This window comes from Microcoleus sp. w1-18aA5, from assembly GCF_036701705.1.
Lineage (GTDB): Bacteria > Cyanobacteriota > Cyanobacteriia > Cyanobacteriales > Microcoleaceae > Microcoleus.
Map to the genome: position 1 here is coordinate 57,672 of NZ_JAUPTE010000004.1, position 57,671 is coordinate 115,342.

General features: G+C 45.7%; 39 protein-coding genes, 1 tRNA gene and 1 pseudogene (2 of these 41 cut by a window edge). 19 read left to right on the forward strand and 22 right to left on the reverse strand.

The window, feature by feature from the left end; all coding sequences use genetic code 11:
* Window positions 1-2,051: the 5' end (the start) of an EAL domain-containing protein gene (locus Q5691_RS02585; RefSeq protein ID WP_333343855.1), read on the reverse strand. 2,080 nt of this gene lie to the left of the window's left edge; the window shows 2,051 of its 4,131 coding nt (coding positions 1-2,051); its start codon is at window positions 2,049-2,051; its stop codon lies beyond the left edge, outside the window.
* 462 nt (window positions 2,052-2,513) lie between these two features.
* Between Q5691_RS02585 and acnB the strand changes: the two genes are divergently transcribed.
* The 4 genes from acnB (at window position 2,514) to Q5691_RS02605 (ending at window position 6,530) form a co-directional block, all read left to right on the forward strand.
* Window positions 2,514-5,129: a bifunctional aconitate hydratase 2/2-methylisocitrate dehydratase gene (acnB, locus tag Q5691_RS02590; protein WP_333216252.1), complete on the forward strand. Its 2,616-nt coding sequence runs from the start codon at window positions 2,514-2,516 to the stop codon at window positions 5,127-5,129.
* Between the two features lie 69 nt (window positions 5,130-5,198).
* A complete protein-coding gene (locus Q5691_RS02595; RefSeq protein WP_333311663.1) occupies window positions 5,199-5,612 on the forward strand; it encodes a hypothetical protein in 414 nt (137 codons plus the stop codon).
* Window positions 5,609-6,064 (forward strand): nucleic acid-binding protein, encoded by a 456-nt coding sequence (locus Q5691_RS02600; RefSeq protein ID WP_333343856.1) that lies wholly within the window; start codon window positions 5,609-5,611, stop codon window positions 6,062-6,064. The genes Q5691_RS02595 and Q5691_RS02600 overlap by 4 nt, the downstream gene beginning before the upstream one ends.
* 85 nt (window positions 6,065-6,149) lie before the next feature.
* Window positions 6,150-6,530, forward strand: a complete 381-nt coding sequence (locus Q5691_RS02605) for a cupin domain-containing protein (RefSeq protein WP_445304801.1) — start codon at window positions 6,150-6,152, stop codon at window positions 6,528-6,530.
* A 196-nt stretch (window positions 6,531-6,726) separates the two neighbouring features.
* Here the strand turns inward: Q5691_RS02605 and Q5691_RS02610 are convergent, their stop codons facing one another.
* The 8 genes and pseudogenes from Q5691_RS02610 to Q5691_RS02645 all read right to left on the reverse strand — a co-directional run bounded on the left by Q5691_RS02610 (window position 6,727) and on the right by Q5691_RS02645 (window position 19,540).
* Window positions 6,727-7,383, reverse strand: a complete 657-nt coding sequence (locus Q5691_RS02610) for a pentapeptide repeat-containing protein (protein ID WP_333210199.1) — start codon at window positions 7,381-7,383, stop codon at window positions 6,727-6,729.
* 161 nt (window positions 7,384-7,544) lie between these two features.
* On the reverse strand, window positions 7,545-9,194 hold the full coding sequence (locus tag Q5691_RS02615) for an ABC transporter substrate-binding protein (RefSeq protein WP_333343878.1): 1,650 nt from the start codon (window positions 9,192-9,194) through the stop codon (window positions 7,545-7,547).
* Window positions 9,195-9,358: 164 nt separating this feature from the next.
* Window positions 9,359-14,191: a PAS domain S-box protein gene (locus Q5691_RS02620; RefSeq protein WP_333343857.1), complete on the reverse strand. Its 4,833-nt coding sequence runs from the start codon at window positions 14,189-14,191 to the stop codon at window positions 9,359-9,361.
* A 130-nt stretch (window positions 14,192-14,321) separates the two neighbouring features.
* Window positions 14,322-14,420: pseudogene (locus Q5691_RS02625) on the reverse strand (helix-turn-helix domain-containing protein); the annotation flags it as partial.
* A 553-nt stretch (window positions 14,421-14,973) separates the two neighbouring features.
* The gene (locus Q5691_RS02630; protein ID WP_333343858.1) at window positions 14,974-16,449 is read right to left on the reverse strand and encodes an adenylate/guanylate cyclase domain-containing protein; all 1,476 of its coding nucleotides are present in this window, start codon (window positions 16,447-16,449) and stop codon (window positions 14,974-14,976) included.
* A gap of 70 nt (window positions 16,450-16,519) precedes the next feature.
* Complete coding sequence (locus Q5691_RS02635; protein WP_333210203.1) at window positions 16,520-16,864, reverse strand: slr1659 superfamily regulator; 345 nt, start codon at window positions 16,862-16,864, stop codon at window positions 16,520-16,522.
* 46 nt (window positions 16,865-16,910) lie between these two features.
* Window positions 16,911-17,489: a DUF6272 family protein gene (locus Q5691_RS02640; RefSeq protein WP_333210195.1), complete on the reverse strand. Its 579-nt coding sequence runs from the start codon at window positions 17,487-17,489 to the stop codon at window positions 16,911-16,913.
* A gap of 77 nt (window positions 17,490-17,566) precedes the next feature.
* The gene (locus Q5691_RS02645; RefSeq protein ID WP_333343859.1) at window positions 17,567-19,540 is read right to left on the reverse strand and encodes a SpoIIE family protein phosphatase; all 1,974 of its coding nucleotides are present in this window, start codon (window positions 19,538-19,540) and stop codon (window positions 17,567-17,569) included.
* Between the two features lie 535 nt (window positions 19,541-20,075).
* Here Q5691_RS02645 and Q5691_RS02650 point away from each other — a divergent pair.
* Window positions 20,076-20,660 carry a hypothetical protein gene (locus tag Q5691_RS02650; RefSeq protein ID WP_333210191.1) on the forward strand — a complete coding sequence of 195 codons (585 nt, stop codon included), beginning with the start codon at window positions 20,076-20,078 and terminating at the stop codon, window positions 20,658-20,660.
* A 186-nt stretch (window positions 20,661-20,846) separates the two neighbouring features.
* Here Q5691_RS02650 and mnmA read toward each other — a convergent pair whose 3' ends face one another.
* Entirely contained in the window at window positions 20,847-21,938 is a 1,092-nt protein-coding gene (gene mnmA / locus Q5691_RS02655; RefSeq protein WP_333311666.1) for a tRNA 2-thiouridine(34) synthase MnmA, read from the reverse strand.
* 115 nt (window positions 21,939-22,053) lie between these two features.
* Here mnmA and Q5691_RS02660 point away from each other — a divergent pair, with 115 nt between their 5' ends.
* Window positions 22,054-23,706: an NAD(P)H-hydrate dehydratase gene (locus tag Q5691_RS02660; RefSeq protein ID WP_333311667.1), complete on the forward strand. Its 1,653-nt coding sequence runs from the start codon at window positions 22,054-22,056 to the stop codon at window positions 23,704-23,706.
* Between the two features lie 268 nt (window positions 23,707-23,974).
* Complete coding sequence (locus Q5691_RS02665) at window positions 23,975-24,505, forward strand: peptidoglycan-binding protein (RefSeq protein WP_333210187.1); 531 nt, start codon at window positions 23,975-23,977, stop codon at window positions 24,503-24,505.
* Between the two features lie 486 nt (window positions 24,506-24,991).
* Here Q5691_RS02665 and Q5691_RS02670 read toward each other — a convergent pair whose 3' ends face one another.
* From Q5691_RS02670 to Q5691_RS02685, 4 genes are all read right to left on the reverse strand, one after another.
* Window positions 24,992-25,465: a TerB family tellurite resistance protein gene (locus tag Q5691_RS02670; protein ID WP_333210201.1), complete on the reverse strand. Its 474-nt coding sequence runs from the start codon at window positions 25,463-25,465 to the stop codon at window positions 24,992-24,994.
* 107 nt (window positions 25,466-25,572) lie between these two features.
* The gene (locus tag Q5691_RS02675) at window positions 25,573-27,498 is read right to left on the reverse strand and encodes a M61 family metallopeptidase (protein WP_333210186.1); all 1,926 of its coding nucleotides are present in this window, start codon (window positions 27,496-27,498) and stop codon (window positions 25,573-25,575) included.
* On the reverse strand, window positions 27,495-28,175 hold the full coding sequence (locus tag Q5691_RS02680) for a Crp/Fnr family transcriptional regulator (protein ID WP_333233197.1): 681 nt from the start codon (window positions 28,173-28,175) through the stop codon (window positions 27,495-27,497). The genes Q5691_RS02675 and Q5691_RS02680 overlap by 4 nt, the downstream gene beginning before the upstream one ends.
* Window positions 28,176-28,335: 160 nt before the next feature.
* Window positions 28,336-29,196 (reverse strand): inositol monophosphatase family protein, encoded by an 861-nt coding sequence (locus Q5691_RS02685; protein ID WP_333210185.1) that lies wholly within the window; start codon window positions 29,194-29,196, stop codon window positions 28,336-28,338.
* A gap of 204 nt (window positions 29,197-29,400) precedes the next feature.
* On the opposite strand from Q5691_RS02685, the gene Q5691_RS02690 reads away from it, so the two are divergent.
* Window positions 29,401-29,688, forward strand: a complete 288-nt coding sequence (locus Q5691_RS02690) for a glycosyltransferase (protein ID WP_333210183.1) — start codon at window positions 29,401-29,403, stop codon at window positions 29,686-29,688.
* Between the two features lie 381 nt (window positions 29,689-30,069).
* Here Q5691_RS02690 and Q5691_RS02695 read toward each other — a convergent pair whose 3' ends face one another.
* The 5 genes from Q5691_RS02695 to Q5691_RS02715 form a co-directional block, all read right to left on the reverse strand.
* Window positions 30,070-31,998 (reverse strand): alpha-amylase family glycosyl hydrolase, encoded by a 1,929-nt coding sequence (locus tag Q5691_RS02695; RefSeq protein WP_333343860.1) that lies wholly within the window; start codon window positions 31,996-31,998, stop codon window positions 30,070-30,072.
* A 371-nt stretch (window positions 31,999-32,369) separates the two neighbouring features.
* Window positions 32,370-32,684 carry a PD-(D/E)XK nuclease family transposase gene (locus Q5691_RS02700; protein ID WP_333343861.1) on the reverse strand — a complete coding sequence of 105 codons (315 nt, stop codon included), beginning with the start codon at window positions 32,682-32,684 and terminating at the stop codon, window positions 32,370-32,372.
* Between the two features lie 27 nt (window positions 32,685-32,711).
* Window positions 32,712-33,575, reverse strand: a complete 864-nt coding sequence (locus Q5691_RS02705; protein WP_333343862.1) for an Npun_R2479 family HD domain-containing metalloprotein — start codon at window positions 33,573-33,575, stop codon at window positions 32,712-32,714.
* Window positions 33,576-33,815: 240 nt separating this feature from the next.
* On the reverse strand, window positions 33,816-33,914 hold the full coding sequence (locus Q5691_RS02710; protein WP_445305821.1) for a Mo-dependent nitrogenase C-terminal domain-containing protein: 99 nt from the start codon (window positions 33,912-33,914) through the stop codon (window positions 33,816-33,818).
* Window positions 33,881-34,123: a hypothetical protein gene (locus Q5691_RS02715; protein ID WP_333083077.1), complete on the reverse strand. Its 243-nt coding sequence runs from the start codon at window positions 34,121-34,123 to the stop codon at window positions 33,881-33,883. The genes Q5691_RS02710 and Q5691_RS02715 overlap by 34 nt, the downstream gene beginning before the upstream one ends.
* A 324-nt stretch (window positions 34,124-34,447) precedes the next feature.
* On the opposite strand from Q5691_RS02715, the gene Q5691_RS02720 reads away from it, so the two are divergent.
* On the forward strand, window positions 34,448-35,263 hold the full coding sequence (locus tag Q5691_RS02720) for a cobyrinic acid a,c-diamide synthase (RefSeq protein ID WP_333343863.1): 816 nt from the start codon (window positions 34,448-34,450) through the stop codon (window positions 35,261-35,263).
* Window positions 35,264-35,417: 154 nt separating this feature from the next.
* On the opposite strand, the gene Q5691_RS02725 is transcribed toward Q5691_RS02720, so the two are convergent.
* Window positions 35,418-36,461 carry an AI-2E family transporter gene (locus Q5691_RS02725; protein ID WP_333343864.1) on the reverse strand — a complete coding sequence of 348 codons (1,044 nt, stop codon included), beginning with the start codon at window positions 36,459-36,461 and terminating at the stop codon, window positions 35,418-35,420.
* 125 nt (window positions 36,462-36,586) lie between these two features.
* On the opposite strand from Q5691_RS02725, the gene Q5691_RS02730 reads away from it, so the two are divergent.
* The 8 genes from Q5691_RS02730 (at window position 36,587) to Q5691_RS02765 (ending at window position 47,906) form a co-directional block, all read left to right on the forward strand.
* Complete coding sequence (locus tag Q5691_RS02730; RefSeq protein WP_333210169.1) at window positions 36,587-36,868, forward strand: hypothetical protein; 282 nt, start codon at window positions 36,587-36,589, stop codon at window positions 36,866-36,868.
* Between the two features lie 9 nt (window positions 36,869-36,877).
* Window positions 36,878-38,029 carry a glutamate--cysteine ligase gene (gene gshA, locus Q5691_RS02735; protein ID WP_333210167.1) on the forward strand — a complete coding sequence of 384 codons (1,152 nt, stop codon included), beginning with the start codon at window positions 36,878-36,880 and terminating at the stop codon, window positions 38,027-38,029.
* 372 nt (window positions 38,030-38,401) lie between these two features.
* The gene (locus Q5691_RS02740) at window positions 38,402-38,863 is read left to right on the forward strand and encodes a tRNA (cytidine(34)-2'-O)-methyltransferase (RefSeq protein WP_333210165.1); all 462 of its coding nucleotides are present in this window, start codon (window positions 38,402-38,404) and stop codon (window positions 38,861-38,863) included.
* A 582-nt stretch (window positions 38,864-39,445) separates the two neighbouring features.
* Complete coding sequence (locus Q5691_RS02745; RefSeq protein ID WP_333210163.1) at window positions 39,446-41,908, forward strand: peptidoglycan DD-metalloendopeptidase family protein; 2,463 nt, start codon at window positions 39,446-39,448, stop codon at window positions 41,906-41,908.
* 138 nt (window positions 41,909-42,046) lie between these two features.
* Window positions 42,047-42,119 (forward strand) — tRNA-Met (locus tag Q5691_RS02750).
* Between the two features lie 126 nt (window positions 42,120-42,245).
* Window positions 42,246-42,845 (forward strand): peroxiredoxin, encoded by a 600-nt coding sequence (locus Q5691_RS02755; RefSeq protein WP_015178160.1) that lies wholly within the window; start codon window positions 42,246-42,248, stop codon window positions 42,843-42,845.
* A gap of 112 nt (window positions 42,846-42,957) precedes the next feature.
* Window positions 42,958-43,497 (forward strand): redoxin domain-containing protein, encoded by a 540-nt coding sequence (locus tag Q5691_RS02760; protein ID WP_333210162.1) that lies wholly within the window; start codon window positions 42,958-42,960, stop codon window positions 43,495-43,497.
* 359 nt (window positions 43,498-43,856) lie between these two features.
* Window positions 43,857-47,906, forward strand: coding sequence for a hypothetical protein (locus Q5691_RS02765; protein WP_333343865.1), 4,050 nt, complete (start codon window positions 43,857-43,859; stop codon window positions 47,904-47,906).
* A 108-nt stretch (window positions 47,907-48,014) separates the two neighbouring features.
* Here the strand turns inward: Q5691_RS02765 and Q5691_RS02770 are convergent, their stop codons facing one another.
* Window positions 48,015-50,483, reverse strand: a complete 2,469-nt coding sequence (locus tag Q5691_RS02770; RefSeq protein ID WP_333343866.1) for an ATP-dependent Clp protease ATP-binding subunit — start codon at window positions 50,481-50,483, stop codon at window positions 48,015-48,017.
* A gap of 446 nt (window positions 50,484-50,929) precedes the next feature.
* On the opposite strand from Q5691_RS02770, the gene Q5691_RS02775 reads away from it, so the two are divergent.
* Window positions 50,930-56,269 carry an AAA family ATPase gene (locus tag Q5691_RS02775; protein ID WP_333343867.1) on the forward strand — a complete coding sequence of 1,780 codons (5,340 nt, stop codon included), beginning with the start codon at window positions 50,930-50,932 and terminating at the stop codon, window positions 56,267-56,269.
* A gap of 4 nt (window positions 56,270-56,273) precedes the next feature.
* Here the strand turns inward: Q5691_RS02775 and Q5691_RS02780 are convergent, their stop codons facing one another.
* Window positions 56,274-56,840, reverse strand: a complete 567-nt coding sequence (locus Q5691_RS02780; protein WP_333210154.1) for a hypothetical protein — start codon at window positions 56,838-56,840, stop codon at window positions 56,274-56,276.
* A 122-nt stretch (window positions 56,841-56,962) separates the two neighbouring features.
* Between Q5691_RS02780 and Q5691_RS02785 the strand changes: the two genes are divergently transcribed.
* Window positions 56,963-57,671, forward strand: partial view of a hypothetical protein gene (locus tag Q5691_RS02785; protein ID WP_333210153.1) — the 5' portion only. 305 nt of this gene lie beyond the right edge of the window; the window shows 709 of its 1,014 coding nt (coding positions 1-709); it begins with the start codon at window positions 56,963-56,965; the stop codon falls past the right edge of the window.

The following is a 57,671-nucleotide window of genomic DNA, read 5'->3' on the forward strand; positions in this document are numbered from 1 at the left end:
TTGATGTAGGCGATTTTCCCTTGACTGTGAACGGCGATCGCTTCGGGAGATAGTTCTACTAAACGGCGATAGCGTTCTTCACTTTCTTTGAGAGATACTATCAACTCGCATCGCTCTTTTTCAGCTTGCTGGCGTTCGACTTCCATTTGGTGAACTGCCAGAATTTTGCCAATACTTTGAGCCATCAATTCTATAATTTCTATTTCCTCATACTTGAACTTTCTTTTTTTTATTTCTGGCGAACTAAAACTTAAAGTTCCGTAGGTTTTATTGTTAACAAATATCGGCGTTCCGATGTAAGATTCTGATTTGCAGCTTTGATAAGCTGGATGTTCGCGCATCTCTACGTCTGCTCCTATATGAGAATACGCAACTGTCTTGTTGAGCTTAATGACTGCGGCGCAGTAAGTATCGCTGAGGTTCAATTCTAAGCCTCGTACGAAGTATCCTAAATCTGTTTTCGCTGCCTGGACAATAAAAGTTTCGCTCTCAACTTCAGCCATGATCCCTATAGAAAGTCCGAACATCAAACAGCCTGCTGTTAGATAATCGTCAACCCGGTCTTCAAAGTTTTGATAATGATAAGTTGTAATCCGGTGCAAGTGTTTGAGATTAGCGCTAAAAGCTGCTAAAGCTTGAGAATTTAAAAATAATTCTTCTTCCGAGCGCTGGCGGTCGGTAATGTCTGTTTGCACTCCAATAAAGTGGGTTAAGTGTCGCCGCGAGTTGTAAACTGGAGCGATCGACAGTTCGTGCCAAAAAGGGGTACCGTCTTTCCGAAAGTTGCGTAATATAACTTGAGCTTCTCTGCCTTCTTCAATCGCAATTCGCAATTCTTTGGCAGCGGGGGTGTCAGTGTCTGTGCCCTGCAAAAATCGGCAATTTTTTCCCATTAACTCGTCTCTGCGATAACCCGTAATCCGCTCAAAACTGGGATTGACATAAATAATCGGATTATCTGCAACGGTTGCGTCGGTGATTGCAATGCCGTTGCTGCAACTTTCGATCGCCCGTTCCATCATTTGTAAGCGCTCTTGCGATATAATGCGCTCGATCGCCGCAGCTAACACATTGGCGATCGCTTCTACAAAATAAACGTCATCTTGACTGAAAACCCGCCCTTGGCTGGTATGAACCCCCAAAATGCCCCAAGCCTGCGAGGATGAACTGTCCGCTGGTTCTACTTGTCCCCAGTTCCTCCCCAGTCCCCGATTGCCGGGAATGATCACAGTAACGCCGCTGACAGCCCGGTGGTTATGCAGTAGCGGCAACTCGCTAAAGCGCGTTTCCACCCGCAAATCTTCGACGATTGTCGGTTCGCCCACTAGCAATGTGTAACCTGCTTGCGATCGGGCAGAAGCCGCAACAGTAGCGCTGCCGACGAGGCCCGGCTGCCAGCCAACCCCCGCTCGCAGCATAAAAGCATGACCAGAGGGCAACAGTTCTAACACCTGGCAATAATCAACGTCCAGGGTTTGAGCAATTAAAACCGCAGCTTTGTCCATCAGTGCGGACAAATCTGTTTCGGCCAGGGCCTGCTGCCCCAAGTAAGCGACGGCCGCTTGCTGGCGGGCTCGCGAGTGGATTGACGTGAGCAATTCCTGCTCCTTGGCGGCCACTCGCTTCCGATCCGTAATGTCGGTGAACGCTGACAGAACAGCTTTCCCCGACACCAATGTCAGATACCGCATCGATACACTCGCCCAAAACAGCGTGCCGTCAGCTTTTTTAAGCCGGACTTCTGTCTCGCGGACGTGTCCGTTGCGGGCGAGCCGCAACAGCAATTCCTGGCGCTCTGCAGGTTTGTGGTAGAGCATTTCAGCTTTGTGGCGGTCGATCGACTTAAATCCTGTGAACCCGAAAGCCTGACGACATAAATCGTTACTATAAAGAATTGTGCCATCCGCCAGACTGCTGACAATCAGGGGTATGGGCATCGAGTTGGCGATCGTCAGCAGTAATTCTTTGGTTCCTTGCAGCTCTTTGTACAAGTCTGGCTTGGAGGCCCAGCCGTGACAGTTTTCAGAGTTTTCAGGGATAAAACTTTCCATTTTTTAATCGATCCATTAGCAGGACAACTTTTTTAAACTTGTGGTCAATCAATACTGCGGACGATTTTTAATGGGCATTCGTAGAATAAAAGTTTCAAGTCGATTCGCCAATGGAGCTACCAACGGAAAATCAATGGTTTCAGACTACGAACTAAAAACAGTCCAGATTATTGGTAAATGACGATTTCAGATGCGGAGGAGGATCTACAGTAGCCCACAACACATTAATCTTAACCAGAACTATGCAACTGAAGGCCCCTAAACTGCTCGGCTGAAGTTTGATACGCTGCTCTCCCGTTAAAGACCACATCTGTCTTTGGTATGAAAATCTACTGTTTTTAAAGTTGCGTTAAGTTTTTATAAGAGCGAGGTACTTTACCCAATGTGCAGCGGAAGCTCCTAATCTAAAAAGTAAAGTCACCTACAAACAACCACCGAATACTATCCGAGGAGAGAGGAGAAATGCTTGAATCTTACCGCCGTACCGCTGCCGAACGGGCTCATGAGGGAATTCCACCGCTGCCGCTAGACGCCCAGCAAACGTCGGAACTGTGTGAACTGCTGAAAAATCCGCCGGCTGGAGAAGAAGAAACCTTAATAGAATTATTGCGCGATCGCGTCCCCCCAGGCGTAGACAGCGCCGCCTACGTCAAAGCTGGTTTTTTAACTGGCATTGCTAAAGGCGAAATCCACAGCCCCCTAATTGCTCCCAAATGGGCAGTTTACCTGCTGGGGACAATGATGGGCGGTTACAACGTCCAATCTTTAATCGATTTGCTCAACCCCACTGCCGAAGTCGCTATTCCCGCCACCGCCGCCCGGGCACTGAGCAAAACGTTGTTAGTATTCGACGCTTTCCACGACGTTATAGCTTTGTCTGATACCAATCCCTACGCCAAGCAGGTAGTCGATTCTTGGGCGGATGCCGAGTGGTTTACAGGCCGTCCTGTATTGCCAGAAGCGATTACCGTTACAGTCTTTAAAGTTCCTGGAGAAACCAATACTGACGACTTGTCGCCTGCACCTCATGCTACCACGCGACCGGACATTCCTCTACACGCTTTGGCGATGCTCGAAAGTAAGATGCCTGGGGCTTTGCAAACCATTGCAGACTTGAAGCAAAAAGGTCATCCCGTAGCCTATGTTGGTGATGTTGTCGGTACCGGTTCGTCACGGAAATCGGCGATTAATTCCGTGCTCTGGCACATTGGCAATGATATTCCGTTTGTGCCGAACAAGCGCAGTGGCGGTTATATTTTAGGAGGTGCGATCGCGCCGATCTTCTTCAATACCGCTGAAGATTCCGGCGCATTGCCGATCGAATGCGATGTTTCCCAAATGGAAACAGGAATGGTAATTACCATCCATCCTTACAAAGGCGAAATCACCAACGAAACCGGAGAAATCATCTCCACCTTCACCCTGAAACCCGACACAATCTTAGACGAAGTTCGCGCAGGTGGCCGAATTCCGCTATTAATTGGAAGAACTTTAACCGACAAAACCCGCGCCGCTTTAGGACTAGAACCTAGCACTATTTTCACCCGTCCCACAATCCCAGTAGATACGGGCAAAGGCTTCACTTTAGCCCAAAAAATGGTAGGCAAAGCTTGTGGTTTGTCCGGCGTTCGTCCCGGTACATCTTGCGAACCAGTAATGACAACAGTCGGCTCGCAAGATACCACCGGGCCGATGACTCGAGACGAATTGAAAGAACTTGCTTGTTTGGGATTTAGCGCCGATTTGGTAATTCAAAGTTTCTGCCACACCGCCGCTTATCCCAAACCAGTTGATGTCAAAACTCACCATGAATTACCCGATTTCATGGCAGAGCGCGCCGGCATAGCTTTGCGCCCCGGAGACGGCATAATTCACTCCTGGCTGAATCGAATGTTATTGCCAGATACAGTGGGAACTGGCGGCGATTCTCACACTCGTTTTCCTTTGGGAATTTCCTTTCCTGCTGGTTCGGGATTGGTGGCATTTGCTGCAGCCTTGGGCGTTATGCCTTTGGATATGCCGGAATCAGTTTTAGTGCGCTTTAAAGGTGAATTGCAGCCCGGAGTAACGCTGCGGGATGTTGTTAATGCAATTCCCTATGTGGCAATTCAAAAAGGTTTGCTAACCGTCGCGAAACAGAACAAGAAAAACATCTTTTCTGGGCGGATTATGGAGATTGAGGGCTTGCCAGATTTGAAGGTCGAGCAGGCTTTTGAATTGACCGATGCGACTGCAGAGCGTTCTTGCGCTGGATGCACGATTAAATTGAGCGTGGAGACTGTTTCCGAGTACATTCGCTCCAATGTCGCGCTGCTGAAAAACATGGTGGCGCGGGGCTATCAAGATGCGCGGACGATGATGCGCCGGGTGGCGAAGATGGAGGCATGGCTGGCAAATCCGGTGCTGCTGGAGGCTGATGCTGATGCGGAATACGTTGAAATCATCGAAATCGATCTGAACGAGATTAAAGAGCCAATTGTGGCTGCTCCCAATGACCCGGATAATGTTAAGTTGTTGAGTGAGGTTGCGGGCGATCGCGTTGACGAAGTATTTGTCGGTTCTTGCATGACAAATATCGGTCACTACCGCGCCACTGCGAAGGTGTTGGAAGGTGCAGGGGAAGTGAAAACTCGCCTGTGGATTTGTCCGCCAACTCGGATGGATGAACAGCAACTCAAAGAAGAAGGTTATTACAGCATTTTTGGAGCCGCTGGAGCTCGCACAGAAATGCCCGGATGCAGTCTTTGTATGGGCAATCAAGCACGGGTTAAAGATGCGACAACGGTTTTTTCAACTTCTACTCGTAACTTTAACAATCGCATGGGCAAAGATGCTCAAGTTTATCTCGGTTCGGCGGAATTGGCGGCCGTTTGTTCGCTGTTAGGTCGCCTTCCTACAGTCAAAGAATACAATGACATTGTGTCGAAGAGAATCGATCCTTTTGCTGGTGATTTGTATCGGTATTTGAATTTTGATCAAATTGCTGGTTTTGAGGATGAAGGACGAGTTATTGCTTTGGAAGATATGCCTCGAATTGAGGATATTTTGGGGATTCCCGATGGTGTATTGAGCAAGTAAAAAGCGGGCGGGCGCTCGCCCGCCCTGTGTTTATAATATAAGTAAATGAGAGAAAGGAAAAAAGTAATTATGTCGGAACAAGTTTTAAGCAGCGAAAGCCCAGGTACTGTAAACTCCGCGCCCGAAACTCCTACGGTTGAAGACAAAGAGAGCGATCGCCCCTTAAGCCAGCCCATCGCGGAATTTCTCCGCGTAATTCAGCAAACTCCCAGAGAATATTGGCCGAATTTACTTCAGATAATGCGCTTATTTATGGAAACGGTGACAGTAAAGCCCGTATTGTCCGAGCCTCCCCAGACATCTGAGAAAATAGACATTACTAAACTGTCGCTGGAGGAACGGATACAAAGAAATCAAGGTGCAATTGAATTAATCAATTCATGGATTGAGGAGGGAGATGAACAAGAACAAACAGAAACCGCTGAATATCTCCGTAAAGCTTTAGATGAAGACCGCCTTTCTAATCGGCCATTATTCCCATGAGTAGAGTAATAATTCTCGACTCTGGCCCATTAGGAATGGTAACAAACCCTAAAGCATCCTCTGCTGAAATTCAAGAGTGCAAAGTTTGGCTAAACTCTTTAATGCGGAGGGGCGAAATAATAATTCTGCCTGAAATTGCTGACTACGAAGTGCGACGGGAGTTGATCCGCGCAGGTAAATTAGCAGGTATTCAACGGCTTGATGAATTGAAATTACAATTTACCTACCGTCCTTTGACTACAGAAGTAATGCTTTTGGCCGCTCAGTTGTGGGCTGATTCGAGAAGGAGAGGAAGACCAACCGCAGAACCTAATGCACTTGACGGGGATGTGATTTTGGCGGCTCAAGCAATATTGGAGGCAAGTGAAGGCAATGATGTGGTAATTGCTACAACAAATGTGGGGCATTTGTCGCAATTTGTTGATGCTCGCGAGTGGCGGCTAATTGAGTAATGTTTAAATCGATCGCACTTAGCCAATCCCTGCTATACTTTGAACTACAGATATTTTTGCAGACACCGTTGGCGAGATAAACAGGATGGTGGAAACAGTGGAGACAAGCGAAAAAATTGACGATCGCACACAAACCCGCTACTGGGGCCAAGTTACAGTCATAGACGCGGGCGATCGTTATAAGATCAATCGCATTGAAGTCAAGCCGGGGCATCACATCAGCACCCAAATGCACTATCACCGCAGCGAGCACTGGGTTGTCGTCTCCGGTACCGCTAAAGTTATCTGCGACGACAAAGAGACGATTCTCATGCAGAAACAGTCAACCTACGTTCCCATGAATACTGCTCATCGCGTAGAAAATCCCGGCGTTATTCCCTTGGTGATGATTGAAATCCAAAATGGTGAATACCTCGGCGATGATGACATTATCCGCTTCGCCCAGGATGCTCACGAGTCAGATTGATCCTAGATCCAAATTTGAAGCAATCGCAGACGCCTCGGAAAAGCTTCGCACACCGAACAATGACCTACGCTACGCAGCTACCGGAAACAAGATAAATACTATAATTGAAAATTTAGGGGCAATTTCAGAATAGCCCCTACATTATTATATTAACTTTGCTAAGCACCAGAATTTGATATAGCAATTGGCGATCGTCCTACGGCAAAGAAGCGTTTTTCAAATCTACATTTGCCATATTGGCATTCTTTAAATTAGCACCTGTCAAGTCCGAACCGTTCAAATTTGCACCGTTCAAATTTGCATTGGTCAAATTTGCATCTCGCAAGTTGACTCCCTGTACGTCTATTCCAGCCAAACTGCCACCTCTGAGGCTGACATTAGCTAAATTCGCTACAGACTGGCGAGCATTTTTCAGGTTAGCACCCGCCAAATTGGCGCTTTCTAAATTAGCGCCGATTAAATTAGCGCTGGTGAGGTTGGTATTTTTCAAAGTGGCAATCACTAAACCCGCCAGACTCAGATTAGCGCGAGTCAAATCAGCACCCTCCAAATTAGCCCCGTGCATTTTAGCCCCAATTAAACTCGCACCTTGCAATTTAGCTTGTTTTAGATTTGCTTCGTTCAGTTTGGCTTCGTCCAAATTTGCACCATTCAAATTTGCACCTCTGAGATTCGCACCGCTCAAATCTGCCCCGCTCAGATCAATACCAGCAAGCTGCGCTCCTGTCAAGTCACATTGGCTACATTTTTTAGTTTCTAATAATTGTTTGACTTGTGATACGTTTTCGGCCTTTACTCCCGATGCACAACCCATCACAATTAGCAGCCCTGTTGTTAAAATTCTCAGTTTCATATACCCACCCTCAGCAATATCTCTCTTTTAATAATATCCCACATCATTAAAGAGGTTAGGGTGATCAGTCTCTTTGATAAACTGTGACAATCATCACCCTATTGTGCACAAACTATGCAATAATTATTGACGTTTCAACTCCTCGAAATTCTTGTAAAGAATTATTGCTTTTTCAGGAACCAAAAAGGAAAAGATTGCGTCGGTTCGAGACGGACGCCGGTAATGCTGTTCTGAGCAAAAGTATAGTCCTTATCTTGCCAAAGAGGGATGAAAGGTACATCTTGACCCAGTATGTCTTGAATTTCGCCAAATAGGGCTTTGCGGGTTTCAGGGTTTGTTTCTTTGCGCTCCTTGTCGATCAGTTGATTTACCCGATCGCTATAATAAAACGAACCCTGACTTTGACTTTGACCCTTGGAGCAGCCCCCCGCCTCGGAACCTGTCGCACAATCTAAAAACGGGTGGATGTAATTGTCAGCGTCAAAAAAGTCGGCGGACCAATCCACTAAAACCGCAGGATAAATTCCCTTCTCTATGTTTTGAAACAAAGTCGGAGATTCCACGCTGTTAATTTCTACCTTCATTATCCCGTCCATTTTGAGTTTAGCTTGCGCCTCCATCATGCTCACCACTAAAGCTCGTTTTGTAGAAGCCGAAGCATACCAAATTGGCAGAACGAAAGGATTGGTGGCAGAGTATCCCGCTTTCGTTAAAAGTTCCTTAGCCTTTGTCGTGTTGGCATCACCGTAAAGTTCTTTAAAAACTGGTTTTTGAACGTCGAAGTTTGTGGGAATCAGACTGTAAAGCGGTTGTGCTTGTCCCCGCAGTACGCGCTCGTTAATCACCGGGCGATCCATCACTGCTGCGATAGCCTGTCTGACTTCTAACTTGTCCAGCGGTTTAGACTTGGTATTCAGCGTTATGTAATTAACCGTACTGCTTTCCCCCGCGATTTCCTGCCATTTCCCTTTTTTTGCTCCCTCGTCCAAGCTTTGAACTTGGTCTGCATCCAGAGACAAATAAGCCACATCAACGGCACCAGTCTGAAAAGTATTGAACAAATTTGACGAACTAGAAAGCAGCAAAATGTCAATTCCTTGATTAACCGGCTTTTCCCCCCAATACTTTTCAAACACGTCAAACTTGAGAGAATCGCTGCCGTACTTGGCCAGCTTGTAACGTCCAGTTCCCACAAACGTATCGGGTTTAAATTTACCCTGTCCAATCTCGTATGCTTTCGGAGAAACAGCACACATACCGGAAAATGTCAACAGGGAAGGAAAAGCAGAAAAAGGCTTTTTGAGTTGAAAAGTTAATTCGTATTCGCCCGTGGCTTTTACCGATTCTACTGCATCGCTCAACAACATAGCCGGACTGCCACCATTTTTGATAAACCGCTGCAAGGAAAATTCCATCGCTGCGGCGTTAAACGGTGTGTCGTCGTGAAAAATAACTCCTTGACGCAAGGGGATTGTATATGTCAATCCGTCTTGGCTAACTTTTGGCATTGCCGTCGCTAAGTGGGGGATTAACTCAGTAGTTCCCGACTTGTAAGTGTAGAGAGTGTCGCCCAAATTTCGCAGCAATTGTCCTGATAAGGTTTCGTAACCGTCCGCAGGGTCGATCGTCCGCAATTTCAAGGTTGTGCCAATAGTAACGCGGTTATTAGCATTTTCGCCACTTGCAGTCACCGATCGGCGTGATCCCTGTCCACAACTTGCAGTTAACAAGCAGCACAGAAAGAACAGAGCTATCGCTTTAATCACTGAAGGTTTTATATGTATTCTAGGCTGGTGCTTGTTAATTCCCATCGTTTTTTTTGACACTCCAAATTATTGATTATATTATCAGGACTTACGCGCTTTTAAACTAGAAACCGGATTTATTGATAGATTCTCCTGTAATACAAATATCGCTGCCTAACCAGAGCAAGTTAAAAGCTTAGTGATGTTTGATCGGTTTGATATCCTTCGGATCAATCTTTATCGCTTGCTGGGTCATGAGTGTTCTGGCTAAGAAGTGCGGCGATCGTCTTAATTAATTTATCCGGTTCGATCGGCTTTGCCAGATGTCGGTGAAATCCAGCTTGCAAAGCTTGCTGTTGATTAAACTCACCCGCATAGGCAGTCAGGGCGATCGCGGGAATCTGCCCACCCCGTTCTGGCGGCAGGGCTCGCACTTGCCGCAACAGCATATAGCCATCCATCCCCGGCATTCCAATGTCGCTCAACAGGACATCTGGCTGGAAATTAGTCAACGCTGTGACGGCTTCTTGAGGAACAGCAACAGTCACTACCTCTGCACCTGCATCTTCTAGCAAAAAAGAAATCAACTCTCGCATATCCGGCTCATCATCTACCACAAGTATCCGCATCCCGGATAACGGTTCATCCGCAGTCGATCGTTCCGAAAGTCTTGCAAGAGAGTTTTCTTGTCTTACCTTCCCTGATAGAGGCAGTCTTACGGTAAAGGTTGCCCCTAACCCTTCACCGGGGCTCTGGGCGCCAACGGTACCGCCGTGAAGTTCCACTAGATGCCGCACGATCGCCAGCCCCAATCCCAAGCCACCAAAGTTGCGGGTTGTAGCGCCATCTTTTTGCCGGAAGTAGTCAAACACGTAGGGTAAAAACTCCGGTGCGATACCAATCCCTGTATCCGCCACCGTAATTTGAGCCTGATTGCCAACACGAGTCAAATTCACCTCAACGCGCCCCCCGGCTGAAGTAAATTTGACCGCATTGGAAACAAGATTCCAGACAATCTGCTGCAAACGGCCCGAATCCCCCAAAATTTGTCCAATCTGAGGATCTAACACAGTCCGAATATCAATGGATTTGGCAACAGCAGCCAAATTGACAGTTTCGATCGCCGATTCCACAGTTAAAGCTAAATCGACTGGACGAATATTAAGACTGAGCTTGCCTTGGAGAATTTTCGAGACATCAAGCAAATCTTCAATCAATTCAGTTTGCAGCTTGGCATTGCGTTCGATTGTGGCTAACGCCTGTGCAGTTTTGGCCGCATCCAGCTTGCCAGTTTGCAGCAGCTTTGTCCACCCCAGGATCGGATTGAGGGGCGATCGCAATTCATGGGATAGAACCGCTAAAAACTCATCCTTGATCCGATTTGCCTGTTTTAGCTGTTCCGCTTGCTGCTGCAGTGAATCGTTCAGGTTTGCCCGTTCCAGGGCGATCGCGATTTGGTCACAGATAGAGCCCAGCAGCTCGATTTCAGCAGGCGTGAAGTGCGTCCGAGTCAAACTGGCAAATGAGAGCGTCCCTAATAACCGCCCTTGAGCAATTAACGGTTGACCCACGTAAGCCGTCATGCCCAGTTCAGAGACGGCTTTAGCATTCGGATGAGTAGAGAGTTCGGCTTGATTCAAGACAAGTTGCTGCTGCGTTTGGGCAACCAGTCCACAGAGATATTCCCCTAAATCGATCCATGCGATCGCCTGCGCCCTTTCTTCAGAGATGCCCTCATAGTTTCTCAAATGCAACATCCGGCGGTTGTCTTTTTCTTCCACCATAAAGTTGTAGTAAGAGTGCAGATCGAGTTGCACTGCAAGTTTGCGGAATAGCGTGTCCATCAAAGCCAGAGGCTGTTCTGTCTTCATGAGATCGCGGGTAGTTTCATACAGCAATTGCAGTCGCTCACTTGCTTGCCGTTGTGCGGTTTTGTCCTGCATGATTTTGACAAATCCCTGCAGACAATCCGCTTCATTAAGCAGAGGCATCATCAATCCACTGGCCCAAAAGCGACTCCCCTCTTTGCGGACGTGCCAGCGTTCGTCTTCGGCCCGTCCTTGCACTAGAGCCGTTTGCCTCTCGTACTCGGCTTGTCCTTGTTCGTTATCTTCGGGTGTGAAGATCATCCGCATCGGGCAACCAATTGCTTCTGTCTCGGTATAGCCCAACAGCCGTTGTGCCCCTGAGTTCCAACTGGCAATGATGCCGTTAAGGTCGATGGTGAAGATGGCATAATCTTTGGCGCTTTCAAAGATCAGACGGAGGCGGGATTCACTCTCGCGTAGGTCTTCCTCAGCTTGTTTGTGGTCTTCAATATCAACACAGGAGCCGATGTAGCCCAAGAACTCACCGTCCAATCCGTAGCGAGGAACAGCTTCATCCATAACCCAACGGTATATGCCATCACAGCGTTTCAAGCGATAGTCCATCTTGAACGGTTGACGGGCATCAAAGGCAGTCACATACGTGTCTAAACAGCGCTCAAAGTCGTCGGGGTGGACTCCTTCTGCCCAACCATTGCCCCTTTCTTGCTCGATCGTCCGTCCCGTAAAGTTTAGCCACGGGAGGTTGAAGTAATAACAGAGTTTATCTGTGCCCGACATCCAAATCAGCACGGGGGCGGCATCTGCCATCAGCCGGAACCGTTCCTCACTCTCCCGTAGTGTGGCTTCGGCTTGTTTGCGATCGGTGATATCGTTGACCAGTGCTACAAACCCTTCAACTTTTCCCTGGCTATTGAAGCGGGGAACATAGGTCGCATTGACATAACGGGTTCCACCATCTTTGTAGGGAATTTGGGTTTCAAAGGTCACTTCCTGTCCTGCCAAGACTTGCTCAACATAAGGACGAATCCCTTCATAGCCAGTTTCGCCTAAAACCTCTTGGAGGTGCTTGCCATAGATTTCCGCTGCCGGATGTCCAAACCATTCTTCATATGCTCGATTGTTGAAGCGATAGCGCTGGTCTGAGTCTACAAAGGAAATCAAGGCAGGCACTGCATTGGTGACTAAACGAAGTTCTGCTTCTCGTTGTTGCAATACCTCCTCGGCCTGTTTGCGATCGGTGACATTTCGGAAATAAATGGTAATCCCGTTCGCGGCAGGGTAGGTGCGAACGTCATACCACCGATCGTGATCGGGATAAAAAGCCGTGACTGAAAAAGCCACGCGCTCGTTTGCCACGCGCCGATGAACCCGCTCAAACTCGCTGCCATTGAGTCCTGGGAATTCTTCCCAAAAATTCTTCCCAATCAGAGCGCCCGGAGCGCGGTCTAGCAGAATTTCCGCTGACCGATTCACGTAAGTGAAACGCCAATTCTCATCAAGGGAAAAGAATCCATCATCAATACTCTCTAGAATGTTGCGACTCTGCTCTTCGCTTTGACGCAACGCTTCTTCGGTTTGTTTACGATCGCTGATGTCGATTAATACGCCGCGCATCGAAATTCTGACGCCATCAGCGTTGTAGGCGCAATCGCCCTTTGCCAAAATCCAACGAACGGTGCCATCTGCCCACAGCGTCCGATACTCAATTTCAGTATGCGGTTGATTCGCTTTTAGCTCAGTGATCACGGTGTGAACGAATGGGCGATCGTCCTGATGCACGGCTTCTAAAAACACCTGTATCGACATTGCTGTATTGACGGGTAAACCAAACATCGCTTTGGCTATGTCCGTCAAACTCAGCGTGTCTGTTTCCATATCCCAATACCACAAACCCAAATTGCCGCCTTCGGAAGCCAATCGGAGTTGTTCTTCGCTCTCACGCAACGCCTGGAATGATCGATCGCGCTCAAAGACGATGCTGGCAACTTGGGTGCCGAACTCCGCGAGTTTATGTTCCCAATTAGTCGGCATCCGCGCCTCGCTAAAGCACAGCATCAGCGACCCCATAGGTAGATTGTCGTGCCTGAACACGGGCTGAGAATGGCAGGCTAGAATGCCATGAGCCACGCATAAATTTCGCCATGCTTGCGACCAGCGATCGTCCTTGGCAATGTCGGCGCAGGTCACGGGCTGACCGCTATACACTGCTTCGCCACAGGTTCCAATGCACAAATCGTTAATCGGAGCATCTTGGAGTCCTTCACCAAAAGACGCTGGAAAGTCTGGAGTAATTGATCTCTTAAACGTCAGCCGCTGAGCATCCGCTAGCAGGAAGCCCGCGCGGGTACCCGGATTCAGCCTGGATACTGAGTCACACACGGCTGCCAGACAGTCGTCTAGTGGCTGCCCGAAGGCGATCGACTCCAGCAGTCGTGTCTGCTCGATTAGGAGGAGTTCTGTCTGTTTGCGATCGGTAATGTCAGCAAGCAAAACGGTCAGTCCCCGGGGCGAAGGGTAAATGCGATGGTCATGCCAACCCTTCCAAGGTGAGTACAGATAATCAAACTGGAGTGGCGTTTGTTCGCGCATTGCCCGATGAAACTGCACATAAGCATCGGTGTCAACGGCTGCCGGAAATAACTCCCAAACGTTCTGACCCAGAATCGCTGACCGGGGCATTCCAACCATTTCACAGTAGCGATCGTTGGCATAGGTGTAGCGCCAATCGCGATCGAGGATGTAAAACCCATCGTTGATGGTAGAAAGTACCGTTTCTAGTTGTTCTTTTGCCTCAGTCGCCGCAGCTTGTGCTGCTTCGCCGCGCACCTGTTGTTCTACTTCCATTGCCTGCTGTAAATTTTGCAGGGCTGCTTTCGCGTTTTTTATAGCAGTGCGCCACGATTGATTGAGTGAAGCGCTCAATCCTGCAGCGAGCAAAAACATACCAATCCGAAGAATTGTCTCTACATTAACTATCTGTAAGGAATAGAACGGCTCAATAAAAAAATAGTTAATTGCCAGCGTGGATAAAATTGTTGCCAGCAACCCAGGCCCAAAACTGCCATACCAGGAACTCACCATCACCGCGATGAAAAACAGGGGTGTCGTGGTTGGGTAGATCCACGGTAAAAGCGATCGGGTTAGCGCCAGTGCCAGAGCCACGGAGAGGGTGGCCACACCATAGGGAAGTAGTCGAATATCTCTGAAAATGCTGTTGATTCCCTCTACACTCACCCTTTTTACTCCTTATCCGAAAAATATCTTGCTCGCTGTGCCTTACTGCATTCGCCGTTGCATCTAGCGAATCACCTAACTCATCCAGCAATATGTAAATTTGCTTGAGTGGCAAGCGAGAAGTCGTAGCGTGTCCCTTTTTCCAACGATGAATCGTGGAAAAGGTCATCCCTAATTCATCCGCCAACTTTTTCTGAGACAGGTTCAGCGCTGGCCGCCGTTCTCGCACCAAATTACTGATCGCTGGCTGTTCCGCCCTCAGCCGTTCTATTTTGAGAAGCCTCAGAAGTAACAGCTATAAAGCTGTTTATATTTTACACCTTTGACAGATTCCAGAGGTCAGTCATCACTCTCAAGATATATATCAATCTTTACAGGAGTCGTAAATTTTTCACCCACCCCAACTCTCCCCGAACCTGCAGGGAGAAAGTAAGAAATTCACAAGTGATGCGAGGATTGCTATATGAAGTCAATCGATTTTAGATTTTAGATTTTAGATTTTAGAGGCGACCCCACGGATAAATGCGGGGGCTTGAGGATTTTAGATTTTCGATTTTGGATTGATTCCACGGATAAATCACGTGGCGGGTACCACCTTTGAAATTCCTGGTCAATCTTAGGATCGCGAATTAAATAATTTACACTCTTGAAAGTGGGGAGTAGGGGATGGGCACTCTTAGCCCGCCCTTTCTGGACGGGCGGGACGCCCATCCCACAAGAACCATCACGCATTGTAAGTTATTTAATTCTCATTCCTTAAATCTCAAATAGACTAGCTTGCTTTAAATTCCTTTGAGGAGCGATCGCCAATCCCGACAGCGTTTCAGGTAAATGCGAGCTACATGATCGCTTGGATTTGTTCGCAAACACTCTTCAAATAATTTTCCCGCTTCTCGGAAGTCCTTGCGATCGCACAGTAACATAGCTTCATTATACACAGACAAATTTGCTAGCTTTGCCGACAAACTTTCCGGCGGATCTGCATCAAATACCTCATAAACTACCACATATTGAGATTTTCCTTTTACCTGCACTTTATCCACAATTCTAATAGCATAATCGGTGGGATTTCGCAACCGTTCCAAAGTCTGCTGAGAAATTAACAGAGGTACGCCGTAATCTTTGGTCAATCCTTCAATGCGAGATGCTAAATTAACAGCATCGCTAATCACAGTGCTGTCCATTCGGCTTGTACCCCCGACTGTCCCCAGCATCAAAGAACCCGAATTAATGCCAATTCCAATTTGAATCGGGATGTAGCCGACGCCTTGACGGTATTCGTTATAATTTTTCAGGATATTTAGCATTGCAATACCCGCTTTCACTGCATCATCTGCAAAGTCACTAAACAAAGCCATAATTGCATCGCCGATGTATTTGTCAATAAACCCGTTATTGCTAGTAATCGCAGGCTCCATCCGCGAAAGGTAAGCATTGATAAAATTAAAATTTTCTTGGGGATTCATAGTTTCTGAAAGCGTCGTGAAATCGCGAATATCCGAAAATAGCACCGACATTTCCTGCTGCACTTGGTCGCCTAAATTGACATCTATAATACTTTCATATCCCAACAGATTTAGAAATTGGTGAGGCACAAATCGCCCATAGGCATCAGTTAAGTCTGATTCTGCATCCAGGGATTTTTCCAAGTTTTGATTAAGATCAAATAGTTTCTTAATAAATAAATGGCGATCCGCTTCAGCTTCTTTGCGTTCCGTGACATCTTGAAAAACTGCGATCGCAAAAGCAACTTTGCCACCCTCGTCAAAAATTGGCGTTCCCCAAATCTCAAGGGGAATTTTCTTGTGGGGTTGATGAATTTCCAGATTTTCCGCCGTCGCGTTTTCGCCCCTCAAAGCTCGGACGATCGGCAAATTCTCGAAAGGGTAAATAGTCTCAGTTCCCGCAATATAAATTTGATAAGTTTCGGACAAATCCTCAACAGAATTCAATGGCAAAACTCCTTGACCGAGTAACTGATCTCCGGCGTGATTTACGTAGTAAGGTTTGCCTTGAGAATCCAGCACGAGCACACCTATGGGAATCGCTTCGAGAAATTGAGCCAGCTTGATTTCGCCTTCGCGCACCGCCTCGAATGCGCGAGATCGCAACTCTGTTTCAACTGTATCGGAATGTTGAGCAGTAGTTTCCAGCAAGATTTCCAGATCCGCTTTTTCCTCCTTCAAGTCTTCCACTTGCTGGCGCAATCTTTCTATCTCTAAAAGTAGCTGTTCTCTAGATGGTTGTTCTTCCAGCATAACTCGAGAATTTGCGCCTTGACTAACAAAAAATTGCTCAACATCTCGCACCCTAAAAGTAATCGTATTTCTAGAGAAATTCCAACTGTAAACCAGGCATCAGGCGCTGGAAATTTCTCAAAGATTTACCGTGCCAACCTATGCTTTGAGAGCCTTGTACCGCCATTTGCACCTTGGCTGTTTTGCGTACATGGATAATAAACTTCGATAGCATATTGATGCCCGAACTGTTCAAAAATTCTAACTGCTCCAAATTCAGGATAATTTTTGTCGGTTCCACGTCGGCAACCTGAGTCAGCAACTGCGCTATCGGCGCGTACTCAGCAGGCCCGCTTAGCCTTAGAGAGCCAATAAAACTCACGGTTGCCGTTGCTGGATCGTAACAGATCTGGTAATCTTCTGTATAAATTTCCATAGCCACAAAAAAAAGTTCCTTCGATATTATCGATCGCTAGCGTTGCTTATACTGTTAATTGCACCATAGTTGTCACCGCAATTACTTCCGGGTCTTTGTGCACGGTCTGGAATTTCCAGCCAAGTTTGGCGGTATAATCGGTGAGCATGGTCAACAAACCCAATCCAGAATTGGTACAGTTGTCGTCAGCAGCATTTTTTTCTAACCGCTGAATGTAAAGTTCGCTTGGCTCGGAGGTCAGCAACTGGTGAATATAAGCCTGAAACTTGTCCACCGCTTGGGGAGAGATGCTGTTAGCAACTGAGAAAATCACTCCGTCGCTCTCTAATTGCAGTTTAATAGCGATCGGGTACTCCGAGGTTTCATCATTAAACTTCATGGCATTTTCCAATAACTCGTTGGCAATGTAGCTAACAGCGCTTTTTATTTCAGCTTGTCTTTCTATTGTCGAGGGTTCATCTTGGTTGCCCGGAAAAAAAGTCGTCAGGTAGTCAGCCAGAAAATCCGCCGACAAACCGTTGTTTCGCCACCGCTGCTTGAGAGGAACCGAACTGGGAGAAAATCCCATTATTAAGTATTCTTGGCTAGCGGGCTGCTCGATGAAATCGCCGAAAATCTGAGTCATATCGCTGTAAGAGCTAAAGTTTGAAATGACGGGGATCACTGAATATATTTTAAACTTTAGGAGGGATATGCAAGTAGTTATTTTTGTTTGAGTACCAGCAATGTGATGTCGTCAAAAACTTTTTGTTCGCCGATGTGCGATCGCACGTCCTTAATTACAGCGTGCCTGATTTCGGCAGCCGAACGCTGCCAATTAATCTCTACTACCTCAATTAACCTCTTTAAACCATAAAGCACTTTATCCATATTTTTAGCTTCCGTAATCCCGTCCGTGTATAGTACAACCACATCTCCTGAACGCAAATGCACAATTTTCTCAGCAACAAATTTATCAATATCTACATCCAGCCCGATCGGGAAACCCAAATCGATTGTATCAAACCGCTCGACAGAACCGTTACACCGCACAACAATCATTTCTTCATGCTGGCCACTCAACTTCAGCATCCCCTCCTCATAGTCTAGCAAAGCAAGGGTGGCATTTTTATCGGATTTCATGCGCTGCACATTATCGTAAATTACACTGTTAATAGCACTTAGAAATCTTACTGGGTCTGGTTCATTGTATGCGAGCAAAGTTCGCACTGCCGTTTGAACCATAATCATTAAAACGCCGCTCTCCAATCCGTGTCCCGTCACATCCCCAATGCCAATTTTCACTCTACCTTTGTGTTGGAGTACGTCGTAATAGTCGCCCCCTACTTCCTCAGCAGCTTCCATAAATCCCGCAATATCTAACCCCACAACTTCATTGAGTTCTAAGTCTTTTGGCAGCAGCATCTGCTGAATCTTGCGAGTAACATCTAGTTCAGCGCTCATTCGCATATTTTCAGCTTTTAGGCGATCGTTGAGAATAGTAATTTCTTGATTTGCACCAACTAAGGCATCGGCAATCTTGTTAAACGCACCCACAACTTGCCCCAGTTCATCTCTGTTATCCAAAATAATTTTGTGGTCTAGATTGCCGCTTGCCATCTTTTTTGCAGCTTCGTCAAGGACAAATACAGTTTGCATAACGCTTCTGTAAAAACTTACAAATAAATAAGTAACTAGGGCTAAGGTTATTAACACAAGAATAGAAATTATGCGTTTTTTGGCAACAAAACTATCAATGCGTTTTTGCAGAAGAAAGTTTAATTCATTGAGGGTTTTGTCCCACAGTTCAAAACTCGAATTCAGAACTAGATCGCTCCCATCGAGATAGGCATAATATTCCACTAAGGCTGTGGGATAAATCAGTTTATCTATTTTCACAGTTAGCTGCTCTACTACGGAGTTAAATTTGGTCAAATCGTCGCTTAATTTCTGTCGCAGATTCCCGTGAGGATTATTACTAAATCCTACCTCCATATTGATGGCTAAATCCTGATTGATTTCTCTCAGTTTGCCTGCCCAAGTAATTAGTTTTGCTCTTTCTTCAGGTGTGGCATCGGAACTCAAGCTGTTTTTGTGAGAAATAAGCCTAATCTCTGACAAGATTTTTTGGATTTCTGGAATCTTCAGCAAAGTAGCATCCATCAAATAATAGGTATCTAGATCGGGGTCTAAAATTAGATTAGAAGTATTGCCGACGTGAGCGCTCAGTCTATTAATCTCTGCAGCTAAGCGTTGATATACCAAATCGTAAGTTTCTAAACTCCACTGGCTGCGGCGAAGTTTTAAATTTTGCCAATCTTGATAAATATTATTAAATTTATCACGGGACATTAATATGTTTCCAAGCTGGCTATCTGTATTTGCTAGGGCTTGAAAGTTCTTGTCTATCTTGGCTTCTAAATAGTTTCTGCATTCTGAATTACTTAAATTAGGATTTAAGCTCTGATAATTTAACAGTTGAAGTTTCGGTATGTATTCCCTCAACTGGCGTAGCGGGCGCAGGTATTGATTACCGTAGATTTCTTTTTGAGAAAAATCAACCCTGCTGTTAATTTCGGAAATCAGCAGGTACATGACCAAGGTTAAGGGTATTGCAAATAGAAAACCGATCAGGAGAAATTTTTTAGGATAACTCAGCCGATTCATTAAATGGATTCCCAGGGATTTTCTGTTCATAATCGAGAGATTTCAAAAATATTGTACAAAAAAAGTAGCGTTTGCTACTAAAGTATTTTCGGGGACGATTGCTCTAGAAAACCACACTGCTAATACAATTAATCAGCGATAGCTGATTTAATTTCTAATGCCTTTTCGTCCTGTTGCAGCAAATTTTGCGGCATCCCTGTGATATCCTTGGCTCAGCTCGCCTCCCACAGTCTAAAACACGTTTAGCAGTTTTGGAACGCAGAATAGTAATTTGTACTGAGAGTTGGGGGCAGGATTAGAGGCTTTTAAGAATATTTACTTAAGCATAAATTTTTCTTAATACCCTGAGACAAAAAGTAAAAATTAAGTAATAACTGGGTAGTGCAAGTTTCCTGAAACACAACTGCAGGCGGCGAGTAGAAAATACTTGCGCCGCACCAGCAACCAGCAGTCAAGTGGGTTCTGCACAAAGGAACCAATAGCACCAGCAATAGTGTCTAAATAAGTATCTGCAGTTGAGTGTTCAGGAGCGATCGCGCATTGTGTAAAGTGAGGCAGAGGGCGTATGATGAAAAGAATCTCCAAAAATAAACTTCAAAAAAATAAACACCGAGACCAAAAGCAGCCCAATCCTGTAATCTTGGCTTTGGTGCTGACAGGAATTCTGGTATGGGAAATGTATCCGGCGCTAAGACACACCGCTGCGGCTAACGCGGGCGCCCTCAAAGATTCCCTTGCCCAGTTGGAAAGGCAACAGCAGCAAACCGCGCAGCAATTTTCCTCAGCCGCGGTGCCCCAAACAATCAGCTATTCGGTATTGGCACTTAATACACTCACTTCCGAACCGGGGAATTTCGCCGAGGGTACGCGCAAAAATCCCCCGAAGCAATTGCCCGCAACCGTAGCAGAAGCAGTTCGCCGAGAGTTGTCGGGCTCCACTGGCATTGCTGCTGACAAGTTGAAAATAACGGAATCAAGCGGACAAAGTTGGCCGAATACTTGTTTAGGACTCTCGAAAGCGGATGAAATTTGCGGTCAAATGATTGTCGAAGGTTGGCGGGTTGTGGTTTCTGATGGTAGGCAAACTTGGGTTTACCGCACTAATGCTAGGGGAAATATCTTGCGTTTGGAAAAAAAGTTAGTTAAGTAAATGTACCCCTGGGAAATGAAATATAAGTTTCCTTTTGGAACAGGCATCTTGCCTGTTCCACAAAGAGTGAATTTTCTTGTGGGAAGTTTCTTGTGGGCTTATGGGAATAGGCAGGATGCCTGTTCCCATAAGAGTGAATTTTCTTGCGGGAAGTTTCTTGTGAGGTGGGTACGTCTACCCCTGATATCAATTTGGGAGTTGGTTTCTTTCTATGATGCCGCCGCCCAACAGCACATCGCCGTCATACCAAACAGCCGCTTGTCCGGGGGTAATGCTCAACTGCGGTTCGTCAAAAATCAACTTAACTCTTATACCGCCGGCTTTTTCCTCTTCTTGAGAGGATTCCACTGGAATAATTGTAGTCGGGACGGGTTGCGATCGATATCGAATCTGTACCTGAGCCCGAATCGGAGCCGTCGGTGCAGCCACAGAAACCCAATTCACTTTCTGGACTGTACATTCAGATTCTACCGCCAACTGTCGATCGCCCACAATTACCCGATTGCCAGCAGCATCAAGTTCAATCACGTATAGCGGTTCCGGTGCAGCAATCCCTAGTCCCTTCCGCTGACCGATTGTGTAGTGATGCACGCCGTCATGCTGCCCGAGTACCCGTCCTGACTTGTCCACAATGTCACCCTTTTGCGGCGCAATGTACTTATCCAGAAAAGCCCGCATCGAACCGTTACTTTCCACCAAGCACAAATCCTGACTTTCCGGCTTATCAGCAGTTGTCAAGCCAAATTCCGCCGCAATTCTGCGAGTTTCTGTCTTGGTAATTCCCCCCAAAGGAAATTCCGTACCCGCCAACAAATCCTGTGTTAGATCGTACAAGAAATAAGACTGATCTTTTGCAGGGTCGATCGCCCGCAGCAACTGATAGCGACCTGTAGCAGCATCGTAAGTAATCCGAGCGTAGTGGCCTGTAGCGATTTTTTCAATTCCGAGTTCTTCGCGAGCAAACTTAAGCATTGGCCCGAACTTCACAGTTTTATTGCACTGCGAACAAGGCAGAGGTGTAACTCCTGCACTGTAACCCTCCACCAAATAATCGACAATACTTGCCTGAAAAACATCGCGGCTGTCAACAATGTGGTGGGGAACGCCCAAATCTTCGCAAATTTTAGCTGCATCGACCATTCCCTCAGAGCAGCACTGACCTTTGCCCTTCATCAACCACAGCGTTAAACCCACCACTTCATATCCCTGATGGTGTAAAATTGCGGCTGCTGCGGAACTATCGACCCCGCCGGAGAGGCCTACAACAATCTTGTTCATGATTCTGAGAGAAATTGCTATTTTACTGTGAGTTAGTTCGATCGAGCTAATTTATTATACCACAAGTATACTACAACTTGCCACTGCTGCTGTTAGCTGAAATTTTAGCACTAATATGACTATTCAAAAATTTGTTGTCACCGCCGACCAAATGCGGCAAATAGAAACCAGAATCTTTGCTGCTGGAATGCCAGTCGCAGCTTTAATGGAAAAAGTCGCGGGACTGATTGCCCTACGAATTCAGGAGCTTTTGAAAGTCGAAGGAAGTTCGGCAACTAGCAGTGTACGGGATTTAACGGATAGAAGAAAAAGGGAAGAAGGGAAAAATCTTGTTAATTCTCAATTGCCAGTTATCGGCGTATTGGTTGGGCCCGGACACAACGGCGGCGATGCTTTGGTTGTGGCCCGTGAATTGCATTTTCAAGGTTTCCAAGTAGTTATTTACTGCCCGTTTTCTAAACTAAAAGAACTAACAAAAAATCACGCTGATTATGCCCGTTCTTTAAATATTTCATTTCTTGACAAAATTGAAAATCTAAAAAACTGCACTTTGCTCGTAGATGGTTTATTTGGCTTTGGATTAGAACGAGAAATTAATAACGCTACCGCAGCAGCTATTGACGAAATAAATAATTTAAACATACCCATTTTAAGTATAGACATTCCATCGGGAATTCATACAGATACCGGAGAAGTTTTGGGGACGGCAATCCGGGCAAAACATACATTATGTTTGGGTTTGTGGAAAATGGCATTTCTGCAAGATAGAGCGTTAGAATATATAGGGAGTTCCGAATTAATTGATTTTGATATTTCCGCAGCAGATATTGCAGCAATATTGGGTGAAACGCCAGCGATACAACGCATTACACAAGCCTCGGCAACTCAGCATTTGCCGTTACCCCGATCGCCAATTTCGCACAAATACACCAACGGTCACTTACTAATTATTGCAGGTTCCCGCCGCTACAGCGGAGCCGCAATTTTGGCAGCATTAGGAGCAAGAGCAAGCGGCATCGGAATGCTGTCAATTGCTGTTCCTGAGTCGATTAAACCGATGTTGAGCAGCCAGTTGCCAGAGGCATTAGTTATAGGATGTCCCGAAACCCAAAGCGGTGCAATTAGCGAGTTGCCAGTAGCAATTGATTTGGGAACTTATGATGCGATCGCTGCAGGGCCAGGTCTGACATTGGAAGCGGCAATCGCTGTAGAATCTGTAATGGAGAGCGATCGACCTCTGGTTTTAGATGCTGACGGTTTAAATATCCTCGCTCAACTCGGCACAGTCCCGATTTTGTCGGAACGTTCAGCACTGACAATTATCACGCCTCACCCTGGCGAATTCAAGCGTTTATTTCCCGACTTAGCCGACGAAAGCGGCGATGATCGAATTGCTGCAACTCAAGCAGCAGCTCAGCTTTGCGGCGCAACGATATTGCTCAAGGGAGCGAGAGTTTGCATAAGTTGGAAGGATGAGGACGATTCCCTACCGGATAGCTACGCTTCACGTAGCATCACCTACCTCAATCCCGAAAGCACCCCAGCCCTCGCCAGAGGCGGCAGTGGCGACGTTCTCACAGGCTTGTTAGGGGGACTATTAGCAACTGCGATCGCCCGCAAATCCCCCCCCCAATCAGTTGCAGCAACAGCAGCTTGGTGGCACGCTCAAGCCGGAATCCTGGCTGCCAAAGAACGGACGGAATTAGGAGTAGATGCCTTTACTTTGACACAGTATTTAATTCCAGCTTTGCGAGAGTTTGCGGAGTAAACAATCAACAGTAATGGGTAGGGTGCGTACCCCGCATCTTTGTATTTGGTAGGGTGTACACCGTGCACCTTACCCCTTGGTTTGTAGTGACGACAGAAGTCCTCATAAAAATATTGCAACTTGCATTCCTGACGACCTACCCACGGGTAACTCAAACGAGTGACACTCACATGAGTGACACTCCAAAAAGTGACTGTGCATTCACAAATCCCACCAGTTATACCTGAAATATCAAAACCAAAACTTAAATGTTGAGAGGAACCACGTTATGTACACCGAAGAAAGAAGCTTGAACAATGAAACTATGGCTCTTGTCGCCGATACTACTGCTCAATCAAGTCTGGCATTTGCTGAAACCACTGGAGTAAACAAACCCACTTTACAAATGGGTTCAACAGGTCAAGCTGTCAAGGAATTACAACAGCTTCTATATCATTGGGCATATTATTTCGGGCCGATTGACGGTATTTTCGGCGTCCAAGTTCAAAACGCCGTCAAAGGTTATCAACACCGCGTCTTTTTAATTGAAGATGGGATTGTCGGTTCCCTGACTTGGCAAGCACTATACTCTGGTGCACCTGTGAATATGCCGACCCTCATGAAGGGCAGTTCTGGCAATGCTGTTAAAATTGTTCAGAATGTCTTGAAAATCAATGGATACTATTTCGGCTTCATTGACGGATTATTCGGGCCGATGACAGATGTAGCAGTGCGACAATTGCAAATTAGCGTGGCTTTACCCCAAGATGGTATTGTCGGCTACAGAACTTGGCACGCCCTCAGCAAGTTACCGCACTAATGACTGGTTGGATTCACTTTATGTGATGACAAAAAATCGGTAGCTCAATTAGGGATTTAGGCTTTGCCTAAGTCCCTAATTATCGTTAAGGGTAAGGCAGCGCGCGGGAAGGGCGATCGCAAATTCTGTTACCGTTCCCGGCGATGAAAAATATGCTCAACTTCCCCGTGTTTTTTTGTTACTATATCGTAGGAAATTGGGACTCACAAGCCGGTTTATTTCCCTTGAGCTTTATTTATATAGCAAAACCATTTGATTTGTAAACAATCGATTCAATGATCACAAGTGTTTCAGGTGGTTCTACATTCACGACTCAAATAGACTTGCTATAAATAGTTTCACTCATAAAAATATGAGTGCGATACTTACCTAAAAAGACTTAGGCATAGGAGGCTTATTCCCGGTTTCTACGAAAAATTCCAGGTTGAGTAACGAGAAATCTAGGAATCAACCGGGTTTTTAAGCCAAGCGCGCGCAAGTCACTAACTAGCCTTTGATGAACTTTTCTAATTTGTGAGCCATCTTCTCGACAATTCCCTCTGAAGTATCTGCAGCCGATGATTCAGCTTCAATACGCTTGACCACATCCTCTGAAAGATTCAGCAACGTGACTAATTTGTGATAAGCTGCGGCTTCTTCAGCGTTAATTTTTGGTTCATCGGGAGTGCGAGAACTAGAAGAAATCACTTCATAGCCGAGTTGCAGGACTAATTCCCTTTCATCTTGAGTTTCTAGTTGACCGATCAACTCATCAAGGGGAATATTTTGCATGATGTAATCCCGCAGTTCTTGTTGCATTTGTTGTCCGTCGGTATCTGGGGCAAACAAACGACAAAAGCGATCAAGCATTAAATTAACTTCTTCGGTAGCGAGTTCGCCGTCTGCCCATGCCATAGAAGCAACAATTCTCAGCAGATTCATCTGGCGGGGCGTAATTGATGGAGGAGGTGGGGTTTGCATAATCAAAATTGGTAATTGGGAATTGGGAATTGGGAATTGGGAATTGGGAATTGGGAGTTCAGCTTGATTCCTTCTAGTTTTTTCTTTCCGGTTCCCCTTCATTTATGTCACAATTTTGATAGAGGAACTCCCAGCCATCCAGTAAAGTTTTGTTTCTGAATAGTAGTGGGCTTGTCCACAGGCACGATCGAGTAACGGCCAGGCAGGGGCGGCGCGAGAGTCACACGACGAGTCCGCAGTTCGTCTTGGTGAAAAACTGTCACCTCTATTGTGTCCCCCGGCTGATAATCTTTAAGCCTCTCGCCTGCTTGTTCTGAATTTACCCGAAAACCTTCGATCGCCAGCAACTCGTCCCCAGCGTCAATTCCCGCCAATTGTGCCGGAGATCCTACTTCGACAAATTTAACCATTTCCCGTCCGTTTTCCGTTCCCAACGTCCAACCGATGCGAGGGTTTCGGTCAGTTTCATCTACCGAAATTTGCAGCCCGAAAGGTTCCAGATACTTGTTGTAAGGCAACTCTTCTGTGCCGTCTATATAGCGCGCAAAAAAGTCGCTCAAATCGATGCCGGCGACGGACTCGATCGCACTTTGCAACTCTTCGGGAGTAAAGCCTATTTCTGCGGGCAGCGAAGCAGAATTTAACTTTCCGTTTGATGTCAAATGCGCCGACTTGCCGTCTGTTTCCGACTTCAGGTCAAAATCGCCATTTTCAGCCGAATTAGCCTTGCCAAACTGCTGCCACATTAAACGCATCACATCGTCCAGAGATCGCTCATTGCCGTGTCTGGCTCGAATCAACAAATCGAGCAAAAATGAAACTACTTCCCCTTTCAAATAATAGGAAATCTGTGAATTGTCGCTGTTAGAATCCCGGCGATAAAGTTTAATCCAAGCATCCCAGCTCGACTCACTCAGAGGCTGCACGTTCCGCCCCGGAGTCGTCTGCAAGCGAGTAATTTCCTTAGCCATACCTTGGAAAAAACCTTTGATGCTGTAGAGACCCGCTCGAAAAGGAATCACCAAATCGTAATAACTGGTAGTGCCTTCAGAGAACCATAAAGAAGGAGTATAATTCTCTTTTTCGTAGTCAAATACTTCCAGAGCTTTCGGTCGAATGCGCTTGACATTCCACAGGTGAAAAAACTCGTGAGCCACCAACTGAATAAAGCGTTCATACTTTTCCTTAGCCCGAAAACCGAAACGCGGATAGTTGAGAGTGCAACTCTCCTTGTGTTCCAAACCGCCAAAACCTGAACTGGACAAATGCAGGAAAAACACATAGCGTTCGTAAGGTAAACCGCCGAACATTTTTGCCTCGACTTCGATCACTTTTTGGATGTCTCGAATCGCCCGTTCCGGTTCTAAATTGCCTTTTCCCCAAACAACTAGCTGGTGGGGTTTTCCCATCACTTCAAACTCGTACACTTCGTGATAGCCAATCTCAAAAGGACTGTCTACTAGAGTGTCAAAATCCACAGCAGCGAAAGTAAGATTTTGGCCAGAAACAGGTGGCAAAGTAGTAACGGTGCGCCATTGGGGCTGCGGTGGCACAACCTTCACCGTGTAGCAGTTGCGCTCAAAACCGGGCAAGAAAAAGCACAAAGCCGCCGGATTGAAATAACCGTGAGTCGAGTCTAAATGATTGGTTCGCACTGTCAGTTCGTTGGCAAAAATGCGGTAGAAAACCGTGACATCTGACACCAAATTTGTCTCAATTTGCCAGTGATTTTTACTGAGCTTGCGCCAAGGTAAAGCACGCGCGGCGTAGCTATTTGGTAGGGAATCGCCCGCCTGGGAGCTAAAATCTTGCAGGTGGCGGGCGTACTCTCGAACCAAGTAAGAACCGGGAGTCCAGACAGGCATTTTTAAATCCAGAACCGGCTCCGACCAACCTTGCACGCGCAAAGTTACTTCAAAGAGATGGGATTCAGGATTGGGCATCGCCACCGAATATTGAATTGTCGGTGCTGTTAATTGCACCTGACGGTGGCCGGCAGCGGACGAGGTATCCTCATAAGTAACATCAGTCATTGACTTGCCAAATTAATCAAGTGCTTGAGGTTGATCAAATGGATAGTTTCGCGGTCTGGATCGATTTTGATCCAACCTTTACTATCGAGTTTTTCCATAATTTTGCTGGTTTCATCTAGGGTGATATCTGTGACATCAGCTAAGTCTTCATAAGGAATATTGAAGATATCTTTGCCCTCAGCAGTTTTCTGACCGTAGTTTTCTGCCAGCTCGACTAAAGTATTTGCTAGTTTAACCGCTGGCTGGCGGTTTCGGAGTTGATAGCGGAGATTGGTTTGGCGGAGTCGCCGTACCATCAGTTGCAGCATCCGGTGGTGCAATTGCGGATCTTTAAACAGGGTTTGGATAAATCGCTGAGCTGTGACGCTGAGCAGCCGCACGGGCGATAGAGCAAGCACGTCATTCGATCGGGGAGATTCGTCCAGAATGGCCATTTCGCCGAAGAAGGCACCCCGTCCTAAAATAGCCATTGATACAGCTCGATCGTTTGACAAGCGGCGGACTTTTACCCAGCCAGACACGACAAAGTAAATCGCGTTGCCCCAAGAATCCTCCATCACCACAGCTCGGCCCGGGGGATACTCATGCTTGACCGCATTTGATAGCAGCCCTCCCAAGGTTTCTGGGTTAGCACCCTTAAATAGAGGGAATAGCTCACTGAAAGCTTCTGTCTTCATGCAAACTCGCGGAGGTGGGAAATATGATTAGGCGACACCCAACAGCTAGGGAACGATCGATGTTTGGGAACACAAACAATCCGTTGCTCCTTTAATTGATGATAAGGGTGCAGAGGCTCGGTTCACGTAAAATTGGTAGATTCTTTAATCTTAAACGGGTTTACAAGCCTGCCACTGCCTGTTGAACTTTGCCCAACAGAGGTTCTATGTATTCCGGCCAGCCGATCGCAATTGACTGCGTGTGGGCCAGAGTCTCCGGCTCGATCGCATCTTTAGTCCACCTCAGCGGTTGACCTTGCAAGTCGCAACAAACCAATCCGGCTGCTTTTGCTAAAGCCAGAGGGCCGACGGTATCCCACACTTTAACTCTGCCATTGAGATACAGATACAAACCAGCTCGACCGAAGATAACTTCCATCACTTTTAAGCCAAAGCTGCCCAGCGAGTAAAATTCTGCTCCGGGGATGCTTTGGGCGATCGCCCTGGCGTAGTTTTTCTGGTCTTTGTCTCCGAGAATAATTTTACAATTTTCCGCTGTCAGAGCCGGGGGTTTGCATAGCGAGATCGGCTGCGGCGCTTGGGTTCCCACAGTTTGGAACAATCCCCAATCTTTGCCGCCAAAATACATTTGGTCAAAAGCCGGGGCGTAGAGCCAGCCGGCCACAGGTTCGTCCTCAAGCAGCAGCCCCACCATCGAAGCGTAGTGTAGTTTTCCCCGAATAAATTCTTCTGTCCCGTCCAGGGGATCGATGCACCAGAGGCGCTGGTAATTAGCCCCGTAAGCTGCTCTGGAGGAGCTGTTTTCCTCGGTGATCCAGCCGTCTTCAGGAAACAAAGCGCTAAATGCTGCCGATAGTTGTCGGTCTAGGTATTGATCGATACTCGTCACGTAGTCGTTGGGCCCTTTCTCTGAAACTTCAAAAGGTTCGGCTGCTAGCTTGTAAGCTTCTTGACCGCTCTCGCGCAGGGTGTAGCGAATTTTTTTGTCTTGCTCTGGAGAAATATACATGAGGTTAAACATAAATTTTTTAGCTAACTTCAGCATAAAAGCTTAAGTCCTTGGAATCGATGGAATCGATCGGCCTGTGTCACTGTTTTTGATTCGTACAGGATTTGCGTGCGGGTGTCGATCAACCCGGTTTCCTAAACATCAGCACCGTTTGCGGTAAAAATTAGCGGTTTTTCTCAAGATGCTAAGGCTTTATCGCAAGCTTTCCCCGATACTATGCCAGAAAATATGTCCCGCAAGTTCTACGAATGGCCGGATTTAGTGCAGCTTTACCGCGATGCAGACGTAATTGCAGTTTGTTTGGTAGACAATAAATATGCTGCTGGAGTGCAGGTTTTGCTGGAAGCCATGGCCTGCAAGCGGCCGGTCGTCATTACTCGGACTCAAGGTATCGTCGATTATTTAGCGGCCCCGCATATTGCCAAAGTCGTAGATGTGGGAGAGGCAGCAGGTTTGCGCGAGGCGATCGTCCGTCCATTTGCTAAAAAATCCTCAAGAAGCTGAATCTCAAGTGCAGCGGGGCTACGAAATGGTTGTGAACCAGCATAGCAGCGAACTTTATATCGATGTTTTGGTCGAGAAATTGCGATCGCTTTAATAAAAATGTATGGTGCGCCTCGGCGCACCATACATCACGCCCGGAGGATGCACAATGCACACCTTACTGATATAGATAAAAAGCCCAACTATTTATTACCTAAATCATATTTAAAAAATAATAAATTATGAGTTGCAGTTCCTAATTAAATTTCACAGCAGTTACGTACCTACTAAATAAACCGGGTTTTAAAAAGATAATCGAAAGCCTTAAGGAATTACTTTCGTTTATCAAACCCGGTGTCTGTGCCTAAAACGGTTTCACTCAAAACTGAGAAATCAAAACTATTAAGACTCCCGTCCACTCGCCCACTTATCCCGCCATTTCACAGTCCCTTCCGAAACTAAAACCCAGCGGCGGCAAACCAGATTTTCTCGCAGCGGCGACAGTCCTTCCCGTAGCAGCGCATACTTATAAGAAATTAACTTCCCGGCACTTTCATTAAAAGGAATTTCCCCGAACCAAGTATTAGTATTGATATACTCCAACGGGAAACCCTTACTAATATCCCAATTCCCCAGTTCAGGACAATCTCCAATCACCACAATTCTTTCCCCAGGCTGAGTTCTAACGCTGTTAAGCTGCGCCCGCACAATAGTTTTCGCCTTAACTCGCTCGCCGACGCGGCTAAAAATCATTACTTCCTGCGAACCCAACTCAAGGTTGTACAGCATCCCATCTTTAACTTCAAACTTGCGGCGCGATAAAACCTCCGTATGCTCTCCATCAGGCAGCTCAGTATCAACCTCTTCAATTGTTGTAACATAACTGCCACGATTCATCGCTACAAACACCACGGAATCGCGATAGCGGCGCACGTAACAATAAACATCAGGAGTTAGATATTTTTGCCACTGACTCCCCATCGAAATAGCTGGATTCAGCCGCCGCAATCCAGACAGCAACCGCACATCTCGGTAAATCGGCGCATCAGTATTCCACTTTTCCATCATGGGGCGGTTGTAGGGGTCATTTCCCCCATCTGTATCATCGTGCAGATACTGTTCAGTGCCGTAATAAATGCAGGGAATACCGCGAGTCGTCATAATTAAACATATCGCCAAATGCAGCATTTCTGGATCTGGATTCAACGACTGAAACCTGGGCATATCGTGGTTGTCAATAAAAGTAATCAACTCCGTCGCCCCGTAGTAGCGGTGATCCAAATTCAGGACATCTTGGACTAACTTAAATCCCGCGCCCGCACCCTTCCCCAATACTTCTCGAATTGCCACGCACAGACCAAAATCTAAAATAGTCATCCCCGACTCGTTGGCAAATTCCACAGAACGATCGTTTCTCGGGTCGCTGTAAATCCATTCTCCAAAAATGAAAACATCAGGTCTATGTGTTAAAATGTCAGCATTAAATTCCTGCCAAAACCAAATAGGCATATGCTTGACTGTATCAACCCGCAAAGCATCAACACCTCTGTCCAGCCATTGTTTAATTGCTGATTTAATGTAATTCCGGTAGGCAATATTGTTTTCATTGAAAGTTGCTAAACCAGACAGTTCGCAGTTTTGAACTTGCCATTCATCTTCCCAGTTTGTGACTTCGCCATAGTGGTGATACCAGTCATCGTCATCGTCGTTAAAGTCAGCTATTTTTACGCCGTCGTCATAGAGTTCACCTTTTTTACCACTAAAATCTGGGTTGCTGTGATTGCAGACAATATCGAGCACGAGTTTCATGTTTCGCTGGTGCAACTCGTATACTAATTTGTCAAATACGGTATCTTTAGTTTCTTGTGTTTGATTGATAGAAGGATTGTCGCTTGTGGCAATGAAGCGGGGATTTAGTCGCTTGAAATCTTTAGTCCAGTAGCCGTGAATTGCAGCTTGTTCGACAAATAATGCTTCAACTTGCTCGAACAGTGGAGTCAGCCAAACGGCGGTTACTCCCATATCTTTTAAGTAATCTAGTTTATCGATAACTCCCTGCAAGTCGCCGCCCCAATATTTGCCCCAATCTTTCCCTTCTGGATCGTAAAGTTCTGGGTTGGGGCCTTCGTTATTTTCGGGGTCGCCGTCGTAAAAGCGATCGACTACAATGAAATAAATTGTTTCTTGTCGGAATTCAATGTCTCTGGTGTAGAGGAATTCTAAATCGATTTCGCTTTCTGGCTTAACTTCTTCTACCAGAGACTCAATTTTTTCTTCTGATTCGCTAACTTCGTATTGAGAGGAAGTTTGATTGGGAGTGACTGGTGTCATGAGATGTATTTTTTTATATTGTAAGATTGGTCAGTTATTCGGAACTGGAGTCGGAGATAGCTTTCCCCTCTGACTGACTTTTACAGCATCATACGGAATTTACTGGTTTAATGAAATCTTCCTTTAGACGGAGGGCAGACTCATCCTTGAGCATTAAGTGGATGAGAGTTAATATTTAGCGTAATTCTCAATCCAAGATGCAAAGCCTCAAAAACCTACGCTACCAGGCTGATCCTGGTAACGAGAAAAGGTACACTACTTGTGCGATCGTACTTTTTCCCTTCCTTCCATTCCTCCCGCAAGTTTTGGATATCTTCAACGCTCAAACCAGTAGTTTGACTAATGGTTTGATTGTCAAGGACATTGAGAAGTTACCTAGCAATTTCCAGAGCCTTTTCTCTCATTCCTAGCGCGAGTCCTTCTTCTCTGTCTTCTGCGAGTCCTTCTTCAATTCCCTTTCGCAACATTCCCTGCTGATCCAGAATATACCTTTCGCGTGCTTCTAAATCGGCTAAATCTTCTGGATTAAAGTTAGTTTCATTAGCAATAGCAAAGGCTTGCTGTATTTCCGAGACTATTTCCATTGTTTGCGGTACCACTTCCAAACTGGGAGCATTTTTCATAAAATAAACGCAATTGTCAGTCAAAGTTTCTAACTCATCCAATTGTTTATTGAATTTGGGCAATTCTATAAATGGACATCCATCCGAACCCTACCTAACTACAGCCACCGCAGACTCTGGAACCTGAGAATGCTCCACCCGAAAAACATTGGCGCTCAGATTAGCAACAACTTGTTTCCCCTGCTGCGTCAGTTCCAAATAGCCGATCGCATCCTTCACATACCGATAAACCACATTCCAATAAAACGTGGGATAACCATCCCGCAACTCCCCCGGATTTTGATAGCCCAAAACCCGATTTTGCCCAATTTCCTCAAACTCGTAAAACAGCGCCGCAATCTTTTGCAAATATCGCGGATCACTCAACTGACCAATTAAATCAGCAGCCCGAACTAAACCAGGATAATTTACAGTATCTTGATAATCTTCATTTGCAGGAACTGGAAAACGAGTCAGCTCAATATTATGCTTAACCAGCTCAGCATCAATCAGTTTGTGACCGCCAAAACGCTCGTCAATAAACATTTTTCCGCGATCGACATGATAAAGCATCAAACTAGCATCCGTCGTCCCCGGAGGCAGCGTTAATTTCAGGTCGCCTATTCCCGTCGCATACAGTCCCAAATCTATTCTATCTTGTCGGCAAACACCTTTAACATACCCGATATCGTGACATAGCAAAGCAATGTGGAAGTGCAGCCAATCTTCGCAGGAAACACCCCCTTCGCGGATGTGTTTACCACCCAGAATTGCTTGTCCCACCAAGGTCACTAAAATAGTGTGTTCGACATTATGGTAAAGAGCATCGCTATTAGCAATATTTTCTAAAGCCATACTCGCCACCCAAGCAATAATTTCGCCATAGTCAGATTTAAACCCGCCATAAGTGTGGCGGTAGCCTTCAATCAGGCGATTGACAAAAGCCTTAATCAGCAGTTCAGTTGCGTTAAACATATTCACTTCCCTGAGCCCATGTAGATTATTAAATTATTTTTATAGTTATTGTTTTTGCTGCTACAGTTTGATGTTATTTTTGGCTTAAGCGCCACGATGAATACCCACTCCTATCGACAGGCATCCATTGATATTATCAACAATTATGGCTTAAATTATGGCTCTCGCAACTACCAGAGCGACAGACCCCATAAATAATTGATATCAATGGGCGATCGAGGTATGACACCCCTCAATTAGCTACCGCGTTACATCTTCCCCGTATAGGTTAGGAAAAAACGAGGGCGATCGAAAACGCAACCGCACTAATTCCTCATACACAGGATTAAGCTTGCACATAGGCGGTATGTGGAAAAGATGGTGTCCCTATAACGGAATATCTCTCTCAAAAGGACACCGTGCGGGTATAAGTTGGCACACCACTGAGTTACTTGTGGCTCTCCCACGGCAATGCTATCAAGCCACTGTCGCACTTGTTGCACGAGGCGATCGCAAAAAGTTAAGTCTTGGCACTGATTTTCCGGGAAAATACTTGTAGTCAAGTTCATGATTGATCTCAGTAATCATTACTAACAAAAACTTATGAATCACCCGACTTAATCCTCAACGAAACCCACTCTTGCTCCGGTGACGTGAATAAGTTTTATGAGTGACACTCACAGTCGCAAAATGTGATGCGAAGAGCTAGCATTTGTGATTTAAAACTCGCTAAAGTGTGAGACAGATCACGCCTTCTGTTCCCTCCAGAATGTATATTTAGATAGATGGCAAGAAAATAAGATAGAATAACTGACAGCCCTTCCTCGCAGCTCCCCTCTCCCATCATCTGCGATCTACTACTCTGTATACTTACTAATATAAGGTTTCAGGCAATGATTAAACAAAAACATAAATATGCCGACCTTGCTCAATTCCCCCACACAGATACCGTGCTACAAAAACTCCCTGTAGAAGTTAAAGAATGGGCCCAAAGCTTGCCTTGGAACCAACGGCGCTATGTCTTGTCCCTCTGCTACATATTGTGTGCATCTACTCCCGACTTGCAAGCAGAATTTTTAGATAATTATACAGCCGACGGTTTAGTCTCAAAAATGTTTGAAGATGTAGATACTCTACACCGAGTAAAAGAGTATTTAATCAGATTTCGGGTCAAAAAACAATTAAACGAATCAGATTTAAGAAGCTACATCAAACAATTTTATATCCACTCAGCTCAACAATCGCTCCGAGAAACTGACCAATATTTAGAATCAGCACTCCGCTTCGTCTTGAGTACAGAAGAACGTAATAATGTTTTTAACTACATTTTGGGCTTTGAATTTATTAAAATTGTGTTTCAAATGAGCTGGTTGCAACACGAAAGATTAGCGAGACTGCAAAAAAATCAGTCGCAGTTTATTGAAACCTATATCAAGCCGATTCAGCACGCGCACAGAATTAATGGCATAATTCTACCGAAAGATGAGAGAATCTTTTTTGCCAGACGCACCTATTACGTTCAACTACCTAACATTTCCTACAGAAGGCTCATTGAGTTAGTTATGGCAACTTTTACTACAGAAATGGTGAGTAATTGCGGATTTTCTATCAGTCGCCACTCTCAAGCTCTGCGTTTTGACTGCGATTACATTTATGATCCAGAACCAGAAGAAGAAAGATTTCCTACTGACTTGCAATTTATTCATTGACTTGACGCAGTAAGGTACCCTAAGTTGCTTTTTTCTCTTTACTTTTAGTTGCGCTTTGGGAACAGGAGAGTTTTTGTATCATGGGACTTCGAGTCGGCAGGTTAAAACCGAATTTTTCAGCCGGATTTGATATAAAATGGGATGGCTCCATCAATTAACCTTCCGCTTGCATTTCTTCAATGTCAAACCAGCTAACTATCACTCCCGCTAGCGGAATCGCCAGAAATATACCTAAAAGTCCTGCTGATCTTGCTCCGACTAACAGTGCAAAGAATACCACTACCGGATTTAGGTTAAGGGAATTTTGCATCAGTCTCGGATGAATAAAGTTGTCTTGAATTTGCTGCAAAACAATGCAAGCTGCCAATACTTTTAAAGATAGCCACACATTTTGAGACAATACAATAAAACACACTAAGCTAATTCCCAGCGTCGCTCCGATCCCCGGAACTAAATCAAATAATCCGATAATAAATGCTAAAATTAAAGGAAATCTCACATCTAACAGTAGGAAAATTCCAAAGCTAGCTGTTGTCAAAAATAACATTAACAGAATTTGTGCCTGAAAAAATCCTAAAAAGTTTCGCTCAATTGTTAAACTTAAACGCCTGTGCAGGTGTCTGGGTATAAATTTGAGAACCAACAGCCACAGCCTCTCTCCATCAAGTAACATGAAAGAAGCCACTACCATAATTAATATTAAATTCAATAAATTGGTTAAAAATACTTGTAAGAAAGCAATACTCCAAACAACTCCAGATAAAGCTTGATTTCGCAGTTGTTCCTCAATAACTCGCAGGTTAACTTGCAGGTTTCTTGCCCGCAGGAATGCTTCGAGGCGCTCCGACAGAGGCGCCAGAGCATTCACAAATTCAGTCAGGCTGTCAATTAATTGCTGTCCTTGAGATAAAAGAGTGACCCCTACGGTGACGGTGAGACCGCCAAAAACTAAAAGGGTGATCAAGACAACGAAGGCGACTGCTAAACTTCGCGGTAAAAATCTCTGAAGAGTTCGCACTGGATAGTTGAGCAAAAAAGCCACGAGTGCAGCAATGGTGAAAACCGCGACTGCTGTTTCAAAGTAAGCTAAAAGTTGCAGTCCAGCCCAACCAGAAGCAAATAAAAGCAAAAACCGGACTAAGGCTAAATTGCTTAGCATATTCCAAAAATTGGGAGGAGTTCTGTCTTGCTCTTTCACAGGGATTTTTAGGGGTTAATATTGTAGCTCAAAAATATTGCAGAGCCCTCTTTTAGAATCGCACCCAAGATATATTTGCGGCTATCCCTCTCAAGGCAGAAAACAGATGTCGAAATGAGGCAGGAGTGGGTTCTATTCACCATAAGTTCGATCGTCACGAATTCCCACTGAAACACACCCGCGATCGAACAAACAGCCTTTCTGAGTCTAAAACCGCCTCGGAAACTCTTTGCGAGGGGAGTATTTGTCGTGGCGGGCTCGCAACTAACACACAAACGCTCAAACTAGCCGGCGCCGAAAAATCCGGTTTCAGTGCCCGTGGCGAAAAATTTCAACTCTGTCCCGTGGAAGATAGTATGAACAGGTCAATTTTTGGGATACTAGAAACTAGCACTCAACTTAGCTGAGGAACAAACGTGCTGCTATCAAAAGGCTTTGAAGTAGAAATGTATACCGGCACTCCCGAAGGTGAGGTTGTCGGTCTATCCGATCGCATAGTTGCCGATCTAGAGGGATTTGTGCGGGAGCCTGATAGCCGCAATGTGGAGTACACGACCGCCCCGCTATGCAGCTACGATCGCCTGCTGTGCGCCTTAGTCAAGCCGCGAGTCCGGCTGCGCGAGTACCTCAAACAATTGGGCGACTATACCTTGCTGCCGGGAAGTACCTTGTCTCTTGGGGGGAGCGATCGATTTTACCGATCCGATCCCAACAACCCCTACCACACCTACATCGAGCAAACCTACGGCACCAAAGTCGTCACCGCCAGCATTCACATCAACATCGGCATCTCCCAACCAGAAATGCTGATGCGCGCCATCCGCCTCGCCCGCGTCGAAGCACCGCTATACCTTGCCTTGAGCGCCTCTTCCCCCTTCCTAGACGGCGAAGTGACGGGCTATCATTCGACTCGGTGGGGTTTGTTTCCCAAAACTCCCGCTATCGTTCCCCTGTTTGAAAGTCACAAGCATTACATTCAGTGGACTGAAGAACAGCTAGAACTCGGTACTATGCAAAACGTCCGCCATTTGTGGTCTGCAGTGCGACCAAATGGCGATCGTCGCCCTTACTGTCTCAATCGCCTCGAACTGAGAATTTGCGACCTCGAAGTCAATCCTCTGGCTTTGTTGGCCATTACTGCCTTACTAGAAGCTCGCATCTGGCAGATGATGGAAGACCCCAGCTTAGACCCCTTAGAACTCAGCACCTTGCCTGCGGCTACCCGCAACGAAGACTTAGTTGCCCTCACAGACGCCAACGAAATTGCTGCATCCCGGCAAAGTTTGGATGCCGAACTTACTCACTGGCAAGACGGCAGAACTATTCTGGCACGAGATTGGATTGAGGAAATTTACCGCGAAGTGTGGCCTATAGCCAAAAAACGCGGCTTTAGTTGCTTTCTCTCGCCACTCAAAAAGATTCTCCGGGAAGGCAACACGGCCCAGCAGTGGTTGAAGCTACACGAGGGCGGTTCGGACACCCGCAGTATTATTCTGCAAGGGATTCAGGGGATGGCTCACCAAGAATGGGAGCTAGAAGACAACTTGTGCGCCCAGTTAGTTGCCTGAAGTACTCGCCGTTATTATAACGGGGGCTTTCACTAGCCCCCTGGCTATGCGTACTCAGCCAATAGAAATAGCCCGAACCTCCCGGTCAATCGATTTTAGATTTTAGATTTTAGATTTTAGATTGACCCCACGGATAAATTCGGGGACTCCTTTATCGGATACAGGTTTTTTATTTCTGGACGGATGAATCCGGGGGCTTATATCCTGGATGCTTGATTGTCCAAAGTTGCAGATCGCCACCCTTAAAACAAATCAGAATATTTAATCAATGGAGTTCGACAAAGGTTATAAATAAAAGCTATAAGGTATATCTACCTGTGGGTAGTTTTATAAATTTCCCAAGAGCTGTATTTTTCGCTTTTAATTAGCTTCATGCCCCAACTTGTCTTGATTCACCCGCAAATCCCCCCGAATACTGGCAATATCGCCCGCACTTGCGCTGCCACAGGCACGGAACTGCATTTAGTTGGCCCGCTGGGGTTTGAAATTAGCGATCGCTACCTGAAACGGGCCGGCTTAGATTACTGGCCCTACGTCAATCTCCAGTGCCACGAAGACTTAGCGGCTTTTGGGGCCTATCGGGACCAGCGCGGGGGACGAGCGATCGGATTCAGCACTGGCGGGCGATGCAATTACGCGCAATTCCAATTTCAGCCCAGCGACTGGCTAATGTTTGGCTCGGAAACTGTAGGCATTCCCCAATTCGTCTTGGATGCCTGCGACGCCACAGTTTTTATTCCGATGAGCCAGCCTGGAGTCAGGAGTTTGAACCTCTCCGTCAGCGCGGCTGTGGGTTTATTTGAGGCTAAACGACAGTTGGGGGAGCTGGGATAAATCATTATCAACACATAAATATATAGATATTTAATAGCTGCCGGAGGCTGGCAAAGCTGCATTTAAATATAAGAAATTTGTATCAAAGGGGTGAAAATCTAGATAGCCGACATTAATATATTTTATTCAGTCAAAAACAGATTGTTATCAGCAACACAAAATTACTCCCAAGATGATTCAGCAACAAAAACAGAGGATTTTAGGGATTTAGGGCGTGAGCGAGTACCAGCTTGGGTCTGAACACTATATCTAGTAAATATACGGTTGTAGGTTGTCCGGAAATTAGCCTAAAGTTTGATAATAGGTGAGAGTTCAGAGCCTTACCGGAACGAAGATTTTATGTATTCGTTCCAGCTATTACGGTGTAAGGCTTGTGGGGTTAATTGCAGCAGGTTTGACCGAGAATTTTAAAATTTCTGACGGTTTGAGCTTGTCTAAATTAAAAAAGCAAGGTAATCTGGCCTAAGCATGATAGCTGTCAACAATCAGAATATTTTTGCTTGTTGATTTAAACTCAGCGTCATGCGATCCCCTTGAGTGTTTCCAAGGACAGTTAGCGCTTCTCAGTAGGAGGTCGTTTTTTTGAAACGAACATATCCCCAAATTAAGCCTGTTCAGGCTAGTGAAATCGACAGAGACGGTTCTGCGGAACCATCCAAACAGACAACGCTCAGCACAGGCAGAGTTCGCTCTCTCGCCACGATCGGGCTGGCAATATCGGTAGGTGCTTCTGGCATCCTGCTACCGAGAAATGGAGACAGCGCTCGCGCGTCTGAACTCGCACCGACATCAGAATCCACCGCTGAAGTACAGCCAGTATCGGCCAACGGGCCCGCTACGTCGGCACAAGTTGACGGTTCCAGGGCCGAACAGCCCGGATCACCTTATGAACCCGCGACGGTTAAGGTGCAGGAGGGGCAAAGCCTTTGGGAGCTTTCTCGGGATTATGAAGTTGAACCGTTGGCACTAGCAACTGCCAACGACATCCAACCCGATACCATACTCCAAGTTGGCCAACAGCTCAGAATTCCGACTGCGACGGAAGCCACACCACAACAGAACGCCGGCTATAGCACATCGGCTTCGCTAGATCGCGCAGCGACGGTCAATCCCGAACAAGAGTTAAATCTGACTGGCTCCGAGCCATTGGATAGTGCAGCCATGACAGCGCTGCCATCAACCGCAGCGACCCCGCTGGTCACGACGGTACCGGAACAAAGTTCGATCGAGATCCCGAATGCAGACGGGGCGATCGACAGTTTGAAAAAACAGGAAAACCGCACCACAGAATCGGGTCGAACTATGTTCGGGTCGGAGGGGGGAGCAAATTTATCTACACCTGCGGCATTTTTGCCGGAGTCAGCACCGACGCTGACCTCCCCCGGATATGCAACTGGGACCACTATTCCTGACCTCGATGCCACACCTGTAATTCCCAATTCCGGGGGAGGTCAAGTAGCATCGCCCGATCAAGCATTAGAGTCAATTGAACAGTCTTTGGCAACACCCACTGTGCTAGTCCCCCCTGCGGGAAGTACCGCCGCGCCGGCTGAGGTTCTCTACAGCGTGCGTCCGGGAGATACGCTAGATGCGATCGCCAAAGGTCACGGCGTATCGCCCACAGATCTGATCTCCGTCAACAAGCTCGGCAACCCCAACTTGCTGAATGTCAATCAACGGCTGAAAATTCCCCAAGTTGGGTTTAAAAATCCAGGGGTGCAGGCGGCAGCCTCTTATTCTGCCTCCAACTCTACATCTGTCTGGGCGGCGAGTTCGGTTCCCGCATCTTTGAACCCCAGCTCGTCTACCTCGGAAATAGCCGGTGCTGGCGTTGCAGCACCCGCGCCCAAAGTGCCTGTTGTCTCTCCGCTGGAGAACCTGGAAGGTCTGAACAATATTTCAGCGCCGATGGTTCCTCAAATTAACAGCATTCCGCTGACTCAAGTTTCCCAAACCATTAGCGATCCACGGAAGCTGGATCTTCAAGGCGAACCAACATTTACAGGTGCAGTTGACACCAGTGCCCTGCCCTCGCCAGCCAGTGCAACTGCTACCGCCATCGCTACGGGAGAATACCCGCAGCCGATCAGCTTCGTGGCAAATACTAGCGCCCAGGGCTCAAATGCGGAGCCAACTAGTGCTGTACCAGAGTCGAAATCGGAGCCTCTCCCTACCGCAGAAGCTCTCAACCCTTATTCCGAACGCTTGAGGGCAGAAGTTGTCAGGCTGCGAGAGGAATATCGTGCCTCGCGCAATTCGATCGGCGCCAATGCGGTGTCCTTGGCTCCAAATGACGGGTCCTCGGTCAACCCGTCTGAGGATATGCCAAGTGCCAATCCCTATCTTTACACCCCCGACTATACTGAGGCGGTGCAAAATGAAATCAGCAGACCGCCATCGAGAGCCTGGTCTGAGCAGGTTCAGAAGCAGCAGCAAGAGCGTTTAGACCCCGCTCGCGCAGCGGAACTGCAACCGATCAACCTGACGCCGAACTCTGCTGGGCAGCGGCCTGTGGTAGCAACTGCTCCTTTGGGAGCCGACGGTTACGATCCCCTAAGCAACCCGTCTTTGGGACGCATGGTTTCTCCAGAACTGCCTCCGCTTTCGAGCCCTGATACTTATCTGCCTAACGGCAAACAACAGTCGGCTAACCAGTTTATTTGGCCGTCTAAGGGCGTTCTGACTTCTGGCTACGGCTGGCGTTGGGGACGGATGCACAAAGGAATTGATATTGCAGGGCCGATCGGCACGCCAATTGTGGCAGCATCAGACGGGGTGGTTACCTATGCTCAGTGGAACGACGGCGGCTACGGGTATCTGGTGGAAATTACCCATCCTGACGGCACTGAGACTGTCTATGCCCACAACAGCCGAATTTTGGTGCAAAAGGGTCAGAGAGTCGCTCAAGGGGAACAGATTTCAGAAATGGGCAGCACTGGCTTCAGTACCGGGCCGCACTTGCACTTTGAAATTCATCCCGCCGGACAGGGTGCTATCAACCCAATGGCTTTACTGCCCGACGATGCCTCCAGCGCTTCTCGGTAACTACTGGTCGGAAGTTATGGGTTTTGAATGATTAGCAAAACTCATAACTTTTACTGGAAGTCATTAGAAATTGTGTTGCTTGAAAAGAGAACATAGCTAGCCCTACCGTGCTACGATAGTAAATCGTGAAGTAGATTTGGCTCAGTGGCGCAGTGGTTAGCGCAGGGGACTCATAAGCCCAAGGTCGCAGGTTCAAATCCCGCCTGAGCCATTATTTAATCCAAAAAATTGCGCTCTCAAATTTGAGAGCGTTTTTTTTTGGTTTCTCTAGAAGATACTTGTAGTCGTTATGAGTATGATATATTTGTAACAGTTCGTAAAAAAGGAAACAAAATCTATGACCAGTGAATGCCTCCGGGTTGGTCAAGCTGCACCCGATTTCGCAGCAACAGCCGTAGTGGATCAGGAATTCAAGACAGTTAAACTGTCCGACTATAAAGGCAAAAAGTATGTAGTCCTGTTCTTCTACCCCTTGGACTTCACCTTTGTGTGCCCGACTGAGATTACAGCATTTAGCGATCGCTTCGAGGACTTCAAGAAAATCGATACCGAAATCCTCGGCGTATCCGTTGACAGTGAATTCTCTCACCTCGCTTGGATACAAACAGACCGCAAATCTGGCGGTGTTGGCGACCTCAACTATCCCTTAGTTGCTGACCTCAAAAAAACAATTAGTTCGGCCTACAACGTCCTCGACCCAGAAGCAGGTATTGCCCTTCGAGGTCTGTTCATCATCGACAAAGAAGGCATCATCCAACACTCTACTATCAACAATCTTGCCTTCGGCCGCAACGTGGACGAAACTCTCCGAACTCTGCAAGCTATCCAACACGTCCAGTCTCACCCCGATGAAGTTTGTCCCGCCGGCTGGCAGCCCGGTGACAAGACCATGACTCCCGATCCTGTCAAGTCTAAGGTATTCTTTGCTGCGGTTTAAGCAGATTATATGTGTAGGGACACGGCGCTGCCGTGTCCGTACCCGCAGAGGCATTTATTTAAGCGGATTTTTAATTACCAATTAGCAATTAGCAATTACCAAATTAGGAAATATGCTGACTTCTACTAATTTTAGCGGCTTGTTAAATGAGCGGTTTTTCCAAAATTTATTGCCTGTTCCGGCGAGTAATGTTCTGAAGCTGGGACAGAGGACGCCAGATTTTGAATTGCCGGATATTAATAATGGCAAATTGGTGCGGCTGTCGAATTATCGGGGCGATAAGCCGGTAATTCTGGCTTTTACGCGGATTTTTACTGAAAAGCAATATTGCCCTTTCTGTTTTCCTCACATTAAAGCTTTGAATGAAAACTGGGAAAAATTTGCCGATCGCAATATAGAATTATTGATGGTTGCCAGTACCGACGATCGCCAAAGCCAAATTGTGGTTAGAGATTTAGGCTTGAAAATGCCTCTGCTTTCTGATCCAGGCTGTCAAGTTTTTCGGGCTTATCAAGTCGGTCAGGCTTTAGGTGCTCCTTTGCCTGCTCAGTTTGTTTTGGATGCAGATGGAAAACTCCTCTTCAAACATTTGTTTTCTTTCATAGACCACAATGCTAGTGTGGACACTTTGTTGAAATATGTCGATCGGTAAGAAAACCGCTGCTGTGTCCTAATTTGGATGGAGTTTTTCACCGCTGATGTACGCTGGTTTAGGCCCATCAGCGGGATTTTTTCACCGGTTGACCAAGAATTTCTTGATGGTACCCGCCACGTGATTTATCCGTGGAATCAATCCAAAATCTAAAATCTAAAATCCTCAAGCCCCCGCCTTTATCTCGCGCAAGTCAATCTAAAATCTAAAATCTAAAATCTAAAATCGATTGACACTGGCTGCGACAGCTCTTTAGTAATAAATACTTATTGTGCCAATTTCGATGGCGGAATGTTGCCATATTGGCTCGACATTAATCTAGGCTATAGCTTGAAGGTAGCTAGTACAAGTTTAAGCCAATGTCGTCTCCCAAAGATCGATCGAGCAAAATTGAATTGAGCGTCTTAGCCTCGCATCCTGAGTTGTTGACAGGTTTAGATGCGTGGCTGCGGCTAGGTTTACTTTCGCCCGCTGAGGTTGAGGAATTGTGCCGACAGTATTTAGTCTGCCCAATCAGAGAGCCCGCTGTAGATTTTTCTGAAATAGAAAACCCGCGAGATCCTATTGCCGAGCCAAAAGTACCTGCCTTATCAACGCAAAAAGCAGTACCTAGCAGCCGAGAAAGCGTTGCTAGACCCACAGAAACTACTCAAGCCCCTAATTTGATCGCTCAAATTTTGCAATCGCTAATGGCAGAAATTAGCGTGGTGTGGCTGTTGTTTTTAGGAGTGTTCATGGTAGTTGTCTCCTCTGGAGTCTTAGCTGCCAGTCAGTGGGAAAGATTTCCTGCCGCCGGACAATATGGAGTTTTATTAGCTTATACTTTAACCTTTTGGGCGATTAGCAGTTGGGCAAACAGACAGCAGAATTTGCACTTGACTGCTCAAACTTTGCAAGAAGTGACGCTGTTGCTAGTGCCGATCAATTTTTGGGCGATGGATACTTTTGGATTGTGGCGGTATCCTTGGGATTGGGCGGTAGCAATCGCAGCGGCACTTATTTTGACTTGGATAACTGCCCGGATTATCAAATATCAATATCAAAGCTGTTCAGGAACAAACATCGCTCGATCGATCGCCCTAAATCACTTGGGATTGAGTTATTTGCATTGGGGTTGGGCATTGGCAGGCTTTTCCCTTACTGCGGTTTATGTGGGTACAGTGGGGACTGCTGCTACTACAGTTTATCAAGTTCAGCAACAACGATTGCAATCTATCCAACGTGGGGGAAATACTGAAACATTCCCCGCTGCTTTCAGTTTGAGCCGAGATTTTCTGACTTACAAAAAAGCAGCTTTAGTAGCTTATTCGTTAGGAATTTTACTGGGTCGAGCGATATTTGTCAAGGATATAAATATCGCTGAAATGGGTTTAGCTTTGGCGATTTGTGGCGTGCTTTTAGCATGGCTAGATTGGCAGCAACCCCGGCCATCTGGGACTATTGAAAACAATATATCCGACCTGCCAAATTCCAGCAACTTTTTTAAATGGCAATTAGCGGGAATGGGTTTGTTGGGTTTGGGGTGGCTGGTTTGTTTTCGGGACATTCCGCTACAGGCGATCGCAGTTAGCGGATTGGCGGTTTGGTTTTTTTATAACCGTTTAGTGCGGTTTTGGCAAGAGTTTGATTTGGTAATGCTTGAAGTGGTGGGACTTCAGAGTATTTGGCTGTTTTGGCGAGTGCTTCCTTTAGGGATTAAGACACAAGTTGTGGCATTTTTAACTCAGCTTACAAACTCTCAGGAAACTCCTTGGGCTTTTTGGGGTGTTTTACTGTTGCCTTATTTAATTTTAATGGTAAGTGCGGCCGAGTGGCTCTACCGCAAGCGAAAGTTTCAACTTGCCAGTTTTGGCGAAAAGGTTGCTCTCGGTTTGGGGAGTGTTTTAACTGTTATTAGTTTTGTCAATCCGTTTTGGCGATCGCTCAATTTATTAGTCTCTACTTTAATTTTAGGTTGGATCACTTGGAAATACTTAATTCCCAATAATTCCCGGCGAGTTTCGAGGCAGGCTTCGGCGGCTGAACAACAGGGAAATCCGGAAATTTTGGTTCCCATAACTCACATTATGGGTTTAGGGGCGATCGCTTCGGCAATTGACCTATTTTTCCCAAGTCTGACACCAAATATTTGGTCAGCAATATTATTGATGTTTATGGCTAGTGAATGGGTATTTTTTGTCTGGATGAAAGCGGCAAATTCCCAAGAAAACTCTGCCTTTTTACGCAGGCATCCTGCATGGTTCCAAAGTTCCTGGTATCTGGGCTTAGTATTAGCAGGATTTAGCTTTGTCTTGTTGCAAAATTATGTAATTGCGGGTACTGCCACTGATCGCCCTCAGTGGAGGTTGCTCTGGCTGGCGACTCCTTTGGCTTTGACTGCTGTTGCTAAATATACTGAGGTTCCTCACAAAAAAGTTGCCAGTACCTTTAGTACGATCGCCCTAATATTTGCACAAATTCTAATTTTTATTTTTCCGGGATATCGGTTAATTGGTTTGGGTTTGGCCGCCGGATTAATGTTCGTCAATACTTACTATTTAGTCGAGATACCAGCGGCTGCAATTGGAGTGGGATTTGGCTTGACTTTCGTAGCTGCGGCGATCGATCAATTAGGTTTTGTGTCGGGTTGGGATTGGGGAATTGCCGGGGCGATCGCTCTTTTGTGTCTGTGGTTACTTCGCAGCATGATTGTTCGTTTTTCCAGCCGTTTACCTGAGTCTTCTCAATTAGCTCAAATTTACGATCGAGCTTTAGATGGGTGGGCAATCTTACTTGCAGGCTTACTGTTGACAACTATTACTTTTTATTCCTTTGAACTCTACGCAGCCAGTAGCTTTAGTTTTCCGCCCTCTACTGAAGTTTTGGCTGCTATTTTGGTGATAATGGCTGCGATTATTTTCCGAAGTTTACGCCAACTTTCCCCTCTGGCAATTTATGCTTTGGCTTGGAGTTTGGAGTTGTTGACAGCAGTGGGTTTGAGTTTGGTAGAACAAAATACTATTAATCTGGCAGTTGCTAATATTGCTCTCGGATTGTTTACGCAATTGTTGGGGGATTGGTGGCGGCGCCGACACCCCGATTCAACAATTTTACCTAGCATTCATTTTATACCTTTGGTTTACGGCGTATTGGGTTTAACTTTCCGATCGCACACTTTTGCAAATTGGACTGGTTTAACTGTGTTGGGTGCGTCTTTAATTGCGATCGGCATTGGTAGGCGGGAGCCAGAATTCAAACCTTTGGTTTATTTAGGATTAATTGGCGTTTCCGTTGCTGCTTACGAATCGCTACTATATCAACTTTTTCAAGCAGCAGGAGGAGCTTTTGGCGACGGCTTAATTGTCCTGGCAACTCTCGGCACAACATTAACATATATCTATCGCATTTTATCTCCTTGGCTCAGCAATTATTTACATTTAACTAATGCAGAGTTAAAAATATTTGCTCACCTGCACTGGGTTTTGAGCAGTTTGCTGCTGATTTGGGCTTCTGCCGATGATATTAAGTCCGGCCTCAGTTTAGGATTAGTCACTGGTGCTTTATTAGTTCAATACGCTTTCTTGCAAGGGCGAAATAATCTCGATCGCCAATGGGGAGAAATTTGGATTTACTTGGGCTGGCTAGAAGCCTTTGGCATCCGGCTTTATTGGATCAATACGCCTTTAGTTAAGTATATTTCCGGGCCGCTGGGGCCTTGGAAAGTTGCCCTCGCTTCTCTATTAGCTTATTTCATTTACATTTTGCCTTGGGACAACTGGGGTTGGTCAAAAAAACCTTGGCAGGTAATTGCTTCGCTGATTCCAATAGTTACTATTTTAGAAAGTCCGGCTAAGTTTTATCCGATTAGCTTACTGATAGCTGCTACTTTGTATTTTTTCCTGGCTTGGGAAAAGGAGGAAGTCCGTTTTACCTATGTGAGTGTGGCAATAATTGACTGGATAATGCTGCGGTGGTTCTGGCAAATAGGATTGACTCAGCCAGAGTTTTATGTTACTCCTTTAGGACTTTCTTTACTTTACATTACTCAATTCGATCGCACTCTCAAATTACCAGCAGAAAAACCGCTGCGCCACACTCTGCGAATAATCGCAACTGCGCTGATTTGCGGGATGCCTCTTTTGACTCAACAAAGCCACGGTTTAGTTGCGGGGGCTTTTAGTTTGGTGGCTATTGCAGCGGGTTTGGCGCTGCGAGTTCGGGCGTTTTTGTTTGTGGGAACGGGAATTTTTTTAATCAATGTTTTTTATCAGTTGGTGGTTCTGATTTTCGATTATCCGCTGATTAAATGGGCGATTGGTTTAGCTTTTGGCATTGCGTTTATCTGGATTGCTGCTACTTTTGAAACTCGGCGCGATCGCATTTCTGCTTTTGTGCAGCATTGGGTTGTGCAATTACAATCGTGGGATTAGATTCGTCGATAAGTTGCATTTTTTTTACGGGTATTATTTAATTAAAAACCCGGTTTCTCAAAGAAACCGGGTTTTTAATCAACAGTATTTATCCGTTGGTAGAGTGCATTAATGGCTTAATGCGAACTCTGGCAATTTTGGCTCAGATGAACCATCGGGCACTACCTTAACCTGACCGTTTTCATCCACATCAACTATTGCCTTTTGGCCGTCTTTCAGCTTCCCAGACAGCATTTCCTCAGCCAGTACATCTTCCAACAACCGCATGATGGCGCGGCGCAAAGGTCGAGCACCGTAGCTGGGATTGTAGCCTTCTGTAACTAACAAGTCCTTGAACCGGTCTGTCACCGACAAAGTAATACCCTGTTCGGTTAAGCGGCTGAAGACTTGCTGCAACATAATGTCCGCAATCTGCTTGACTTCTTCCCTGTTCAACTGGCGGAAGACGATAATCTCATCCAAGCGGTTGATAAATTCGGGACGGAAAAACTGTTTCAGTTCTTCGTTTACCAGGCTGCGAACGCGGTTGTACTGACCGTCTGCAGCACTTTCAGCAAACTCGAAACCGAGACCGCCGCCGCCTTTTTCAATCACTCGCGAACCAATGTTGGAGGTCATGATCAGCAGTGTATTCTTAAAGTCTACTGTCCGACCTTTGGCATCGGTCAAGCGGCCGTCTTCCAAGATTTGGAGCATCATGTTGAAGACATCCGGGTGAGCTTTTTCGATTTCGTCGAACAAGATGACTGTGTAAGGACGACGCCGGACTGCTTCTGTTAGTTGACCGCCTTCATCGTAGCCAACGTAACCCGGAGGCGAACCGATGAGTTTAGAAACCGTGTGGCGTTCCATAAATTCGGACATATCTAACCGAATCATGGCTTCTTCGGAACCGAAGAAATAAGTTGCCAGGGCTTTTGTAAGTTCGGTTTTGCCGACGCCTGTGGGGCCGGAAAAGATGAAACTGGCGATCGGGCGATTCGGATTTTTCAAGCCTACCCGCGCGCGACGGATAGCCCTAGAAACTGCGCTGACAGCTTCTTCTTGACCGATCAAACGCTGGTGCAAAGTATCTTCCATGTGCAGCAGCAATTCCGATTCGGATTCTGTCAGCTTGCTGACTGGTACTCCCGTCCAATTAGCCACGATGTGGGCGATGTCTTCTTCGGTGACAATGGGAGAAGTTTTGAGTTGGCTTTTGTTGATCGTAGCTTCGGCGATTTCGGCTTCAATCTCTAATTCGCGATCGCGCAATTTTCCAGCTTTGTCGAACTCTTGCTCGCGCACTGCTGCATCTTTTTCTTTTGTTACTGCAGGCAGTTGCTTTTTGAGCTCTTTAACTTCGGGCGGGGTTTGTGAATTCATCACACGGACGCGGGAACCTGCTTCGTCAATTAAGTCGATCGCCTTGTCTGGCAAAAACCGATCGTTAATGTACCGGTCTGACAGTGTGGCCGCTGCTTCTAAAGCTGCGTCGGAAATTGTCAGTCTGTGATGCTGTTCGTAAGCCGATCGCAACCCGTACAATATTTCTATTGTTTCAGCCACACTCGGTTCACCGACTTTGATCGGTTGGAAGCGGCGTTCTAAGGCAGCGTCGCGCTCGATGTGTTTGCGATATTCATCCAAGGTAGTGGCGCCGACACACTGCAATTCGCCTCTAGCAAGGGCGGGTTTGAGCATATTGGAGGCGTCCATGCTGCCTTGAATTGCGCCTGCACCGACTAAGGTGTGAATTTCATCGATTACCAGAATGATGTTGCCGGCAGCACGAATTTCTGCCATGATTTTCGTCAGGCGTTCCTCAAATTCGCCTCGGAACTTTGTACCAGCAATCAGCGAACCCATATCGAGGCTGATTACTTGTTTATCTTCTAAAATTTCCGGGACGTTTCTATTAACAATCCGCTGGGCTAGGCCTTCGGCGAGGGCTGTTTTGCCGACTCCCGGTTCGCCCACTAAGACTGGATTGTTCTTCGTGCGGCGGCCGAGCACTTGGATTACACGCTCAATTTCATTTTCGCGGCCTACCACGGGATCGAGTTTGCCGGCTGCGGCTAACTTGGTCAGGTTTGTGCCAAATTCTTCTAAAGTCGGGGTTTTGCGATCGCCGCTATCTCCCCTACCTCCGGGTACTGCAGCGACTTCTCCCACGGCACGAATTACCTGCGTGCGGACTCTCTGGCGATCGATTCCCAAGTTTTGCAGCACCTTCGCCGCCACCCCTTCATCGTCCTGAATCAGCCCCAGCAGGATGTGCTCGGTGCCGATGTAATTGTGGCCTAACTGCCGCGCTTCGTTCAGCGCCGTCTCAAAAATGCGCTTAACGCGGGGCGTAAAAGGAATTTCAGGCGGGAGGAACCCAGAACCTCTACCGATGATATTTTCGATTTCATTGCGCGCCTCTTTCAAGTTGAGGCCCATATCCAGTAATACTTTTGCAGCGATGCCAGTGCCTTCGCCGACGAGTCCCAGAAGAATTTGCTCGGTGCCTACAAAATTGTGACCGAGGCGTCGCGCTTCCTCTTGGGCTAGCATGATTGCTTTAATGGCTTGTTCTGTAAAGCGTTCAAACATATTTTTTCTATCCTACTGTCTGTCTTGGCGAGGGCTGTATCGCTGCTGGTGAGGAGCGATTTGGAACACTACACAAATTATAGATGTAAATTTTTGTGTATTTCCTTCTTTAACAATGTATCTTGCTAAAGGGGTAGGGACAGTGGGGAGAGCCGAATAGTAGGGGTGTGGTTGCCGTCCGCTGTCGATCGGATATTAATTGAGAATAATAGTAGCAAAATGGCTTGATTCCATGAATACTATCACTTTATCTATAAATAGATTCTTGTCCGAGTAAATAAAGCTTGATTTTTGTTTGCCTAAGTACATAGTTGAATTAAGCATATAACAGTTGCCATGTCAAGACTTTTGACGGTTGAGGATGCTCGTTCCGTCAGCCAACAGCCAACAGTCAACAGCGAACAGGGACTAGAATCAGATATATTTTCAACTCTGAGCAGAACTCCATGCAATTTCTCTCGCAATACCAAATCCACTCTACTCTCCACGAAGGTATCGAAACAATTATTTATCGAGGAAAAATCCCCACCCAGCAGGAGACAACTGTACTCAAAATCCTCAAAGCTGAATATCCCACCCTCGATGCAATTACCCGGATCAAGCACGAGTATCGCATTCGCCAACATTTAGACCATCCGGGCCTAGTTAAAGTCCTTAGCCTAGAAACCTTTGATAACCGTCTCGGCTTGCTTTTAGAAGACTTTAATGGCGAATCTCTCGATCGCCTGATGTCCAGACAAAAGCTCGAAGTTATCACGTGTTTGAGGTTTGGTATTCAACTCATAAAAACCTTAGAATATCTGCATCTTCAAAAAATCATTCATAAAGATATTAAGCCTAGCAATATCATCCTCAACAGCCAAACAGGAATTATTAAACTGACAGATTTCGGGATTGCTTCACGATTGTCCAAAGAAACTCCCCAAATTAATAATATTAACTCGATCGTCGGTACTTTTGCTTATATGTCTCCCGAACAAACCGGGAGAATGAACCGCACTCTTGACTACCGCACAGACTTTTATTCTGTCGGAATCACTTTATATGAAATGCTGACAGGTCAATTGCCATTTATGAGCAACGACCCTTTAGAAATAGTTTACAGTCACATAGCTTCTCAAGCAATTTTACCGCATCAAATTAATTCAGAAATTCCACCAGCAATTTCACAAATCGTGATGAAATTGATGGCAAAAAATGCCGAAGATAGATATCAAAGCGCAGGCGGATTATTAGCCGATTTAGAAATTTGTTTAAATCAGTTAGAAACTACAGGCAAGATAGTCGATTTTACCCCTGGAAACTTAGATATATTGAGTCAGTTGTTGATTCCTCAAAAATTGTACGGTCGGGAAGCACAAGTCAGCGAACTATTGGCAGCATTTGAACGTGTAGCAAATCCCTGCGAGGAAATTTCTTCCTCTTCCCAAATTGAACTGATCCTAGTGTCGGGTTATGCAGGTATAGGCAAATCTGCCGTAGTTAGCGAAATTCAAAAACCCATCACCAGACAGCGGGGTTATTTTATTTCAGGTAAATTTGACCAATTCAAGCGGAATATACCTTACGCATCTTTAATTCAAGCTTTTCAATCTTTGATCCAGCAGTTACTTGCCGAAAATAACAAAAAATTACAAGATTGGCAACATAAACTTTTAGCCGCACTAGGCGATGCCGGACAAGTAATTATTGACGTGATTCCCGAACTAGAATTGGTAATAGGCAAACAGCCTGCCGTTGCGGAACTTGCCCCCACAGAAGCACAAAACCGCTTTAACAGACTATTCAAAGAATTTATCCACGTATTCGCGCAAAAAGAGCATCCCTTAGTCATATTTATCGATGACTTGCAGTGGTCAGATTCAGCAACCTTGAAATTAATGGAATTGCTGGCGACTGACCCCGATAGCAAATATTTACTATTAATTGGAGCCTATCGAGACCATGAAGTTAGCTCTACACATCCTTTAATGCAGACAGTAGAGTACATTCAACAAACGGGGATTATTCTTAACACTTTAGTGCTGGAACATCTTTCTTTACCCCAGGTGACTGAGTTAATTTCTGAGACATTGAATGACTCAGAAAGAATTCAACCTTTAGCGGAGCTAATTTGGAATAAGACTGGTGGGAATCCTTTTTTCTTGACGCAATTACTCAACACTCTTTATCAAGAAAAACTTTTGAAATTTGACTTTGCCAAGCTGCTGTCTCCCGCAAGAAGAGGGGAGTGGCAGTGGAACATTGAGGAGATTCAGGCTATTGGCATCACAGATAAGAGTGTAGTTGAACTGGTAGCCAGTCGGATCCAACAACTGCCAGAGATTACACAAGAAATTTTGAAATTGGCGGCTTGTGTTGGAGACAGTTTCACTCTAGATGTTCTCTCTACTGTCAACGCAAAATCTCCATCAGTCACTGCGACTGAACTCTGGGATGCTTTGCAAGCGGGGTTAATACTTCCATTGAATGAGAGTTACCTCATTCCTTTATTTTTAGATGGAGAAGCAGGAGTTAATTTAACTTTCGATTCTTCGCGAGTCAGCTATAAATTTTTGCACGATCGCGTCCAGCAAGCTGCATATTCGCTGATTCCTGATTATGAAAAGAAAGCCACTCATCTTAAGATAGGTAAATTGCTACTTAAAAATACGCCCGCCGATCAAGTAGAAGAGAAAATTTTTGATATTATCAACCAGTTGAATGTAGGAATTGATTGTCTCAGCCTGCAATCCGAAAAAGATGAGTTAGCAGGATTAAATTTAATCGCTGGACATAAGGCCAAAGCAGCTAATGCTTATGAACCCGCTGTTAAGTATTTGAATGTGGGAATTTCCTTATTACCACCTGATAGCTGGGATCGCAACTATAGCATGACGCTGCGGTTGTATGTAGAGACACTGGAAGCGGAATATTTAAACACCAACTTCGCTCAAGCAGAAAATTTGGCGGAAGTGGTTTTGCGATCGGCTAAAAACCAGCTTGACAGAGTGAAAGTGTATCAGCTCAAGATCCTATTTTATCAGGCTCAAAGCCAGATGCTAAAAGCTGTTGAAACAGGTCTAGAAGTGCTGGAAATCCTGGGAGTCAACCTCTTAGATAAGCAGACCATTGCAGTGCCAAAATTGCCGCGAATTGAGGAATTAGCCAATCTGCCAGTTATGACAGATCCTTATCAACTGGCAGCTATGGAAATCCTGACAGCCCTCTATCCTCCTGCTTATATTGCCAAACCTGAAATTGTGTCCTCCCTCGTCTTGACTATGGTCAATCTTTGTATTGATCGCGGTCATTCACCATTAGCTAGTTTTCCCTATACTCTTTATGGAATGATGCTGTGCGGCATCGAAGGCGACATCGAAGCTGGCTACTACGCTGGATTAATAGCTTTAAAGCTGCTAGAACAATTTAATGCTAGCCAACAGAAAGCTAAGGTTTATGTAATGTTTAATGCTCATATAAGAATCTGGAAAGAGTCTACTAAAAACACACTTAATTCATTTCTAGAAGGGATGAAGTTTGGTGTAGAAAATGGTGATTTAGAATGGGCGGTTTATAATTTTATGCACTATATTACTAATTTAGTGTTAGTGGGAGAACAGTTAGAATATGTCGAAGAAAAACAAAGCGTTTGTATGGAGTTTTTGCAAAAAAATAAACACGAATTTGCCATAGGTTATGCTCAAATTTGGCAAGTAACTGCTTCAAGCTTAAGAAGCAAAACATCAGAGCAAGTACGATTAGTTAGCGACAGGTTGGATGAACCTGCTGTGATGTCCCGTTGGCAGAAAGAAAATAATCGAATGTCGCTGTTTGCAGCTTATGTTGCTAAATTGATGCTGCTTTATTTACTTAAAGATTATGCTGCGGCTGTGGCCAGCGGTAAATTAGCGGCAGAATACGCAGATGGGGCGATCGGCTTAATCACTGTTGGGGTACACAATTTCTACTATTCGCTGGCTCTCCTCGCTCACTATCCTGACAGTGACAATAAAGAAGCATACCTAGCTATTGTTAACTCTCATCAGCAAATTATGCAAAAGTGGGCCTACCATGCACCCATGAATTATCAGCACAAGTACGAGTTAGTTGAAGCTGAGAAAGCTAGAATTTTCAGCGATAAACTTCTTACAGCAATGGATTATTATGACTTAGCTATTAAAGGAGCGGCTGCTAACGGTTACATCCAAGAAGAAGCATTAGCATATGAATTAGCTGGAGAGTTTTATCAATCTTTGGATAAAGAGATAATTGCTCGAACTTATCTGACAAAAGCTTATTATGCCTATATCCGCTGGGGAGCTATAGCAAAAGTTAAATACTTAGAATCCCGTTATCATTATTTAGTCGATCGCCATCAATACCCAATACATAAAAATGTTATCAGCACTGCCCAAACTACTATTAACAATAGTTTGGTGCTGGATTTTTCAACAGTTGTTAAAGCATCACAAGCTGTTTCGAGCGAAATTATTCTCAGCCGCTTGCTAGAGAAACTTGTACAGCTTGTCAAGGAAAATGCAGGCGCTCAAAAAGTATTATTTCTTGCCAAGACAGGTAATCAATTATTCATAGAAGTTGGACTTACCGGTCAGTTTAATGATCTAACCGTGTTACCATCTCTCCCGATTGCCGAATCGGATATCCTCCCAATTTCCTTGATTAACTATGTAGAAAGAACGCAAAAATACTTGGTTTTAGATGATGCTACCCGATCCGAGCAATTCCAATTTGACCCTTATATTGCGGTCAATCAACCCCTATCTATCCTAGTATTGCCAATTATCCATCAAGGCAACCTTACGGGAATTTTTTACTTAGAAAATAATTTAACCAAAGGTGCTTTTACTAGCGACAGGCTAGAAATTTTGGCAATCCTGTCTGCACAAGCCGCTATTTCTCTAGAAAATGCTCGTTTTTATAGTATTCTGGAAACGCGAGTAGCCCAAAGAACTGAGAATTTGCATACTGCATTAGAAGAACTTCGCCACACTCAATTGCAGCTAATTCAAAGTGAAAAAATGTCCAGTTTAGGGCAAGTTGTCGGGGGAGTGGCTCACGAAATTAATAACCCGATTAACTTTATTTATGGAAATTTATATTATACCAATGAATACGCGGAAAACTTACTAAATCTACTACGTTTATACCAAAATAATTACCCAAATCCCGGACCAGAAATAGTAAATTTAACCGAGCAAATTGATTTAGATTTTTTGATGAATGATTTCACTAAAATGATAGATTCAATGAGAGTGGGTGCTGCGAGAGTTCGCGATATTGTGTTGTCGCTGCGAAACTTTTCTCGGCTAGATGAATCAGATAGGAAATGGGTGAATCTCCACGAAGGTATCGACAGCACGTTGATGATTTTGGATCACAAATTAATTGATATTCAAGTGTTCAAGGAGTACGGCAATTTGCCTTTAGTGAACTGCTATCCGGGAGAAATTAATCAGGTATTTATGAATGTACTGACTAATGCTATTGATGCTTTGTATCACGAAAAAAGAGGGAGGGAAGTTGACTCGACAATTCAGATTTGCACTGAAGTCGCCGAAGGAAATCAAGTAGCAATTCGCATTGTAGATAATGGTGTGGGGATGAGTTCGGAGGTATTGGGTAAAATATTTGACCCGTTTTTTACTACTAAAGAGGTAGGTAAGGGGACGGGTTTGGGATTGTCTATCAGTTATCAAATTGTGGTAGAACAGCATGGAGGAAAGTTAATTTGCAAGTCGGAACCTGGAGAGGGCAGCGAGTTTACTATACTGCTGCCGTATTGATTAATTAAAGCCATCGTGACAGCAACTGCTCAAATACTTCCACAAAGCCGATCGCAAGTTGAATCAATGGCCAACCCACCAGACAAATTAACACCGCCCAGCGAGTTTGAATATCCAAACCTTGCCGAACCGCCACAATTACAGCTAGCAAACTCCAGACAACTAATATGCGCTCTATTCCTTCTCCCAGCAAGGGAATTAAGGTTAAGAAACTCAGAACTTGGGGGGCATAGGCAAATCCGATTGGAACCAGCAGCTCCCGATAAGTTACGTGACCCGGTTTCAGCCACTCCCCGATTTTAAAGATAGTGAAAGTCCAAAAATAATAACCCCCCGCGACTGCCAAACCCTCTATGAAAAGTCCTAGAAATAATATTGATAGCTCAGTTCGGTTGATTAACAAGATGACAGAACTGCCCAACACGCGGGACAGCGCAGCTAAAATTACAATTGTTAAAGCTATTCGCTTAGTTCTGCGAGTGTAGGGAGTTTTTTCGTAAAAATTGCCGTTCAAAGAAAGCGCGTTCCAAAGCGTTGCGCCCAAACCTGCAATTGAATCTTCTCCCTTCACGTTGAACTCCTGCTCCTCAAGATAGTTGACAACTTGTACAAAATAAGCTCTAATACAGCAGCATCACCGAACTATTTCTAGGTAATTAAGTAATTAATTGGCATTCTACCAGATTTTATTAAATGCTAAGATTGATTTTACGGATACTTGCATGGCTGCGCGGGGGAAGTTTAAATTTGTTGCTGATCGCAGGTGTAATTTTGATAATTTGGGGCATTCTTTCGCCAGTGGGCACTGTTATATGGTGGCTGAATCAAAGTGCCGAAACTTTTGGTATCAAGAAAAATCCACCGGAGATATTGCCATCTAAGAAGGGCAATCTAGAAGCGCGTAAGTCTTCGCCACTTAATTGCTATATCATCTTTTTACCGGGAGTTGGCGATTTTTCGGGGGACGAATTAACGCCGGGCGAAGAGTTGTTTCTCAAGCGCTTAGTTAAAATTCACCCGCAATGCGTAGCAGTGGGCGATGTTTTTCCTTACTCAGTTTCTAACAAAAGTTTAGGAGGAGAGCGGTGGCTAGCTCCTTTTTGGCGGTTTGCAGAACAGGCAAAAAAAGGGCCGATTGCGGGGAATATATTCATTAAAATTCGCAATCTCTGGAGGTTTGCAATTTCTCTAGATTATCGCTACGGCTTTGCATACAATCAGGGAATAGCTAATGCAATTATCGAGCGGATGAATGCTAAATCCCCCATTTCAGTTAATTCTCCACAACCTTTAAAAGTTATTTTAATTGGCACTAGCGGCGGCGCACAAGTTGCTTTAGGTGCTACTCGTTATCTTAAAGAATGGCTGAAGGCAGAAATTACGGTTGTTTCGGTTGGGGGGG

Bases quoted from the DNA above. Each gene is read 5' to 3' on its own strand.
- Q5691_RS02610 (WP_333210199.1), bottom strand. From the start codon at position 7,383: ATGAAACTGAGAATTTTAACAACAGGGCTGCTAATTGTGATGGGTTGT.
- Q5691_RS02665 (WP_333210187.1), top strand. From the start codon at position 23,975: ATGTACACCGAAGAAAGAAGCTTGAACAATGAAACTATGGCTCTTGTC.
- mnmA (WP_333311666.1), bottom strand. From the start codon at position 21,938: ATGAACAAGATTGTTGTAGGCCTCTCCGGCGGGGTCGATAGTTCCGCA.
- Q5691_RS02600 (WP_333343856.1), top strand. From the start codon at position 5,609: ATGAGTAGAGTAATAATTCTCGACTCTGGCCCATTAGGAATGGTAACA.
- Q5691_RS02705 (WP_333343862.1), bottom strand. From the start codon at position 33,575: ATGTTTAACGCAACTGAACTGCTGATTAAGGCTTTTGTCAATCGCCTG.
- Q5691_RS02660 (WP_333311667.1), top strand. From the start codon at position 22,054: ATGACTATTCAAAAATTTGTTGTCACCGCCGACCAAATGCGGCAAATA.
- Q5691_RS02685 (WP_333210185.1), bottom strand. From the start codon at position 29,196: ATGTTTAACCTCATGTATATTTCTCCAGAGCAAGACAAAAAAATTCGC.
- Q5691_RS02615 (WP_333343878.1), bottom strand. From the start codon at position 9,194: ATGGGAATTAACAAGCACCAGCCTAGAATACATATAAAACCTTCAGTG.
- Q5691_RS02710 (WP_445305821.1), bottom strand. From the start codon at position 33,914: ATGTGCAAGCTTAATCCTGTGTATGAGGAATTAGTGCGGTTGCGTTTT.
- Q5691_RS02595 (WP_333311663.1), top strand. From the start codon at position 5,199: ATGTCGGAACAAGTTTTAAGCAGCGAAAGCCCAGGTACTGTAAACTCC.
- Q5691_RS02740 (WP_333210165.1), top strand. From the start codon at position 38,402: ATGCCCCAACTTGTCTTGATTCACCCGCAAATCCCCCCGAATACTGGC.
- Q5691_RS02720 (WP_333343863.1), top strand. From the start codon at position 34,448: ATGATTAAACAAAAACATAAATATGCCGACCTTGCTCAATTCCCCCAC.
- Q5691_RS02775 (WP_333343867.1), top strand. From the start codon at position 50,930: ATGCAATTTCTCTCGCAATACCAAATCCACTCTACTCTCCACGAAGGT.
- Q5691_RS02635 (WP_333210203.1), bottom strand. From the start codon at position 16,864: ATGGAAATTTATACAGAAGATTACCAGATCTGTTACGATCCAGCAACG.
- Q5691_RS02645 (WP_333343859.1), bottom strand. From the start codon at position 19,540: ATGAACAGAAAATCCCTGGGAATCCATTTAATGAATCGGCTGAGTTAT.
- Q5691_RS02765 (WP_333343865.1), top strand. From the start codon at position 43,857: ATGTCGTCTCCCAAAGATCGATCGAGCAAAATTGAATTGAGCGTCTTA.
- Q5691_RS02755 (WP_015178160.1), top strand. From the start codon at position 42,246: ATGACCAGTGAATGCCTCCGGGTTGGTCAAGCTGCACCCGATTTCGCA.
- Q5691_RS02690 (WP_333210183.1), top strand. From the start codon at position 29,401: ATGCCAGAAAATATGTCCCGCAAGTTCTACGAATGGCCGGATTTAGTG.
- Q5691_RS02675 (WP_333210186.1), bottom strand. From the start codon at position 27,498: ATGACTGATGTTACTTATGAGGATACCTCGTCCGCTGCCGGCCACCGT.
- Q5691_RS02715 (WP_333083077.1), bottom strand. From the start codon at position 34,123: ATGAACTTGACTACAAGTATTTTCCCGGAAAATCAGTGCCAAGACTTA.
- Q5691_RS02640 (WP_333210195.1), bottom strand. From the start codon at position 17,489: ATGACTCAGATTTTCGGCGATTTCATCGAGCAGCCCGCTAGCCAAGAA.
- Q5691_RS02770 (WP_333343866.1), bottom strand. From the start codon at position 50,483: ATGTTTGAACGCTTTACAGAACAAGCCATTAAAGCAATCATGCTAGCC.
- Q5691_RS02760 (WP_333210162.1), top strand. From the start codon at position 42,958: ATGCTGACTTCTACTAATTTTAGCGGCTTGTTAAATGAGCGGTTTTTC.
- Q5691_RS02630 (WP_333343858.1), bottom strand. From the start codon at position 16,449: ATGCTGGAAGAACAACCATCTAGAGAACAGCTACTTTTAGAGATAGAA.
- Q5691_RS02670 (WP_333210201.1), bottom strand. From the start codon at position 25,465: ATGCAAACCCCACCTCCTCCATCAATTACGCCCCGCCAGATGAATCTG.
- Q5691_RS02605 (WP_445304801.1), top strand. From the start codon at position 6,150: ATGGTGGAAACAGTGGAGACAAGCGAAAAAATTGACGATCGCACACAA.
- Q5691_RS02650 (WP_333210191.1), top strand. From the start codon at position 20,076: ATGATGAAAAGAATCTCCAAAAATAAACTTCAAAAAAATAAACACCGA.
- Q5691_RS02680 (WP_333233197.1), bottom strand. From the start codon at position 28,175: ATGAAGACAGAAGCTTTCAGTGAGCTATTCCCTCTATTTAAGGGTGCT.
- Q5691_RS02695 (WP_333343860.1), bottom strand. From the start codon at position 31,998: ATGACACCAGTCACTCCCAATCAAACTTCCTCTCAATACGAAGTTAGC.
- acnB (WP_333216252.1), top strand. From the start codon at position 2,514: ATGCTTGAATCTTACCGCCGTACCGCTGCCGAACGGGCTCATGAGGGA.